This window comes from Pseudomonas violetae, assembly GCF_023072615.1.
Lineage (GTDB): Bacteria > Pseudomonadota > Gammaproteobacteria > Pseudomonadales > Pseudomonadaceae > Aquipseudomonas > Aquipseudomonas violetae.
This window is the reverse complement of sequence record NZ_JAKNRW010000007.1, coordinates 1-57,671: the sequence shown is the minus strand read 5'-3', so window position 1 is coordinate 57,671 and position 57,671 is coordinate 1. Positions and strand designations below refer to the sequence as shown.

At 58.9% G+C, this 57,671-nt stretch carries 51 protein-coding genes and 1 riboswitch (1 of these 52 running past the window's edge); of the genes, 32 read left to right on the top strand and 19 right to left on the bottom strand.

What is annotated here, in order from left to right:
• From choX to L9059_RS11685, 6 genes are all read left to right on the top strand, one after another.
• Nucleotides 1-12 carry the end of a choline ABC transporter substrate-binding protein gene (gene choX, locus L9059_RS11710; RefSeq protein ID WP_247291018.1) on the top strand. It extends 933 nt beyond the left edge of the window, so the window shows 12 of its 945 coding nt (coding positions 934-945); the start codon falls outside the window, past its left edge; the stop codon is at nucleotides 10-12.
• A 75-nt stretch (nucleotides 13-87) separates the two neighbouring features.
• On the top strand, nucleotides 88-975 hold the full coding sequence (cdhC, locus tag L9059_RS11705) for a 3-dehydrocarnitine:acetyl-CoA trimethylamine transferase CdhC (protein ID WP_247291017.1): 888 nt from the start codon (nucleotides 88-90) through the stop codon (nucleotides 973-975).
• Nucleotides 976-1,115: 140 nt separating this feature from the next.
• Nucleotides 1,116-2,081 (top strand): L-carnitine dehydrogenase, encoded by a 966-nt coding sequence (locus tag L9059_RS11700; RefSeq protein ID WP_247291016.1) that lies wholly within the window; start codon nucleotides 1,116-1,118, stop codon nucleotides 2,079-2,081.
• 128 nt (nucleotides 2,082-2,209) lie between these two features.
• Nucleotides 2,210-2,686: a thioesterase family protein gene (locus L9059_RS11695; protein ID WP_247291015.1), complete on the top strand. Its 477-nt coding sequence runs from the start codon at nucleotides 2,210-2,212 to the stop codon at nucleotides 2,684-2,686.
• Between the two features lie 14 nt (nucleotides 2,687-2,700).
• Nucleotides 2,701-3,864 (top strand): gamma-butyrobetaine dioxygenase, encoded by a 1,164-nt coding sequence (locus L9059_RS11690; protein WP_247291014.1) that lies wholly within the window; start codon nucleotides 2,701-2,703, stop codon nucleotides 3,862-3,864.
• Nucleotides 3,865-4,234: 370 nt separating this feature from the next.
• Nucleotides 4,235-4,498, top strand: coding sequence for a hypothetical protein (locus L9059_RS11685; RefSeq protein ID WP_247291013.1), 264 nt, complete (start codon nucleotides 4,235-4,237; stop codon nucleotides 4,496-4,498).
• 178 nt (nucleotides 4,499-4,676) lie between these two features.
• Here the strand turns inward: L9059_RS11685 and gbdR are convergent, their stop codons facing one another.
• Nucleotides 4,677-5,780 carry a choline metabolism transcriptional regulator GbdR gene (gbdR, locus tag L9059_RS11680; protein WP_247291012.1) on the bottom strand — a complete coding sequence of 368 codons (1,104 nt, stop codon included), beginning with the start codon at nucleotides 5,778-5,780 and terminating at the stop codon, nucleotides 4,677-4,679.
• A gap of 480 nt (nucleotides 5,781-6,260) precedes the next feature.
• Nucleotides 6,261-7,637, bottom strand: a complete 1,377-nt coding sequence (locus tag L9059_RS11675) for an L-serine ammonia-lyase (protein WP_247291011.1) — start codon at nucleotides 7,635-7,637, stop codon at nucleotides 6,261-6,263.
• A gap of 439 nt (nucleotides 7,638-8,076) precedes the next feature.
• On the opposite strand from L9059_RS11675, the gene L9059_RS11670 reads away from it, so the two are divergent.
• From L9059_RS11670 to choV, 3 genes are all read left to right on the top strand, one after another.
• Complete coding sequence (locus L9059_RS11670) at nucleotides 8,077-9,024, top strand: choline ABC transporter substrate-binding protein (protein ID WP_247291010.1); 948 nt, start codon at nucleotides 8,077-8,079, stop codon at nucleotides 9,022-9,024.
• Nucleotides 9,025-9,090: 66 nt separating this feature from the next.
• The gene (gene choW, locus L9059_RS11665) at nucleotides 9,091-9,936 is read left to right on the top strand and encodes a choline ABC transporter permease subunit (protein ID WP_247291009.1); all 846 of its coding nucleotides are present in this window, start codon (nucleotides 9,091-9,093) and stop codon (nucleotides 9,934-9,936) included.
• Complete coding sequence (gene choV / locus L9059_RS11660) at nucleotides 9,933-11,111, top strand: choline ABC transporter ATP-binding protein (protein WP_247291007.1); 1,179 nt, start codon at nucleotides 9,933-9,935, stop codon at nucleotides 11,109-11,111. The genes choW and choV overlap by 4 nt, the downstream gene beginning before the upstream one ends.
• A 196-nt stretch (nucleotides 11,112-11,307) precedes the next feature.
• On the opposite strand, the gene L9059_RS11655 is transcribed toward choV, so the two are convergent.
• A complete protein-coding gene (locus L9059_RS11655) occupies nucleotides 11,308-13,257 on the bottom strand; it encodes a BCCT family transporter (RefSeq protein WP_247291211.1) in 1,950 nt (649 codons plus the stop codon).
• A gap of 379 nt (nucleotides 13,258-13,636) precedes the next feature.
• On the opposite strand from L9059_RS11655, the gene betI reads away from it, so the two are divergent.
• The 12 genes from betI (at nucleotide 13,637) to yccS (ending at nucleotide 29,710) form a co-directional block, all read left to right on the top strand.
• Nucleotides 13,637-14,230 (top strand): transcriptional regulator BetI, encoded by a 594-nt coding sequence (gene betI, locus L9059_RS11650; protein WP_247291005.1) that lies wholly within the window; start codon nucleotides 13,637-13,639, stop codon nucleotides 14,228-14,230.
• A gap of 118 nt (nucleotides 14,231-14,348) precedes the next feature.
• Complete coding sequence (betB, locus tag L9059_RS11645; protein ID WP_247291003.1) at nucleotides 14,349-15,821, top strand: betaine-aldehyde dehydrogenase; 1,473 nt, start codon at nucleotides 14,349-14,351, stop codon at nucleotides 15,819-15,821.
• A gap of 74 nt (nucleotides 15,822-15,895) precedes the next feature.
• Entirely contained in the window at nucleotides 15,896-17,599 is a 1,704-nt protein-coding gene (gene betA / locus L9059_RS11640; RefSeq protein WP_247291001.1) for a choline dehydrogenase, read from the top strand.
• Nucleotides 17,600-17,826: 227 nt separating this feature from the next.
• Nucleotides 17,827-18,819, top strand: a complete 993-nt coding sequence (locus L9059_RS11635; RefSeq protein WP_247290999.1) for a hypothetical protein — start codon at nucleotides 17,827-17,829, stop codon at nucleotides 18,817-18,819.
• The gene (locus tag L9059_RS11630) at nucleotides 18,819-19,544 is read left to right on the top strand and encodes an AzlC family ABC transporter permease (protein ID WP_247290997.1); all 726 of its coding nucleotides are present in this window, start codon (nucleotides 18,819-18,821) and stop codon (nucleotides 19,542-19,544) included. Before L9059_RS11635 ends, L9059_RS11630 begins: the two co-directional genes overlap by 1 nt.
• Nucleotides 19,541-19,885 carry an AzlD domain-containing protein gene (locus L9059_RS11625; protein ID WP_247290995.1) on the top strand — a complete coding sequence of 115 codons (345 nt, stop codon included), beginning with the start codon at nucleotides 19,541-19,543 and terminating at the stop codon, nucleotides 19,883-19,885. Before L9059_RS11630 ends, L9059_RS11625 begins: the two co-directional genes overlap by 4 nt.
• A gap of 234 nt (nucleotides 19,886-20,119) precedes the next feature.
• Nucleotides 20,120-21,562, top strand: a complete 1,443-nt coding sequence (locus L9059_RS11620) for a TldD/PmbA family protein (protein WP_247290993.1) — start codon at nucleotides 20,120-20,122, stop codon at nucleotides 21,560-21,562.
• Nucleotides 21,562-22,899, top strand: coding sequence for a TldD/PmbA family protein (locus L9059_RS11615; protein ID WP_247290991.1), 1,338 nt, complete (start codon nucleotides 21,562-21,564; stop codon nucleotides 22,897-22,899). Before L9059_RS11620 ends, L9059_RS11615 begins: the two co-directional genes overlap by 1 nt.
• Nucleotides 22,900-23,102: 203 nt before the next feature.
• Nucleotides 23,103-24,530, top strand: a complete 1,428-nt coding sequence (mdtD, locus tag L9059_RS11610; RefSeq protein ID WP_247290989.1) for a multidrug transporter subunit MdtD — start codon at nucleotides 23,103-23,105, stop codon at nucleotides 24,528-24,530.
• Nucleotides 24,531-24,635: 105 nt separating this feature from the next.
• Nucleotides 24,636-25,973 carry an ATP-dependent RNA helicase DbpA gene (gene dbpA / locus L9059_RS11605; RefSeq protein WP_247291209.1) on the top strand — a complete coding sequence of 446 codons (1,338 nt, stop codon included), beginning with the start codon at nucleotides 24,636-24,638 and terminating at the stop codon, nucleotides 25,971-25,973.
• Between the two features lie 153 nt (nucleotides 25,974-26,126).
• A complete protein-coding gene (locus L9059_RS11600; protein ID WP_247290987.1) occupies nucleotides 26,127-27,305 on the top strand; it encodes a BaiN/RdsA family NAD(P)/FAD-dependent oxidoreductase in 1,179 nt (392 codons plus the stop codon).
• A gap of 221 nt (nucleotides 27,306-27,526) precedes the next feature.
• Entirely contained in the window at nucleotides 27,527-29,710 is a 2,184-nt protein-coding gene (gene yccS, locus L9059_RS11595) for a YccS family putative transporter (protein WP_247290986.1), read from the top strand.
• Nucleotides 29,711-29,737: 27 nt separating this feature from the next.
• Here the strand turns inward: yccS and L9059_RS11590 are convergent, their stop codons facing one another.
• Nucleotides 29,738-30,475 carry a substrate-binding periplasmic protein gene (locus tag L9059_RS11590; RefSeq protein ID WP_247290984.1) on the bottom strand — a complete coding sequence of 246 codons (738 nt, stop codon included), beginning with the start codon at nucleotides 30,473-30,475 and terminating at the stop codon, nucleotides 29,738-29,740.
• A 168-nt stretch (nucleotides 30,476-30,643) separates the two neighbouring features.
• On the opposite strand from L9059_RS11590, the gene L9059_RS11585 reads away from it, so the two are divergent.
• Nucleotides 30,644-31,096, top strand: coding sequence for a GNAT family N-acetyltransferase (locus L9059_RS11585; RefSeq protein ID WP_247290982.1), 453 nt, complete (start codon nucleotides 30,644-30,646; stop codon nucleotides 31,094-31,096).
• A gap of 119 nt (nucleotides 31,097-31,215) precedes the next feature.
• Here the strand turns inward: L9059_RS11585 and L9059_RS11580 are convergent, their stop codons facing one another.
• The 3 genes from L9059_RS11580 to L9059_RS11570 are packed head-to-tail and all read right to left on the bottom strand — an operon-like array spanning nucleotide 31,216 to nucleotide 34,217.
• A complete protein-coding gene (locus tag L9059_RS11580) occupies nucleotides 31,216-31,506 on the bottom strand; it encodes a winged helix-turn-helix domain-containing protein (protein ID WP_247290980.1) in 291 nt (96 codons plus the stop codon).
• Between the two features lie 50 nt (nucleotides 31,507-31,556).
• Complete coding sequence (locus L9059_RS11575; RefSeq protein ID WP_247290977.1) at nucleotides 31,557-32,048, bottom strand: M48 metallopeptidase family protein; 492 nt, start codon at nucleotides 32,046-32,048, stop codon at nucleotides 31,557-31,559.
• Nucleotides 32,049-32,093: 45 nt separating this feature from the next.
• Nucleotides 32,094-34,217, bottom strand: coding sequence for a putative bifunctional diguanylate cyclase/phosphodiesterase (locus tag L9059_RS11570; protein WP_247290975.1), 2,124 nt, complete (start codon nucleotides 34,215-34,217; stop codon nucleotides 32,094-32,096).
• Nucleotides 34,218-34,540: 323 nt separating this feature from the next.
• Between L9059_RS11570 and L9059_RS11565 the strand changes: the two genes are divergently transcribed.
• Entirely contained in the window at nucleotides 34,541-35,209 is a 669-nt protein-coding gene (locus L9059_RS11565) for a polysaccharide lyase family 7 protein (RefSeq protein ID WP_247290973.1), read from the top strand.
• Between the two features lie 149 nt (nucleotides 35,210-35,358).
• Here L9059_RS11565 and L9059_RS11560 read toward each other — a convergent pair whose 3' ends face one another.
• The 7 genes from L9059_RS11560 to tkt all read right to left on the bottom strand — a co-directional run bounded on the left by L9059_RS11560 (nucleotide 35,359) and on the right by tkt (nucleotide 42,350).
• A complete protein-coding gene (locus L9059_RS11560; protein ID WP_247290971.1) occupies nucleotides 35,359-35,757 on the bottom strand; it encodes a hypothetical protein in 399 nt (132 codons plus the stop codon).
• 271 nt (nucleotides 35,758-36,028) lie between these two features.
• Nucleotides 36,029-37,093 (bottom strand): class II fructose-bisphosphate aldolase, encoded by a 1,065-nt coding sequence (fba, locus tag L9059_RS11555; protein ID WP_247290969.1) that lies wholly within the window; start codon nucleotides 37,091-37,093, stop codon nucleotides 36,029-36,031.
• A 218-nt stretch (nucleotides 37,094-37,311) separates the two neighbouring features.
• On the bottom strand, nucleotides 37,312-37,641 hold the full coding sequence (locus tag L9059_RS11550) for an MliC family protein (RefSeq protein WP_247290967.1): 330 nt from the start codon (nucleotides 37,639-37,641) through the stop codon (nucleotides 37,312-37,314).
• A gap of 56 nt (nucleotides 37,642-37,697) precedes the next feature.
• Complete coding sequence (locus L9059_RS11545; protein ID WP_247290964.1) at nucleotides 37,698-37,919, bottom strand: hypothetical protein; 222 nt, start codon at nucleotides 37,917-37,919, stop codon at nucleotides 37,698-37,700.
• A 35-nt stretch (nucleotides 37,920-37,954) separates the two neighbouring features.
• Nucleotides 37,955-39,118: a phosphoglycerate kinase gene (locus L9059_RS11540; protein ID WP_247290962.1), complete on the bottom strand. Its 1,164-nt coding sequence runs from the start codon at nucleotides 39,116-39,118 to the stop codon at nucleotides 37,955-37,957.
• Between the two features lie 17 nt (nucleotides 39,119-39,135).
• Nucleotides 39,136-40,200 (bottom strand): erythrose-4-phosphate dehydrogenase, encoded by a 1,065-nt coding sequence (gene epd / locus L9059_RS11535; protein WP_247290960.1) that lies wholly within the window; start codon nucleotides 40,198-40,200, stop codon nucleotides 39,136-39,138.
• 152 nt (nucleotides 40,201-40,352) lie between these two features.
• Nucleotides 40,353-42,350 carry a transketolase gene (gene tkt, locus L9059_RS11530; RefSeq protein WP_247290958.1) on the bottom strand — a complete coding sequence of 666 codons (1,998 nt, stop codon included), beginning with the start codon at nucleotides 42,348-42,350 and terminating at the stop codon, nucleotides 40,353-40,355.
• Between the two features lie 273 nt (nucleotides 42,351-42,623).
• Between tkt and L9059_RS11525 the strand changes: the two genes are divergently transcribed.
• The 4 genes from L9059_RS11525 (at nucleotide 42,624) to L9059_RS11510 (ending at nucleotide 47,146) form a co-directional block, all read left to right on the top strand.
• Nucleotides 42,624-43,619: an ArsR/SmtB family transcription factor gene (locus tag L9059_RS11525; protein WP_247290956.1), complete on the top strand. Its 996-nt coding sequence runs from the start codon at nucleotides 42,624-42,626 to the stop codon at nucleotides 43,617-43,619.
• A gap of 18 nt (nucleotides 43,620-43,637) precedes the next feature.
• Entirely contained in the window at nucleotides 43,638-44,828 is a 1,191-nt protein-coding gene (metK, locus tag L9059_RS11520) for a methionine adenosyltransferase (RefSeq protein WP_247290954.1), read from the top strand.
• Nucleotides 44,829-44,983: 155 nt separating this feature from the next.
• Entirely contained in the window at nucleotides 44,984-46,651 is a 1,668-nt protein-coding gene (gene ligB / locus L9059_RS11515; RefSeq protein WP_247290952.1) for an NAD-dependent DNA ligase LigB, read from the top strand.
• 99 nt (nucleotides 46,652-46,750) lie between these two features.
• Nucleotides 46,751-47,146, top strand: a complete 396-nt coding sequence (locus L9059_RS11510; RefSeq protein WP_045059859.1) for a DUF1090 domain-containing protein — start codon at nucleotides 46,751-46,753, stop codon at nucleotides 47,144-47,146.
• Nucleotides 47,147-47,282: 136 nt separating this feature from the next.
• On the opposite strand, the gene L9059_RS11505 is transcribed toward L9059_RS11510, so the two are convergent.
• A complete protein-coding gene (locus L9059_RS11505) occupies nucleotides 47,283-47,732 on the bottom strand; it encodes a c-type cytochrome (protein WP_247290951.1) in 450 nt (149 codons plus the stop codon).
• A 127-nt stretch (nucleotides 47,733-47,859) separates the two neighbouring features.
• Between L9059_RS11505 and mltA the strand changes: the two genes are divergently transcribed.
• On the top strand, nucleotides 47,860-49,032 hold the full coding sequence (gene mltA, locus L9059_RS11500) for a murein transglycosylase A (protein ID WP_247290950.1): 1,173 nt from the start codon (nucleotides 47,860-47,862) through the stop codon (nucleotides 49,030-49,032).
• A 73-nt stretch (nucleotides 49,033-49,105) separates the two neighbouring features.
• On the opposite strand, the gene L9059_RS11495 is transcribed toward mltA, so the two are convergent.
• The 4 genes from L9059_RS11495 to L9059_RS11480 form a co-directional block, all read right to left on the bottom strand.
• Nucleotides 49,106-49,489: an MAPEG family protein gene (locus tag L9059_RS11495; RefSeq protein ID WP_247290949.1), complete on the bottom strand. Its 384-nt coding sequence runs from the start codon at nucleotides 49,487-49,489 to the stop codon at nucleotides 49,106-49,108.
• A 38-nt stretch (nucleotides 49,490-49,527) separates the two neighbouring features.
• Entirely contained in the window at nucleotides 49,528-50,361 is an 834-nt protein-coding gene (locus L9059_RS11490; protein ID WP_247290948.1) for an EamA family transporter, read from the bottom strand.
• 244 nt (nucleotides 50,362-50,605) lie between these two features.
• A complete protein-coding gene (locus L9059_RS11485) occupies nucleotides 50,606-51,487 on the bottom strand; it encodes a formate/nitrite transporter family protein (RefSeq protein ID WP_247290947.1) in 882 nt (293 codons plus the stop codon).
• A gap of 227 nt (nucleotides 51,488-51,714) precedes the next feature.
• The gene (locus L9059_RS11480; RefSeq protein WP_282615434.1) at nucleotides 51,715-52,119 is read right to left on the bottom strand and encodes an acyl-CoA thioesterase; all 405 of its coding nucleotides are present in this window, start codon (nucleotides 52,117-52,119) and stop codon (nucleotides 51,715-51,717) included.
• A 198-nt stretch (nucleotides 52,120-52,317) separates the two neighbouring features.
• Nucleotides 52,318-52,419, top strand: a riboswitch (S-adenosyl-L-homocysteine riboswitch).
• A 23-nt stretch (nucleotides 52,420-52,442) separates the two neighbouring features.
• Between L9059_RS11480 and ahcY the strand changes: the two genes are divergently transcribed.
• The 4 genes from ahcY to rhlE2 form a co-directional block, all read left to right on the top strand.
• Nucleotides 52,443-53,852 carry an adenosylhomocysteinase gene (ahcY, locus tag L9059_RS11475; RefSeq protein WP_247290946.1) on the top strand — a complete coding sequence of 470 codons (1,410 nt, stop codon included), beginning with the start codon at nucleotides 52,443-52,445 and terminating at the stop codon, nucleotides 53,850-53,852.
• 199 nt (nucleotides 53,853-54,051) lie between these two features.
• On the top strand, nucleotides 54,052-54,897 hold the full coding sequence (gene metF, locus L9059_RS11470; RefSeq protein ID WP_247290945.1) for a methylenetetrahydrofolate reductase [NAD(P)H]: 846 nt from the start codon (nucleotides 54,052-54,054) through the stop codon (nucleotides 54,895-54,897).
• Nucleotides 54,898-55,088: 191 nt separating this feature from the next.
• Nucleotides 55,089-55,904, top strand: a complete 816-nt coding sequence (locus L9059_RS11465) for a substrate-binding periplasmic protein (RefSeq protein ID WP_247290944.1) — start codon at nucleotides 55,089-55,091, stop codon at nucleotides 55,902-55,904.
• A 223-nt stretch (nucleotides 55,905-56,127) separates the two neighbouring features.
• Nucleotides 56,128-57,671: RNA helicase RhlE2 (rhlE2, locus tag L9059_RS11460; RefSeq protein WP_247290943.1), on the top strand; the 1,544-nt coding region annotated here is incomplete at its 3' end.

The window sequence follows — 57,671 nt, the reverse complement described above, 5'->3', positions numbered from 1 at the left end:
ACCCGTAAATAAACCCTGACTGAATCGCCGAATCGCAGCCCGACCGGGCTGCGGACGGCATCATCACGCCTGCAAGGAACCCGCCTCATGAACCACGACGTCATCATCACCTGCGCACTCACCGGTGCTGGCGACACGACCGCCAAGAGCCCGCATGTACCGGTCACCCCGAAACAAATCGCAGCCGCCGCCGTGGAAGCCGCCAAAGCCGGTGCCACTGTGGTCCATTGCCATGTGCGCAACCCCGACACCGGCAAGTTCAGCCGCGACGTAGCGTTGTACCGTGAAGTGATGGAGCGCATCCGCGAGGCGGACGTCGACATCATCGTCAACCTTACCGCGGGCATGGGCGGCGACCTGGAAATTGGCGCTGGTGAAAACCCGATGGAGTTCGGTCCCAACACTGACCTGGTAGGCCCTCTGACCCGCCTGGCCCACGTTGAAGAACTGCTGCCGGAGATCTGCACCCTGGATTGCGGCACCCTGAACTTCGGCGATGGCGACACCATTTACGTGTCCACCCCGGCGCAGCTGCGGGCGGGTGCCAAGCGCATTCAAGAGCTGGGCGTAAAGGCCGAGCTGGAAATCTTCGACACCGGGCACCTGTGGTTTGCCAAGCAGATGATCAAGGAAGGTTTGCTTGATGATCCGCTGTTCCAGCTGTGCCTGGGCATTCCATGGGGCGCGCCGGCGGATACCACCACCATGAAAGCCATGGTCGACAACCTGCCGGCCAACGCGGTCTGGGCCGGTTTTGGCATCGGGCGCATGCAGATGCCAATGGCGGCACAAGCGGTGTTGCTCGGCGGCAATGTGCGGGTCGGCCTGGAAGACAACATTTGGCTGGACAAGGGCGTGCTGGCCACCAATGGCCAACTGGTGGAGCGCGCCAGCGAAATCCTCAGCCGCTTGGGCGCCCGCGTCCTGACCCCAGCCGAAGGCCGGGCAAAAATGGGCCTGACCCAGCGCGGTTGAGCCGAACCACACCTCACCTGTGGGAGCGGGCTTGCCCGCGATAGCGCCGGGACTACCGATATATCTTCTTCGGCAGGAATACCGTCATCGCGGGCAAGCCCGCGCCCACAGGGATCACCGAATTCTTTTAGGAAGTCGCCATGACGTTCATCACCGAAATCAAAACCTTCGCCGCCTTGGGCAGCGGTGTCATCGGCAGCGGCTGGGTGTCCCGCGCCCTCGCCCACGGCCTCGACGTAGTGGCCTGGGATCCGGCGCCCGGCGCTGAAGCTGCCCTGCGCAAACGCGTCGCCAACGCCTGGGGCGCACTGGAAAAACAAGGCTTGGCACCCGGGGCTTCAAAGGACCGCCTGCGCTTTGTCGCGACCATCGAAGAATGTGTGCGTGATGCCGATTTCATTCAGGAAAGCGCCCCTGAGCGCTTGGATCTGAAACTCGAACTGCACCGCAAAATCAGTGTGGCAGCCAAACCCGACGCCCTGATCGCCTCCAGCACTTCGGGCCTTTTGCCCAGCGAGTTCTACGAGAGCTCGGTCCACCCGGAACGCTGCGTCGTTGGCCACCCGTTCAACCCGGTCTACCTGCTGCCGCTGGTGGAAGTGGTGGGCGGTAAAAACACGGCTCCGGACGCTGTTCAAGCGGCGATGAAAGTCTATGAAGCCCTGGGCATGCGTCCGCTGCATGTGCGCAAGGAAGTACCCGGCTTTATCGCCGACCGATTGCTCGAAGCGCTGTGGCGTGAGGCGCTGCACTTGGTGAACGACGGTGTGGCGACCACCGGTGAAATCGATGATGCGATTCGTTTTGGCGCGGGTCTGCGCTGGTCGTTCATGGGTACCTTCCTGACCTACACCCTCGCAGGCGGCGACGCCGGCATGCGGCATTTCATGGCGCAGTTCGGCCCGGCGCTGCAATTGCCGTGGACTTATCTGCCGGCGCCGGAACTGACCGACAAGTTGATCGATGATGTGGTGGATGGCACCAGTGATCAGTTGGGCACGCATAGCATTTCGGCGCTGGAGCGCTATCGTGATGATTGCCTGCTGGCGGTGCTGGAAGCGGTGAAAAACACCAAAGAGAAGCATGGGATGGCTTTCAGCGAGTAAAGCGTCAGCAGGCCTGGCCCCATCGCGAGCAGGCTCGCGCCCACAGTTGCCCGAGCGGCTATCTATGTAGGAGCGAGCCTGCTCGCGATGGGGCCAGCCCAGTCACCCTCATCATCGGAACCCGAACCATGCCTGCACTGACCACCTACCAAACCACAATCATCCCCGACTGGGTCGACTATAACGGCCACCTGCGCGACGCCTTCTACCTGCTCATCTTCAGCTACGCGACCGACGCCCTGATGGATCGCCTGGGCATGGACAGCAGCCACCGCGAAGCCAGCGGCAACTCGCTGTTTACTCTCGAACTGCACCTCAATTACCTGCACGAAGTGAAGCTCGACGCCGAGGTCGAAGTACACACCCGGATCATCGGCCACGACAGCAAGCGCCTGCATCTCTATCACAGCCTGCATCTTGTGGGGGATGACAGCGAGCTGGCAGGTAACGAGCAAATGCTGCTCCACGTTGACCTCGCAGGCCCCCGATCCGCGCCATTCAGTGAAGGCACCTTGAACAAGCTGCAAGCCATCGTCGCCGAGCAAACCGACCTGCCGACTCCCGAGTACATTGGCCGAGTGATCGCATTACCCGCTAAAAAATAACAAGGAGATCGCCGTTGAACACCGCCGCCGCTTTTGCCGACTTCCGAACTTATCCATTGATCAGCGCGTTGACCGCCGTGCAAACCCTGGCGGACCGGGTCCAGGTAACGTGGGCTGACGGACGCATCAGTCCTTTTCATTACCAGTGGCTGCGGGACAATTGCCCGTGCCCGCTGTGCGTTTACACGGTGACCCGGGAACAGGTGCTGGAAATCGTCGACGTCGGCCAGGACCTCATACCATCCCAGGTGCACATCGATGCCGACGGCTGCCTGTATGTCGACTGGCAAGAAGGTCATATCAGCCGGTTCGACCCAGGCTGGTTGCGCGCTCATGCCTATGACGAAGAGTCCCGTGCCGAGCGTCGAGCCAGCAAACCCAAGGCCAGCCTTTGGCGCAGTGACCTGCAGCTGCCGGTGTTCGAATATTCAGAGCTGATGACCGACACAGGCGCTTTGCGGCAGTGGCTGTTGGCCGTGCGCGACATCGGCCTGACCCAGGTGCGCGGCGTGCCCACCGAGCCCGGTTCGCTGAAGCTGATCGCCCAGCGCATTTCCTTTATCCGCGAGAGCAATTTCGGCGTGCTGTTCAACGTGCAATCCAAGGCCGATGCCGACAGCAACGCCTACACCGCTTTCAACCTGCCGCTGCACAGTGACTTACCAACCCGAGAGCTGCAACCCGGGCTGCAATTTCTCCACTGCCTGGTCAATGACGCCGAGGGCGGCGAGAGTATTTTCGTTGACGGTTTTGCCATTGCCCAGGCGTTGCGCGAGGAAGATCCCGAGTCGTTCCAAGCCTTGTGCGAAATCCCCGTGGAGTTTCGCAACAAGGATCGCCACAGCGATTACCGCTGCCTCGCACCGATCATTGCCCTGGATGCACTGGGACAGGTCGCGGAAATTCGCATGGCGAACTTTTTGCGGGGCCCATTCGATGCGTCAGTGGACGATATGCCCAGGCTGTATCGGGCATACCGGCGCTTTATCGAAATGACACGCGAGGCCCGGTTTCGCCTAATGCAGAGGCTCAATCCCGGCGAGCTCTGGTGCTTTGACAATCGCCGTACCCTGCATGCACGCAATGCTTTTGATCCCGCCACCGGGGCCCGGCATTTTCAGGGTTGTTATGTTGATCGCGATGAGCTGTTGTCGCGGATTCTTGTGTTGCAACGCTAGACCGCTTCATCGTTCTTCGCGAGCACGCCCGCTCCCACATTGGAATGCGTACACCTGTGGGAGCGGGCTTGCTCGCGAAGGCGGCAGCTCAGACACCGCATTTCTTTCCTGTTCACCGGCAAAAAAAAACCCCGATCAAGCCGTGACAGGATCGGGGCAGAGGTGGGTACTGTTGAGGAGCCGTTGCGCGAGGGTGACCAACCTTCGTGAAGCCAGCTGAAACCAGTGTGCCCACTCCCCTCTCGGCGCAATTAGCCGAAAACGACCTGTTCATAGGTATCGCGGCCATTACGACAAATCGCCCTTGCCGCCACCGCGCCCCCCGATGAGAATCGAGCCACGACACCGTTCCCTGAAGAAGGATTGCGTCATGATGCACGCCGATTTGATTGACCAGGAAGACCTGTTGGGCCAGCTGAAGTCATTGGGTTTTCAAGTACCGAGCGGCTCTAGCGCCGAACAGGCTTGCGAGTGCGCGGTGCGGGGTTTGAATGATGAACGGGCGATAACGCTACGAACCATGGTCAAGCAGATGTATACCAGCAGCGCGACCATCCTGCCGGCTGTACGCCAGGCTATCGACAAGCAGTTACTGCCGGCATTGGCGGCGTACCAGCAGAGCCGAAGCGCCTGATCTCTGAAGTGTAAACACTGTGGCGAGGGAGCTTGCTCCCGCTCGAGCGCGAAGCGGTCGCAAACCGGTAAATGCGATCTGCCTGGAAGAAAGCATTTACCGGCTTTGGGGCTACTTCACAGCCCAGAGGGCCGCTGCGACGATCGACAAGCTCCCCCGCCACAGCAGCCCGTACGGTCTAGAGCCTTACGCTGGCAAAAGTCGATTCATTACGCGCCTGACTGATTGCCGACAACGGCCCCGACAACGGCGACAGCACCAATGCCTGCGGCAGCGGCATCATTGCTACCTGTTGCGTGGTATTGGAACCCACGCGCTCGTCACGCGGCGGAATGCCGAAGTATTCGCGATAGCACTTGGAAAAGTGCGGAGTGGAAACAAAACCACACACCGACGCCACTTCGATAATCGACATCGGCGTTTGCTTGAGCAATTGCCGAGCGCGGATCAGGCGCAGTTTCAGGTAGTAGCGCGACGGCGAACAATGCAGATACTTCTGGAACAACCGCTCCAGCTGACGACGCGACACCGCGACGTACACCGCCAGCTCATCCAGGTCGATCGGCTCTTCCAGATTGGCCTCCATCAGCGCGACGATTTCCTGCAACTTCGGCTGGTTGGTGCCAAGCATGTGCTTGAGCGGCACACGCTGGTGGTCCTGCTCGTTGCGGATGCGCTCGTAGACGAACATTTCCGAGATCGCGGCCGACAGTTCGCGTCCGTGATCGCGGCTGATCAGGTGCAGCATCATGTCCAGGGGCGCGGTGCCGCCAGAGCTGGTGAAGCGATTACGGTCGAGGGTGAACAACCGAGTGCTCATGGCCACGCGCGGGAAAGCTTCCTGCATCGATGCCAGGCATTCCCAGTGCACGCTGCAATCAAAACCGTCCAGCAACCCGGCGCACGCCAGGGCCCAGCTACCGGTGCAGACCGCGCCAAGACGACGCGACTGGCGCGCCTGGCTCTGTAGCCATGACACGTGTTCGCGGGTCACAGTTCGCTGGATGCCAATACCGCCGCAAACAATGATGGTGTCCAACGCGGGCGCCTTGTGCATGGAGCAATCGGGCGTAATCTGCAGGCCGTCACTGGCCCAGACCTGCCCGCCATCGACGGTGAGGGTGGTCCAGCGATACAGCTCGCGACCGGACAACTGGTTGGCCATGCGCAGCGGTTCCACTGCGGACGCCAGAGAAATCAGCGTGAAATTATCCAGCAGCAGAAAGCCGATGGATTGAGGCGCACGGTTCTGGGGTTGAGCCCCGGAGTTGAACGTGGTCATCGCAATATCTCCTCACACAAAGCGGGTGATGGCCTCAGGCGGAGGCTCTTGTTATTGCCGTCGTTCTCGCGTGGGAGACTGGCTTTGTAATGACAGAGCAATTGCCATGCCTAAAATTGAATGCGCGTTCAATAACTCCTAAAAACGACGTCGAAATGTGTCCCGATGCTTCTAAAAAAGGACACGTGGATAGTAGGGGTTTAAATGGCCATCAGGCAGGACAGGCGCTAGGCCGGGTGAGGTGTGAGCAAATCGGTAGCACTTGTGGGAACAGGGCTGCGGCGTGTCCTGAGAGAGTGTCACCACAAGCACAGGTGACAGGCGGTCAGCGACGATTGGGATCCCCGATCCTGTCGAAGTCGCTTATCTGTAAGCGACGCGCTAAAAGGTGGCGTATTAGGGATTACGTGTTCACTTTGCGCGCAGTTTTGACTGATCTGGCAACATCGCGGGCAAGCCCGCGATGGGTTCAACACGGTCTCAACACTCGACGGCACTCACCGCCAACCCGCCCCGCGACGTCTCTTTATACTTGTCATGCATGTCCGCCCCGGTATCGCGCATGGTGCGGATCACCCGGTCCAGCGAGATGAAATGCTGCCCATCCCCACGCAACGCCATCTGCGCCGCATTGATCGCCTTCACCGCCGCAATCGCATTGCGCTCGATGCACGGCACCTGCACGAGTCCGCCCACCGGGTCGCAGGTCAGTCCGAGGTTATGCTCCAGACCAATTTCAGCCGCGTTACACAGCTGCTCCGGCGTGGCGCCGAGGATCTCCGCCAGCCCCGCCGCCGCCATGGCACAGGCCGAACCCACTTCACCCTGACAACCGACTTCGGCCCCGGAGATCGAAGCGTTCTTCTTGCACAGGATTCCCACCGCCGCCGCACTCAGGAAATAGTCCACGACATTGGTGTCAGTCACTGCTTCGCTGAACTTCATGAAGTAATGCAGCACTGCGGGAATGATCCCCGCCGCGCCATTGGTCGGCGCAGTGACCATGCGCCCACCCGCAGCATTTTCTTCGTTGACCGCCAAGGCGAACAGGTTGACCCACTCCATCGCACTCAGCGTCGAGCCGATTACATTCGGCTTTCCAAGCTCCTGCAAACTGCGGTACAACCTGGCGGCTCGACGTCGCACATTCAGGCCACCCGGCAGGATGCCTTCGTGCTTGAGGCCTTGTTCGACGCAGTCCTGCATGGCTCGCCAGAGCTTCATCAGCCCGGCACGAATTTCGTCTTCACTGCGCCAGACCTTTTCGTTAGCCATCATCAGCTCGGCAACTCGCAGGTTGTGTTCCTGACACAGACTCAGCAACTCGACCGCACTGGAAAAATCGTATGGCAACTCGGTGCGATCCATATCCACCACGCCGCTGCTGGCCTGCGCTTGATCCACGACAAAACCGCCGCCCACTGAATAGTAGGTATCGCGGTGCAGCTCTCCCGCTTCGCCTTCAACAATCAACGTCATGGCATTGGGATGGAATGGCAGGTTTTCGTCAATCAGGCGCATATCCCGGGCCCAGATGAACGGAACCGGCAAATGGCCATCAAGCAGCAACTCATCAGTTTCACGCAGGGTAGCGATGCGAATGCCGATCTGCGACGGATCGATCGCGTCCGGCCACTCACCCATCAAACCCATGATCACCGCATTGTCGCTACCGTGACCGATGCCGGTGGCTGACAGCGAACCATAAAGCTGGACTTCGACGCGCCTCACCTGCTCAAGCAGTCCCTGCTCACGCAAGCCCTGCACGAATAGCGCTGCAGCGCGCATAGGCCCCACAGTGTGCGAACTGGAAGGGCCAATGCCGATTTTGAACAGGTCGAAAACGCTGATAGCCATTACTGCCTAACTCCTGGATATGCCCAACTCCAGACGCAGAAGCGCCCAGTGACGGAGCTGCTACGCTCAAGCTGCAATCCGCCGATATGGCTGCATCATCAGGCTTTTACCCGGTCGTTCGACGTCTCGAACCGACGTACTCTTGTCCGCCAACGCCGCGAGTCGCCAACGCTATGGTTTCGCCGTTTTTTTGCGGAGCAGAGGGGCAAACAGGGCAGAAAAAAGCTGTAAACGACGTCACCGACACTGGATGCGACCATCCCTGTACTGGATACGACGCACCCTGTAGGCGTCAGATTTTCACTGGTACATGATCGTATCGACTCGATTGCAAGGCGCCGTGGTAGAGCTGTCTGAAAACGCCATCCAACCGCAACCTATCTATAAGTGCGGTGGTCCAGTCGGAACACTGCCAAAAAAAACACCCAGGAGTCCGTCAATGAAAGGTTCCCCGTCGTTGTTGTTGGCCGCCATGCTTAGTCTGCCGGCTCTGGCGCAAGCTGTAGAACCGGCTCAATGCAGCACCGTAAACTTCTCCGATGTCGGCTGGACCGACATCACCGTCACCACCGCTACCACGAGCGTCGTGCTCGACGCACTGGGGTACAAGACCAAAACCACAATGATCTCCGTGCCGGTGACCTACAAGTCCCTGGCCGACGGCAAGAACATGGACGTGTTCCTGGGTAACTGGATGCCGACCATGGAAAACGACATCAAGGCCTATCGTGATGCCGGTACCGTGGACACCCTGCGCGCCAACCTTGAAGACGCGAAATACACCTTGGCTGTTCCCGAAGATTTGTATAACAAGGGGCTGAAAGATTTTGCCGACATCGCCAAGTTCAAGAAGGAGCTCGACGGCAAGATCTATGGCATCGAACCCGGCAACGACGGCAATCGTCTGATCCAGAGCATGATCGACAAGAACGCCTTCGGCCTCAAGGACGCCGGCTTCAAGGTGGTCGAGTCCAGCGAGGCAGGCATGCTCTCGCAAGTCGATCGTGCGCAGCGGCGCAACACCGCAGTGGTATTCCTGGGCTGGGAACCACACCCGATGAACACTCGCTTCAAGATGAAATACCTGACCGGCGGCGACGATTTCTTCGGGCCCAACTTCGGCCAGGCGACCATCTTCACCAACACCCGCAAGGGTTACGCCCAGGAATGCAGCAACGTCGGTCAGTTGCTGAAGAACCTGGCGTTCACCCTAGACATGGAAAGCACGCTGATGGGCAACGTCCTGGACGACAAGATGAAACCTGATGCGGCCGCCAAGGCCTGGCTGAAAAAGAATCCACAGGTGCTCGATACCTGGCTCGCTGGCGTAACCACCATTGACGGTAAACCAGGCCTGGAGGCCGTGAAAGCCAAGCTCGCACAGTAATCGTTTATGCCGGGCAACCCCAGGTTGCCCGAGCTGTTATTTCCTTGCATGCGGACGTTCAATACCATGCTGATTGATCAGAAAATCCCTTTAGGCGAGTACATTGCGGGCTTCGTCGAATGGTTGACGCAACATGGCGCCAACACCTTCGACGCAATCGCTGTGACTCTTGAAACGATGATCCACGGCGTGACTTTTGCGCTCACCTGGTTCAACCCGCTGGCATTGATCGGCCTTGTCGCACTGCTTGCGCATTTCATTCAACGAAAGTGGGGACTGACGGTTTTTGTCATCGCCTCCTTCCTGCTGATCCTCAATCTGGGGTACTGGCAGGAAACCATGGAAACCCTCGCCCAGGTGTTGTTCGCCACCCTGGTCTGCGTGGTTATAGGTGTGCCGCTGGGCATCGTTGCCGCGCATAAGCCTATGTTCTACACCATGATGCGTCCGGTGCTCGATCTTATGCAGACCGTACCGACCTTCGTATACCTCATTCCGACCCTGACCCTCTTCGGGTTGGGCGTGGTGCCGGGACTGATCTCCACGGTGGTGTTCGCGATCGCCGCGCCGATCCGCCTGACATACCTGGGTATCCGGGATGTTCCACAGGAACTGATGGACGCCGGCAAAGCCTTCGGCTGCTCGCGCCGTCAATTGCTCTCACGGATTGAACTGCCCCACGCGATGCCAAGCATTGCAGCCGGGATCACCCAGTGCATCATGTTGTCGTTGTCGATGGTGGTGATTGCCGCACTGGTGGGCGCCGACGGCCTGGGCAAACCCGTGGTCAACGCACTGAACACTGCTGATATCGCCCTGGGCTTCGAAGCCGGCCTGGCGATCGTACTGCTGGCGATCATGCTCGACCGTATCTGCAAACAACCCGACGCTAAAGCAGGGGGTGACGCATGAGCATTATTCGCTTCGAAGACGTTGACGTAATCTTTTCCAAGGACCCGCGAGAGGCGCTCAAGCTGCTTGACCAGGGCATGACCCGCGACCAGATCCTGAAGAAAACCGGGCAGATCGTTGGCGTGGAAAACGCCAGCCTGGACATTGAGAAAGGTGAAATCTGCGTACTGATGGGCCTGTCCGGTTCCGGTAAATCCAGCCTGCTGCGCTGCATCAACGGCCTCAACACCGTGAGCCGCGGCAAGCTGTTCGTAGAACACGAAGGCAAGCAGATCGACATCGCTTCCTGTACCCCAGCAGAGCTGAAGATGATGCGCACCAAGCGCATCGCCATGGTGTTTCAAAAATTCGCCCTGATGCCCTGGCTTACGGTGCGCGAGAACATCAGCTTCGGCCTGGAAATGCAGGGGCGTCCGGAGAAGGAGCGCAAGAAACTGGTCGATGAAAAACTCGAACTGGTAGGCCTGACCCAATGGCGCAACAAGAAGCCCGACGAGCTCTCCGGCGGCATGCAGCAACGCGTCGGCCTGGCCCGTGCGCTGGCCATGGACGCCGACATCCTGCTGATGGACGAACCGTTCTCGGCGCTTGACCCATTGATTCGCCAGGGCCTGCAAGATGAGTTGCTGGAACTGCAACGCAAGCTCAGCAAGACTATCGTCTTCGTAAGTCATGACCTCGATGAAGCCCTGAAGCTGGGCAGTCGCATCGCGATCATGAAAGACGGTCGGATCATCCAGTACAGCGTGCCCGAGGAAATCGTTCTCAACCCGGCGGACGACTACGTGCGAACGTTCGTTGCCCATACCAACCCGCTGAACGTGCTGTGTGGCCGCAGCCTGATGCGCACCCTGGACAAGTGCAAACGCATCAACGGTTCGGTATGCCTCGACCCGAGTGGCGATTCGTGGCTGGACCTGGCCGAAGGTAACACCATCAAGGGCGCCCACCAGAATGGTGCAAGCCTTGATCTGCAGAACTGGGCACCCGGGCAGGCAGTGGATGGCCTGGGTCGCCTGCCGACCCTGGTGGACTCGAACATCGGCATGCGCGACGCGTTGCAGATTCGTTACCAGACCGGCAACAAGCTGGTGCTGCACGACAACAACAAGGTGGTCGGGATTCTGGGGGACAGCGAGCTTTATCACGCGCTGCTCGGCAAGAACCTGGGGTAAGACAGCAGACACAAAAACGCCGCGAGAGGATCGCGGCGTTTTTGTTAGTGCAAATATCTCGCTTGAAATGCTGACACCTGTGGCGAGGGAGCTTGCTCCCGCTTGAGTGCGCAGCACTCACAAATTCTTGGGGTCGCTTCGCAACCCAGCGGGAGCGAGCTCCCTCGCCACAACAGCTTTACCGCATCGCCTGATCTCAGCTATAGACACGGCCAAGGAGCTGCCGATGGCTTTCAAACTGATCGAGCACGTCACGGGTGATCTGATCCTGGGTGAAACCCATCAAGTCGTAATCCTGGCTGCCGTTGTGCAGGTACACCTCGGCACGGTAGTAGCGCGCACGAGGTTCATCAGCACTTTCAGCCGAGACCATATCGCTGGCCGCTGCCAGATACCCATCCAGGCTCACTTCGTAGACAAACGGATTTCCCTCTTCCATCTCGATCCGCAGGCCCATGCAGCGCTTGGCCTTGCCCAGCAATGTCTGCACATCCAGGCCCTGGCCGCGCAACAGCACCGCCGCCTCTTCCACCGCAGGGGACACCTGTTTGTCCATGAAACGCTGAACGATCGACTGGTTCGGTTGCAGGTCCAACTGGGTCAGGCGCTCACTGAAACCACGTCGGCCGCGCGCGGCCAGCTCCGCCTGCTCCTGTTCGATCTGCACGTCCTGGCGCATGGCCTTGTGCAAGCCGAACATGAAGAACACCAGCACCACCGAGAATGGCAGGCCAGCCAGCACTACCATGGTTTGCATGGCTTCGAAGTTACCCGCAAACAACAGGCCGATGGTCACCAGGGTGATCACCGCAGACCAGAAGATCCGCAACCAGTGCGGCGCATCTTCATCAACATTGCCACCCTTGCACGACAGGTTCGCCATCATCACCGCGCCGGAATCCGCTGGCGTCAGGAACAGCACAAAACCTACGAAGATCGACACGCCGATCACCACTTTCGAGGCTGGGTAATGCTCCAGCAACTGGTAGATCGCCATGGACGGCTGTTCCAGCGCGGTCTTGCCGAGCTCCACCGCCCCATGGTTCATCACCAGGTCCAGGGCCGAGTTACCGAAGATCGACAGCCACGCCAGGGTGAAGCCCAGCGGAATCAGGAGCACGCCGGCTACCAGTTCACGCACGGTGCGCCCACGGGAAATACGCGCGATGAACATGCCCACGAATGGCGCCCAGGAAATCCACCAGGCCCAGTAGAACAGGGTCCACAGGCCCATCCAGCGTTCGGTCTTGGCACCGTCGCCTTCGTACACATAAAGGTCGAAGGTTTTCAGCACGATACCGTTCATGTAGTCGCCGATGTTCTGCACAAAGCCGTTGAGCAGGTGCAGGGTCGGACCGAACAACAGCACAAAAATCAACAAGCCGCTGAACAGGATGATGTTCAGATTGGACAACCGACGAATGCCGTTCTCCACGCCCGACACCGCAGCAATGGTCGCCACGGTGCTCATCACGATGATCACGATCAGCAGGTTGGTGTTGTTGTGCTCCATGCCGAACAGATTTTCCAGGCCCGACGACACCTGCAGCGAGCCAATGCCCAGGTTGGTCACCAGCCCCAACAAGGTCACGAACATGCCGAAGCCGTCTACCGCATGGCCGGCCGCGCCCTTGACCCAGCGCTCACCCACCAGCGGGTACAGCGCCGAACGCAACGCCAGCGGCTGGTTATGACGGTAGGCAAAGTACGCCACGGCAAGGCCGACCAGTGCATAAATCGCCCAGCCATGCAGGCCCCAATGCAGGAACGTCAGCTGTACCGCCTGACGTGCAGCCATGTTGCTGCCGGCCACGCCTTCCGGCGGGTTGAAGTAGTGATCCAGGGGTTCGGAAGCACCGAAATACAACAGCGAGATGCCGATCCCCGACGAGAACAGCATGCCCGCCCAGGCGCCATAGCTGAAGTCCGGGGAGTCGTCCTTGCTGCCCAGCTTGAGTTTGCCGTAGGACGAGAACGCCAGGCCGATGACAAACACCAGGTAAGCGGCAATCACCACCATGTAGTACCAGCCGAAGCTGCGGGACAACCAGGCCTGGGCGATGCCGAGCAATCTGCCGGCCTCTTGCGGGGCGATGATTAGAATGACGGTCAATAACAGGATCAGCGCGGTAGAGGTGTAGAACACCCAACCGTTGACCGTCACCTTCTCGGGTGGGGTCTTTATAAGAGAGGCAGAACTCATGGCACAGATGCTCCGGGCAGTGCGAGAGAAGAACACAAGGCAAAGCGGTACCCGACCAATCGGTTAGTTGGCAGCCGACCAGCGGGTGATATAAAGACACCCCGAAAATGCGCAAAAGCCCGCAAGCGCCGGGGCGCCAAGGTTTCGAGCGATTTTGGATGTCGGTTTATCGCCACTTACACGTGGGAAAAATCTGTAAACAGCGACGATTTGTCGCAGAGCTTATTCTTTGTTGATTGAACGTTCAATCAAAACAAAATAGACTGGCCCTCAATCCGATAGACGTTCCACGTCTGCCGGAAGGCCTAAGGAGATGTGCAAGATGCCCAAGGTCGGTATGCAACCCATCCGCCGCCAGCAGTTGATCGAAGCCACATTGATGGCTGTCGATCAGGTCGGAATGGGGGACGCCAGCATTGCGCTGATCGCCCGTTTGGCCGGTGTCTCGAATGGCATCATCAGTCACTATTTTCAGGACAAGAATGGCCTGATCGCCGCCACGATGCGGTATCTGATGAATGTACTCAGCGAGAACGTCACCGCGCGTCGCCAGGCGCTGACAGATGACAGCCCGCAGGCGCATCTGCAGGTGATCATCGAAGGCAACTTCGACGCCAGCCAGGTCAATGGCCCGGCAATGAAAACCTGGTTGGCCTTTTGGGCCACCAGCATGCACCAGCCGTCTTTGCACAGGTTGCAGCGGATCAACGATCACCGTCTGTATTCCAACCTGTGCTGCCAGTTCCGCCGTGTATTGCCGCTCGATGACGCGCGCAGTGCAGCCCGTGGCCTGGCAGCCCTCATTGATGGCTTGTGGTTACGCGGCGCGCTGTCGGGAGATGCTTTCGACACCGAGCAGGCCCAACAGATCGCTTACGAATACATGGATATCCAATTGGCCAAGCAGGTGAGTTAGAGCACACATAAACGCTCAACCCCTGAACTGCTACTGATCGGTGTTGCCACAACCTTAGGGGACCTGGCTTCACCCGCAGTGGTTACCGCCAACCCACTTATGCTCTTGCGAGGACTTTATGGCCCGTTTCGAACTGCAAAAACTCTACATTGATGGCGGCTACAGCGACGCCAGCAGCGACGCCACCTTCGAAGCCATCAACCCGGCTAACGGTGAAGTCCTCGCAAACGTCCAGCGTGCGACCAAGCAAGACGTGGAACGCGCTGTAGTCAGCGCCGAAAAGGGCCAGAAAATCTGGGCCGCGATGACCGCCATGGAGCGTTCGCGCATCCTGCGTCGCGCCGTCGACATCCTGCGCGAGCGCAACGATGAACTGGCCGCCCTGGAAACCCTCGACACCGGCAAGTCGTTCTCCGAAACCAAGTATGTCGACATCGTCACCGGTGCCGACGTGCTGGAATACTACGCAGGCCTGGTGCCGGCCATCGAAGGCGAGCAGATTCCGCTGCGCGACACTTCCTTCGTCTACACCCGTCGCGAGCCGCTGGGCGTGGTAGCCGGTATCGGCGCGTGGAACTACCCGATTCAGATCGCCCTGTGGAAGTCTGCCCCTGCCCTGGCAGCCGGCAATGCGATGATCTTCAAGCCAAGTGAAGTGACTTCCCTGACGACCCTGAAACTGGCCGAGATCTACACCGAAGCCGGCGTTCCGGCTGGCGTGTTCAACGTTCTGACCGGCAGTGGCCGTGAAGTCGGTACCTGGCTGACCGAGCACCCGCGCATCGAGAAAGTGTCCTTCACCGGTGGCACCGACACCGGCAAGAAGGTCATGGCCAGCGCTTCCAGCTCATCGCTGAAAGAGGTGACCATGGAACTGGGCGGCAAATCGCCGCTGATCATTTTTGATGACGCCGACCTCGATCGCGCCGCCGACACCGCGATGATGGCCAACTTCTACAGCTCCGGCCAAGTCTGCACCAACGGCACTCGCGTGTTCGTACCGACCCAGCTGAAGGCGGCTTTCGAAGCCAAGATCGCTGAGCGAGTAGCGCGCATCCGCATCGGCAACCCCGAGGACGAGAACACCAACTTCGGCCCGCTGGTCAGCTTCGCCCACATGGAAAGCGTGCTGGGTTATATCGCCAAAGGCAAAGAAGAAGGCGCTCGCGTTCTGTGTGGTGGCAGCCGTCTGACCGAGGGTGATTTCGCCAAAGGCGCCTTCGTGGCACCGACCGTGTTCACCGATTGCACAGACGAGATGACCATCGTTCGCGAAGAAATCTTCGGCCCGGTGATGGCGATCCTGACCTACGACAGCGAAGAAGAAGTGATCGGTCGCGCCAACGACACTGACTTCGGCCTGGCCGCCGGTATCGTCACCAAGGACCTGAACCGCGCTCACCGAGTGATTCACCAACTGGAAGCCGGTATCTGCTGGATCAACGCCTGGGGCGAGTCCGACGCGAAAATGCCGGTGGGTGGCTACAAGCAGTCGGGTGTTGGCCGCGAGAACGGCATCAGCTCGCTGAACAACTTCACGCGCATTAAATCGGTACAGGTTGAACTGGGCGATTACGCCTCGGTGTTCTGATCGGACGCGGTGCCAGGGGCTCTTGTGGCAGCCCGGCCACCGCGACCTGACCAACTTCAAAGAGGGTGCATTCAATGTCCCAAGAATTCGATTACATCATCATCGGTGCCGGCTCGGCCGGTAACACCCTGGCGACCCGTCTGACTGAAGATGAAGGCGTCACCGTCCTGCTGCTCGAAGCCGGTGGCCCGGATTACCGTCTGGATTTCCGCACGCAGATGCCAGCCGCCCTGGCGTTCCCGCTACAAGGTCGTCGCTATAACTGGGCCTACGAGACCGATCCCGAGCCACACATGGACGGTCGCCGGATGGAATGCGGTCGCGGCAAGGGCCTGGGTGGCTCTTCGCTGATCAACGGCATGTGCTACATCCGCGGCAACGCAATGGACTACGACAACTGGGCCAAACTGCCAGGTCTGGAAGACTGGGATTACCTCAATTGCCTGCCATATTTCCGCAAGGCCGAAACCCGCGACATCGGCCCGAACGACTACCACGGCGGTGAAGGTCCGGTCAGCGTGACCACACCTAAAGCTGGCAACAACCCGCTGTTCCACGCGATGGTTGAAGCCGGCGTGCAGGCCGGTTACCCGCGTACCGAAGACTTGAATGGCTACCAGCAGGAAGGCTTCGGTCCGATGGACCGCACCGTGACGCCGAACGGCCGTCGTGCCAGCACCGCTCGCGGTTACCTGGACACGGCCAAGAAGCGTTCGACCCTGACCATCGTCACCCACGCCCTGACCGACAAAATCCTGTTCGAAGGCAAGCGCGCGGTCGGCGTGCGTTACCTGATCGGCGCTGCCGAAGAGCGCGTTGAAGCCCGTGCCCGCAAGGAAGTGCTGCTGTGCTCCGGCGCCATCGCTTCGCCACAGATCCTGCAACGCTCCGGCGTCGGCCCGGCCGAACTGCTGAACAAGCTCGACATCCCGGTGGTCCACGACCTGCCAGGCGTGGGCGAAAACCTGCAGGATCACCTCGAGCTGTACCTGCAATACGCCTGCACCCAACCAGTCTCGCTGTACCCGTCGCTGCTCTGGTACAACCAGCCGGCCATTGGTGCCGAGTGGCTGTTCAACGGCACCGGCATCGGCGCCAGCAACCAGTTCGAAGCCGGCGGTTTCATCCGCACCCGCGACGAATTCGATTGGCCGAACATCCAGTACCACTTCTTGCCCGTCGCGATTAACTACAACGGCAGCAACGGCGTGAAAGAGCACGGTTTCCAAGCACACATGGGTTCCATGCGTTCGCCGAGCCGCGGTCGCATCCAGGCCAAGTCCAAGGATCCGCGCGAGTACCCGAGCATCCTGTTCAACTACATGGCCACCGAGCAGGATTGGCAGGAATTCCGCGACGGCATTCGCCTGACTCGTGAAATCATGCAACAGCCGGCTCTGGACCAGTACCGTGGCCGCGAAATCAGCCCCGGCATCGAAGTGCAAACCGATGAGCAGTTGGACAAGTTCATCCGCGAACACGCCGAAACCGCGTTCCACCCGTCCTGCTCGTGCAAGATGGGCACCGACGACATGGCGGTGGTCGATGGTGAAGGCCGCGTGCACGGCATGCAGGGTCTGCGTGTGGTCGATGCTTCGATCATGCCGATCATCACCACGGGCAACCTGAACGCGCCAACGATCATGATCGCCGAGAAAATCGCCGACAAGATCCGTGGTCGCAAGCCTTTGCCGCGCAGCACGGCTGATTACTATGTGGCCGGTGATGCACCGGTACGTGGTAAGCCGATGCGGGATGTGACACTGGCTGCTCAGTAATATCAGGCGCTTGTTCAAACAACCGTCAACCTCCCGGGGTCGGCGGTTTTTTTGCCTAACACAAGTTAACCGCTCAACCAGCTACATACACACCAAGCAACTAAATAATCACACTCCCTGTTAACAACAGCTAGTAACACTTCCCATTACACACATTTAAAAATTTCCACTAGTATTCGCGCCCGGCTCAACCTAGCCTCAATGAATATTTGAAGGAAATCAAGATCTTGCGGTACATCGACAAAACTACGGACGTCAATTTTTTCAGAAAAGAAATATCTAAAGAAAAAACAGTTTTTTTGGATTTTGGCTATTTGGCTGGTGTCATTGAGTCTTGGTGGAAAAAAAATAACAATCAAGGCACGCACGCTTTAAAATCCCAATTAATCAACCTCTTTTTGACCTACTTGCGCACAGAAGACACTGCCCACTTTGGCACGGTAGGTCTTAGGAATGGCCACGCAGCTATTTGTATAACAAATATTTTCAACCTAGACTCGCCAAAACTGGCTCTGACAGTGCACGAGGCTTTGGCCGACCTGTTCCACCTTACTGATATAAAGTACGAATACGAAGAACACAAAGCATTGTTTCTAAAGCCGTCGGCAGAAAAGCATCGTGAATGGGGCAACGGACACGGTGATATCACTCCACACTCCGACGATCTATATGAAAACCTGGATGTAGACTATTTAGCCCTAACCGTTTGCCGCGACATCACAAAAACCCCCACCGCTTACTACTTTCCTAGCTCGTTGCTGTGCGAATTGAACGATCAAGAGATTCACGAACTACTAACAATGGAAGCTGCGTTTATATCCGGCAAAAACGTTAGCGGCTTAAAAAAACGGGTTCGCCAAGTAGTCAAATTTTCCGAAATCTACGGCTTTCAATTTTCGCTGGATTTCCGAATTGATCCGCAGAACGGTGCACGGATGCGCGCGGTAAACGGCGGCCAACATGTCCTAGATAAAATACGTTCTGGCCTTAGCAGCGCAAAAAATCATGTCTCAATTGCTGAAACCGGCACGTTCCTTATCGTGGCCAACCACAAGGTACTGCACGCACGGCCGATGCTGAATCTCGATGCCGACCAGGTTCGTGCCCATGCGAACAACTCCACGTTCAATAATACGCCCCGGCTCTTGTTCCGAAGCAAAGGTCCTAGAAAGCAATACTACGCACTGAATGAAACAGCTTGTACTCGGGAGGCCTGTTAATGGTTGCCGCGCACGTACGCGCTCCATCTTCATCCGGCAACGTATTTAAAGAAGGGGCTCGCGATGCAATCACGTTCGGCGTCGCGTTCATCTTTCTTTACCTCTCGATTGGCGTTCTAAGCGCCTCGCAATCACTAACTTTAAGCCAATCCCTTGCAACGACTCTGTTTATATTTTCTACCCCATTACAATTTTTGATAGTACAGAACCATAACGACGGATGGATTTTACTCCCTATCATCGTGGCTCTCAACGCTCGCTTTGTACTACTTTCCGCAACACTTGCGCCGCATATAAGAAATACTTCCACCACGGCCATCATGGCCTCGTTAGTTTTTATTACGCCTTCGATATTCACCGGATGCGTCACTCGATTTAAACGAAGAGTAGACCACCCATTTAGCTACATGATCGGGTTGGGGCTCCCGATATTTGGCGTGTCGGTTATTTGCACCTATATCGGGTTCGTTGCTGGTGCAAAATTGACGTCGCCAATTATCTATGCCGCCATGACACTCCTGTTACCGTTACAGTTCACCGCGTTGGCTGGCAAACACTGGCCTCACTATGCGGAAGTTTCGGGTTACTGGCTGGGCTTTGTCGCTGCGCCACTGCTGGTCTACTTGTTCAGAGATTACAGCCTGCTCTGCACACCTTTCATAATTGGCGGCTTGATCGTGCTTATTGAAAACAGTTACAAAAAACGAGTCAGGATGGGCTCATGACAATCTGGCTTCTTATCGCATTTTCTGCCTGTACAGCCTTTGCATTTAGGGCCCTGCCCTTCGCCTTCAAAAACAGCAGCGCGCTCACACAAACCCAAGGTTCGTTTTATCGCTTTATCAGCTACAGCGCGCAAGCCATGTTGGGGGTAATCATATACGACACTGCTTTCAACAAGATGGATGCATTAACACTGATACAGCAGTTTCAAATTCTGGATGCGCTGAAACTGTTTCTGCTCGTGGGCACCTTCATCGCAGTCGCCAAAACGAAGAAGATCCTGCCTGCTTTCTTTGCAAGCCTCCTCATCTATGTGACAGCGTTCGCTTATCTGAACGGTTAAAAGCAGCCTCCGTCTGGAGAGGTCTAGATCGCGAGCAGTCTTAAACGGGCTGTTCGTGAACTTCAGATCATCAGGCCACCTCGGTACGCGCGTTCTAAACTCCGTGAGCCTTTCCCACACAGCCTCACCCTTGATCTACCCCTCCCCCAAGCCTAATCTAGCGCCACGCAAACGTTTCACCCCTCCCCTTCGCAACACCGCTGCACCGCCGCTCCAGACCAAGGAGGTTCCCGAATGTTCGATTTCCACCCCCAGCTCAAGCAGCGCTTTGCTGCCTTGCGCACGGGCGCCGAGTTCTTTTCGCTGCGTTATGTCCGCGAGTCCGGCCAGTACCTGTCGGTGCGCAAGAACGTCGCCGAACCTCCGAGCCTGAGCCGTGACGAAGGCGCGATGTTGACCGTTCGCGTCAACGGCGTTGAAGCCTACGCCGCAACCAACGACCTCTCGCCACAAGGCCTGCAATCGGCGCTGGACCGAGCCGAGCAACAAGCTCGCCTGCTCAAGCCTCATGCGCTGCTCGACCTGCGTGAACAAGCCGTTTCCAGCGACCGCGCCGACTATTTTTCGCCGAACCTCGACCAACCCTTCCCGTCCCTGAGCGATTGCTACCAACTGCTCGGCGCCGAATCCGCGTCGGTGCCCAAGGACGAGCGACTGGTGAACTGGCAGGTCAGCATCGGCATCACTTACGTCGAGCAGATCTACCTCAACAGCGCCGGCGCCGAACTGCGCCAGGCCCAACGTTTCGTCTATCCAGGCCTCGATGTCACGGCCTATGACGGCAACGACAGCCAGACCCGCAGCCTCGGCCGCGAGAACTTCGGTCAGCAGGGCAGCGCTGATGTCATCAGCCGTTGCGGCCTGATCGGCGCCGGTCCAAACGTTGCCGATCAAGCGTTGCAATTGCTGCTCGCGCCGAATACGCCGCAAGGGCCGCGCGACCTGCTGCTGATGCCCGATCAGATGATGCTGCAGATCCACGAATCCATCGGTCACCCGCTGGAACTCGATCGCATCCTCGGTGACGAACGCAATTACGCCGGCACCAGTTTCGTCAAGGCCGAAGACTTCGGCCATTTGCAGTATGGTTCGAAACTGCTGAACGTCACCTTCGACCCGGACATTCCCGAGCAGCTCGCCAGCTACGGTCACGACGACGACGGCACCGCCGCGAGCAAACAGTTTCTGATCAAGGAAGGCTTGCTGCTGCGCCCATTGGGCGGTGCGCTGTCGCAGTTCCGCGCGGGTATGGACGGCGTTGCCAACAGCCGCGCCTGCGGCTGGAATCGTCCGCCGATCGACCGCATGGCCAACCTCAATATCGAGCCCGGTGAACAGCCGCTGGAACAACTGATCGGCTCTATCGAGCACGGTATTTTGATGAGCACCAATCGATCCTGGTCCATCGACGACGCACGCAACAAGTTCCAATTTGGCTGCGAATGGGGCCAGTTGATTGAAAACGGCGAACTCAAAGGCGTGGTGAAAAACCCGAACTACCGGGCGATTTCCGCACAGTTCTGGAAAAGCCTCAGCGCCGTTGGCGACGCCAGCACCTTCAAGGTTCTGGGCACGCCGAATTGCGGCAAGGGCGAACCGAATCAGGTGATCCGTGTCGGCCATGCGTCACCGGCCTGCGTGTTCAGTAACGTGGACGTGTTTGGGGGAGACGCTTGATGAGCACTGCAAAAAGTCAGGCTGATTCGTTCAAGGCTTTGGTCAACGGGTTGCGCGAGGCGATTCGCGAGCCGGAGCAATTCACCCTCAGCTACGCCGCCGAGTCGTCGGCCTTCGTGCGTTTCAATCATGCCAAGGTGCGGCAGGCCGGTCAGGTGCAACAGGCGAGCGTCGGTCTCAAACTGATCAACGACGGTCGTCACGCGGACCTCGACATCACGCTGTCGGGCGATGCGCATGTCGACTCCCAGCGTCTGGCCGAAGGCCTGCAACAGTTGCGCGACACCCTGCCGCTGTTGCCGCAGGATCCTTACCTGCTGCTCAACTACACCGGCTGGCAAAACATGAATGTGCAGGAGCATCCGCTGCCGGATACCGAGCAGGTGGTCGCCGAAATCGCCCGGGCTGCCGAAGGGCTGGACCTGGTAGGTTTCTACGCCGCAGGCCCGATCAGTCGCGGTTTCGCCAGTTCTTCAGGCGCATTCGGCTGGCATCAGGCCAACAGCTTCAACTTCGACTTCAGCCTGTTTCATGCAAATGGCCAAGCGGTGAAAGCCAGCTACGCCGGGCATGACTGGAACAGCGAAGGGTTTGCCAGGCGCTTCCAGCAGGCGCGTGAGCAGCTTGAATTCCTTGGTCGTCCATTGCGTACGTTGGCACCGGGTCAGTATCGCGCCTACCTGGCGCCGGCCGCGCTGGAAGAGATCATGGGCATGTTGTCCTGGGGTGGTTTCTCGGCGCAGTCGATTGCCAGCAAGAGCAGTCCGTTGCAGAAACTCTACGCGGGCGACCATTCGTTCAGTCCGCTGGTGTCCCTCGATGAAAAAGTCAGCGGTTCGTTGAGCCCGGCGTTTTCCGGCGAAGGCTATCCGCGCAGTGATCTGAAGCTGATCGTCGAAGGCAAGGCCAGCGCGCAATTGGTCGACTCTCGCAGCGCCGCCGAATACGGCCTGACGGCCAACGGCGCCAGCGGCGGTGAATCGCCGACGGCGCTGAACATGGCACCAGGCGCGCTTGCCGATGCCGAGATTCTCAAGCAACTGGGCACGGGTTTGTACATCAGCAACCTCTGGTACCTGAACTACTCGGACCAACCGATGGCGCGAATGACCGGGATGACGCGGTTTGCGACGTTCTGGGTCGAGAACGGCGAGATACAGGCACCGGTCAGCACCATGCGTTTTGATGACAGTGCTTACAGTCTGCTGGGTTCCCAACTGGAAGCGTTGACCAAAGAGCGCGAGTTGTTGCTGTCGGCAAGCACCTACAGTCAGCGGGCCACGGCTTCGGCGTTGTTGCCCGGTGCGCTGATCAGCCGATTGACGCTAACCCTGTAAATCCACCCCCTGTGAACACCCCCTGTGGCGAGGGAGCTTGCTCCCGCTGGGTCGCGAAGTGACCCCAAAACCGGTATATGCGGTCTACCAGTTAAACCGCATTCTCAGGGTTTACGACTGCTACGCAGCCGAGCGGGAGCAAGCTCCCTCGCCACAGGGTTAGCGTCGGCTTAGAATCTGCATAAGCAACTACAAGAGGCCCCATGCCCAACCGCCCAGCCCTCGACCCCGTCACCGCCCGCTGGCTGCCGTGGGTCGTGGCCATCGCGTTTTTCATGCAGTCCCTCGACGGAACCATCCTCAACACCGCCCTGCCGGCCATGGCCCGGGACCTGGAAGAAGATCCGTTGCGCATGCAAGGCGTGATCATTGCCTACATGCTCACGGTTGCCTTGCTGATCCCGGCTTCGGGGTGGATCGCCGATCGCTTCGGTACGCGGAAGATATTCTTCGGCGCAATCGTGCTATTCAGCATTGGCTCATTGCTGTGCGCGCTGTCCAGTAGCCTGGGCATGCTGATCGGTGCGCGGGTCATCCAGGGCCTGGGCGGCGCTCTCATGTTGCCGGTCGGACGCCTGGTGGTGCTACGCGCCTATCCGCGCTCGGAGCTGGTCCGAATCATGGGTTTTATCACCGTCCCCGGCTTGCTTGGCCCACTGCTAGGCCCGACGACTGGCGGCTGGATGGTTGAGTACCTGTCCTGGCACTGGATCTTCCTGCTCAACCTGCCGGTGGGTGTCATCGGCTGCTACGCCGTCTGGAAATTCATTCCCGACCTGCGCGGCGCCGAGCGCACCCGCTTCGACAGCCTCGGTTTCCTGCTGTTTGGCGCCGCCATGGTGCTGATCACTATCGCCATGGAGGGCCTGGGCGAACTGCACCTTCCGCATTTGCGCGTGATGTTGCTGCTGTTCGCCGGCATGGCCTGCCTGGCCGCCTATTGGCTAAGAGCCGGGCACATCAATAATCCGCTGTTTGCGCCGTCGCTTTTCAAGACCCGGACCTTTGCCGTGGGCATCCTCGGCAACCTGTTCGCCCGCCTTGGCAGTGGTGCCTTGCCGTTCCTCGTACCGCTGCTGCTACAGGTAGCATTGGGTTACTCGCCATCCCAGGCAGGCATGAGCATGTTGCCGCTGGCCGCTGCAGCCATGGTGGCCAAGTCGGTGGCTCGGCCGCTGATCGAACGCCTGGGCTATCGAATCGTGCTCACCGGCAACACCCTGGCACTGGGGATGATGCTGGCCAGCATGGGCCTGGTCAGCGAGCAAACGCCCTATTGGCTGCTGCTGGGCATGCTGGCGATCCTGGGGGCGATCAACTCGTTGCAATTCACCGCAATGAACACGGTGACCCTGATCGACCTGGATGACGCCAGCGCCAGTAGCGGCAACAGCTTGCTTTCAGTGGTTGCGCAATTGTCCCTGAGCCTCGGCGTTGCCTGCGCCGGCGCCTTGCTCGGCGGCTTCACGGCAGAGGTCGGGAACGACGGCGTGGACACGGTTCTGGGCGCCTTCCAGCTGACCTTCGTGACCGTCGGGATCATGGCGATGATGGCCGCCACCATCTTTTCGCAGCTATCAAAGGAAGACGGACGGCGTGTCAGACGTCCGGAAGAACACATCGAACCTTAGGGCCAATGGTCACAGGACTGATACACTGCGCGACATTTTGTTTTGCAGGCCAGTCTCGTGACCACCATAGCCACCGCTTTTAATACTTTGCCGCTGTCCGCCGCCATGCTGGCTAACCTCGACTCCCTCGGTTACGCCCAGATGACGCCGATCCAGGCGCAAAGCTTGCCGGTGATCCTCAAGGGGATGGACCTGATCGCCCAGGCCAAGACCGGCAGCGGCAAAACCGCCGCCTTCGGTATCGGCCTGTTGAACCCGATCAATCCGCGTTTCTTCGGTTGCCAGGCACTGGTCATCTGCCCAACTCGGGAGCTGGCCGACCAGGTCGCCAAGGAAATCCGTCGCCTGGCCCGTGCCGAAGACAACATCAAGGTCCTGACCTTGTGCGGCGGCGTGGCCTTCGGCCCGCAGATCGGCTCCTTGGAGCACGGCGCGCACATCATCGTCGGCACACCGGGTCGCATCCAGCAGCACCTGCGCAAGGGATCGCTGGTGCTGCATGGCCTGAACACGCTGATCCTCGATGAAGCCGACCGCATGCTGGACATGGGTTTCTACGATTCCATCGAAGAAATCATCATGCAGGCCCCGGAGCGTCGCCAGACCTTGCTGTTCTCGGCCACCTACCCGGTCGGCATCAAGCAGCTGGCGTCCAAGTTCATGCGTAACCCGCAGCAAGTGAAGGCTGAAGCCTTCCACGACGACACGCAGATCGAACAGCGGTTCTACGAAATCTCCCCGGACGAGCGCATGGACGCGGTAGTCAAAGTCCTCGCGCATCACCGTCCGGCGTCCTGCGTAGCCTTCTGCTTCACCAAGCAGCAAGTCCAGGAAACTGTTGATCACCTGACTTCCAAAGGCATCAGCGCCGTCGGCCTGCACGGCGATCTGGAACAGCGTGATCGCGACCAGGTCCTGGCCATGTTCGCCAACCGCAGCACTTCGGTACTGGTTGCCACGGACGTCGCCGCACGCGGCCTGGACATCGATGCGCTGGACATGGTGATCAACGTCGAGCTCGCCCGTGACTCGGAAATCCACATTCACCGCGTTGGCCGTACCGGTCGGGCCGGCGAGAAAGGCATCGCGATCAGCCTGGTAGCCCCATCCGAAGCCCACCGCGCCCAGGCCATCGAACAACTGCAGAAGTCGCCGTTGAGCTGGGATCAGCTGGACAACCTCAAATCCCAAGGCGGCGCCCCACTGCTGCCGGTGATGAGCACGCTGGTAATCGGCGCAGGCCGTAAAGACAAAGTTCGCCCCGGCGACATTCTGGGTGCCCTGACAGGCGACGCCGGCATTCCGGGCGCCCAGGTCGGCAAAATCGCGATTTTCGATTTCCAGGCCTACGTGGCAGTGGAACGCGGTATTGCCAAGCAGGCGTTGCAGCGTTTGAACGACGGCAAGATCAAAGGCCGCTCGCTGCGCGTGCGTATCTTGTAAGAGATCATCTGCCCAACGAAGATCCCCTGTGGGAGCGAGCTTGCTCGCGATGAGGCCAGCACATTCAACATCAATGTTGTCTGTCAGTCCGCCATCGCGAGCAAGCTCGCTCCCACAGTTTGTTTTGTGGTGACACATTAAGAGGACACCGTTTTGCGCTCTACCGAAGTCGTGATCATTGGCGCTGGCGCCGCAGGTTTGATGTGTGCGCTGACCGCCGCCGGGCGCGGGCGCAAGGTTATGTTGCTCGACCATGCGAACAAGGCCGGCAAGAAAATCCTGATGTCGGGCGGGGGCCGCTGCAATTTCACCAACATGTACACCGAACCAGGCAATTTCCTTTCCCAGAACCCACATTTCTGCAAATCCGCACTGGCCCGTTACACCCAGTGGGATTTCATCGGCATGGTCGCCAAGCACGGTGTGCCGTATCACGAGAAAAAGCTCGGCCAGCTGTTCTGCGATAACAAATCCAGTGACATCCTCGAGATGCTGCTCAACGAGTGCGACCAAGTCGGCGTCAGCCTGCACTTGGACACCTCGATCCAGACCATCGAGAAAATCGACAGCGGTTATCTGCTGGACACCACGCTGGGGCAGTTGAGCTGCCAATCCCTGGTGATCGCCACGGGCGGCCTGTCAATTCCAACCCTGGGCGCCACCGGCTTCGGCTATCAGGTGGCCAGACAATTTGGACACGAATTACTGCCTACCCGCGCCGGCCTGGTGCCATTCACCATCACCGATCAGCTCAAGCAATTGTGTACCGAACTGTCCGGCACTTCGGTGGATTGCCTAGTGAGCTGCAACGAGCAAAGCTTCCGCGAGAACATCCTGTTCACCCATCGCGGCCTTAGCGGTCCGGCGATTTTACAGGTCTCCTCGTTCTGGGAGTCTGGCGACACAGTCGAGATCAACTTGATGCCCGACCATGATGTACCGGCCTGGCTGCAACAACAGCAAGCCGAACGCCCGAACAGCGAGCTGAAGACATTGCTGGGGGAGATATTCACCAAGAAAATGGCCAACCTGCTGGCAGACAACTGGTTCGTCTCCAAGCCGATGAAGCAGTACACCCACGGGGAAATTGCGGACATTGCCGAGAAACTGGCCCGCTGGGAAGTGGTGCCGGCAGGGACCGAAGGTTATCGCACGGCGGAAGTGACCCTGGGCGGCGTCGACACCCACGAGGTTTCATCGAAGACCATGGAGTCACTGAAAAGCCCCGGCCTATATTTCATCGGCGAAGTGCTTGATGTCACAGGCCACCTGGGTGGCTTCAACTTCCAGTGGGCGTGGGCTTCAGGCTACGCCGCCGCGCAATACGTCTGACAGTCGCAGATCAAAATGTGGGGGCGTGCTCGCGAAAGCGGTGTGTCAGTCAATATCTACGGCGATTGACAGAATGCGTTCGCGAGCAAGCCCGCTCCCACATTTAAATTGTGTCGATCTCTAAAGGAACAGATTTTGCTGTCAGATGTGATCGACGCCATTGCGTCAACGTCATTACTGGCTCAATTTAGCGTCATTGCCTCGGAAGGCCTTAGCACTTCATGCCATCAAGCTCATTTCGTCAGTCTATGCGTCGCCTCTGGGCACTGGATAAGTTCAGCTACAGCGTGCGGGTGTTCATTGCTCTGACCGGCAGCATGGCGCTGTGTTGGTACCAGGATGAAATGGGCCTGCTGATTCCGCTGTTCCTGGGGATCATCGCCAGCGCCCTGGCCGAGACCGACGACAGTTGGCAAGGCCGTCTCAACGCCCTGGCAGTGACGCTGGTGTGCTTCAGTGTTGCCGCACTCTCGGTCGAGCTGTTGTTCCCCTACCCCATTGTCTTTGTCATCGCCCTGGCGTTGGCAAGCTTCGGCCTGACCATGCTCGGCGCCCTGGGTGAACGCTACGGGGCGATTGCCTCGGCGACCCTGATTCTGTCGGTCTACACTATGATCGGCGTGGACCAGCGCGGAGGGGCGGTCACCGACTTCTGGCATGAACCGCTGCTGCTAGTGGCGGGCGCGACGTGGTACGGCATGCTCTCGGTGCTGTGGCAGGCGATGTTTTCCAACCAGCCAGTGCAACAGAGCCTGGCGCGACTGTTCCGTGAACTGGGTTTTTACCTGAAGCTGAAATCGTCGCTATTCGAACCGATACGGCAAATGGACGTAGAAGCTCGTCGCCTGGAACTGGCGCAACAGAACGGCCGGGTGGTCGCCGCCCTCAACGCCGCCAAGGAAATCATCCTGCACCGTGTCGGCAACGGCCGCCCCGGCTCTAAAGTCAGCCGCTATCTGAAACTGTATTTCCTCGCCCAAGACATCCACGAGCGCGCCAGTTCCTCGCACTATCCCTATAACGCCCTGGCCGATGCGTTTTTCCACAGCGACGTGCTGTTCCGTTGCCAGCGCCTGCTGCGCCAGCAAGGTAAAGCCTGCCGTGCACTGGCAGAGTCCATTCAGATGCGCCAACCGTTCGTCTATGACGCCGGTTTCGCTGAAGCCCTGAGTGACCTGCACGCCTCCCTCGAACACCTGCGGGTCCAGAGCAACCCGGCCTGGCGCGGTCTGCTGCGCTCACTGCGGGCGTTGGCGGCCAACCTCGGCACCCTCGACCGCCTACTCAGCGACGCCAGCAACCCCGACGCTCTGGCCGACGCCACCGATAGCAGCCTGCTCGACCGATCACCTCGCAGCCTAAAGGACGTGTGGATTCGCCTGCGCACGCAGCTGACACCGACCTCGTTGTTGTTCCGCCACGCCCTGCGATTGCCCCTGGCGTTGAGCATCGGCTATGGCATGGTGCATTTGATCCACCCGTCCCAGGGTTACTGGATCATCCTCACTACGCTGTTTGTCTGTCAGCCGAACTATGGCGCCACTCGACGCAAACTCGGTCAACGGATCATCGGCACCGCCATCGGCCTGACCGTGGCCTGGGCGCTGTTCGACCTGTTTCCCAATCCGCTGGTGCAGTCGTGCTTCGCGATCGCCGCCGGCGTGGTGTTCTTTATCAACCGCACTACCCGCTACACCTTGGCGACTGCCGCGATCACCCTGATGGTGCTGTTCTGCTTCAACCAGGTCGGCGACGGTTACGGGCTGTTCTTGCCCCGGCTCTTCGATACCTTGCTGGGCAGCCTGATAGCCGGCCTGGCGGTGTTCCTGTTCCTGCCGGACTGGCAGGGCCGACGCCTTAACAAAGTCCTGGCAAACACCCTGACCTGCAATAGCATCTACCTGCGCCAGATCATGCAGCAGTACGCCGCCGGCAAGAGCGACGACTTGGCCTATCGACTGGCCCGGCGCAATGCGCACAACGCCGATGCGGCCCTGTCGACGACATTGGCCAATATGCTGATGGAACCAGGGCATTTCCGTAAGGAGGCGGATGTCGGCTTCCGCTTCCTGGTGCTATCGCACACCTTGCTCAGTTATCTGTCAGGACTCGGCGCGCACCGCGAGACACAGCTGCCCGCGGAAATACGCGAGCACTTGATCGAGGGCGCCGGCGTCAAGCTGGCTGGCTGCATCGACGAAATTGCCCAGGGCCTGGCAAGCAAGACGCCGATCGCAATTCAGAGCGACGAAGAGGAAGCGCTGGCCAATGAGCTCGAGCAGATGGCGGATGAGATCGATGAAGGGCAACGTCTGGTGCAGACTCAATTGGCACTGATCTGCCGCCAGCTCGGACCGTTGCGGACCTTGGCTGCGCATTTGATCAAGGACAGCGCAGAAGCCTGAAGCTGCTGGCTTGAAGCGGCTCCTCTTTCACATCCCATGCTGCTTGAACAGCCGCTCGTAGCTCCCATCCGCCTTCATCCCCGCAATCGCTTGATCAAACCCCGCCACGATTTGCTTATGCCGGGGGTTCTTCAGGCTGACCAGAATATGCAGGCTGTTCTCGCTCAAGGGCTTGGGCACGAACTCCACTGAGTTGCGTACTTTGGCGGATTCGCGCGACAGGTAATAACGCGCCACGAGTTCATCTTCCAGTGTGAGCTTTACCCGGTCGGCAGCGAGCATCCGCACCGCCATGACAAAGCTGTGGACCGGGACTTTCTGCAGCGATGCATCGCTATCGAATACCTGAGAATAGGCGTAGCCACGCACCACCGCGATCGGGTAGGTATGCAGCTGTTGCAGATTGTTATATTCGATGGGGGCGTCTTTGCGCTTGATGAAGCGAACCCGGTTCAACAGATACTCACCGGAAAACTGCCCGATCCGGGTGCGCTCCTCGTTGTACCAGGCGTTGACGAGCACGTCATAGCGGCCCTCGCCAATCCCGAGCAAGGCGCGCGCCCAGGGCACCTGCTCGAAGTCACTGGCATAACCGGCGCGGGCCAGCGCGGTACTGACGATGTCTGTAGCCAAGCCGCCATTGATCAGCGTGGCATCGGTAAATGGTGGCCAAGCATCAGCCACGAGCCGCAGCTTTTCCGCCAACGCATTCTGAAACAGTAACAGCAATCCAATCAAAGCAAAGGCACGATGCACTCGCGGCATGCTGGAAAATCCTTGGCGGGCGGGCTTTCATCGAAGATTACACAAAGAGGACTGAGCCGCACGAATTGAATGATGGCATTTTGGCCTTTGTCACAGATTTATTCGTCACCAAGACATCTTCAGTCAAGGCGCTTAGTATCAGCACGAGGTTGAACAAGGAATTTGAAAATGACAGTTGAATGGGTCTGCAAACACCATAGCGATCTGGGCAAAGAGCAGCTGTACACCATTCTGCAATTGCGAGCGGAAGTCTTCGTGGTCGAGCAGAAGTGCGCGTACCAGGACATCGATGGCCAGGACCTGGAAGGCGACACCTGCCATCTGATGGCTTGGAATGACGACCGGCTGGTGGCCTATCTGCGCCTGCTTGACCCGGAGATGCAGGGCGGCGATGTGGTGATCGGAAGGGTGCTCATCGCAGCTCAGATGCGCGGCACCGGGCTGGGGCATGATCTGATGACCCAGGCGCTGAAACAGGCAGAAAAGCGTTGGCCGCAGGTGCCGATCTATCTGTCTGCACAGGCGCATTTGCAGGGGTATTACGCCAGGTACGGGTTTGTGGTGGCAGGTGAAGAGTATTTGGAGGATGACATTCCACATATAGGCATGCGTCGCCCTTAGAATATTCGCGAGCAAGCCCGCGCCCACAGGCTTTTGGTAGGGTTCGGGATCTGTGGCGGTGCGCAGATCATTGTGGGGGCGGGCTTGCTCGCGAAGAGGCCAGCACCAGCACCGCAGATTCAGGGATACTCAAGCACCGCCTTAACCTGCTGCAAATTGCGCTCAATCCACCCCCGATCTATCGCCCCCCAATCGCGAATCCGATAGCGCCCGGCATGATTGCGCGCGCCCTCCTCCTGCTCGAACTCGCAGATGATATCCAGGTCGGCCAGCGCCGCAATGGTGTCCTGCGCCGTACGCCGGGGCATGCCTGTCACCTCGGTCAGCGCCGGGACGCTGCTGGCGAGCCCGCTGTCGATCAGGTAGGCCACGTAGAGGCGGCGGTAGAAGCTGGTTTTGGTCTTGCTCACGTTCGGTCCTTGTTATTGGAAGATCAAAGGATCGCAGCCTTCGGCAGCTCCTAGAGCATATCCCGCCACGTCAGGTACACCCGCAGATCAAACTCCACCTGGTGATACCCCGGCAACATGTGTTCGCACAACTTGTAGAAAGCCTTGTTGTGATCCGATTCCTTGAAATGCGCCAGCTCGTGCACCACGATCATCTTCAGGAACTCGGACGGAGCCTCCTTGAACAACGAAGCCACACGGATTTCTTTCTTCGCCTTGAGCTTGCCGCCCTGCACCCGGGAAATGGTGGTGTGCAGGCCCAGGGCGCGATGGGTCAGGTCCAGACGATTATCGAACAGCACCTTGTCGATCGCAGGGGCGTTGCGCAGGTATTCCTGCTTGAGGTCCAGCGCATAGGTGTACAGCGCCTTGTCGCTCTGGACACCATGTTTTTCCGGGTAGCGCCGAGTCAGGTACTCGCCCAGCCGCTCCTCGGCGATCAGCTGGCGTACCTGATCCTGCAGCGCAGCGGGATAAGCTTGGAGGTATTTTAACGCGGTCATGGAAACGGCAACATCAATGACGAACAGGTCGCCAGTGTAGCGAATTCACGGCATCAGCGTGCTCCAGTCGAACGGCAGGACAAATTCGCCGACGTCCTCGGCCATCATCGGCCGCGCCACCAGGAAGCCCTGTACATACTCGCAACCGTGCACCTGCAGCCATTCATATTGCGCGACTGTTTCCACGCCTTCGGCAATGACCAGGATCCCGTACTGCCGGCACAGGTCAATCACATTGCTCACCAATGCGGCATCCCGGGATGAATCCGGCAACCGGGCGATCAGATGCCGATCGATTTTCAAGGTGTCCAGCTCCAGGTCACGCAGATGCGACAGCGAACAGGCTCCTGAACCGAAGTCATCCAGCGCGACCCGCACTCCCAGATTACGCAGCAGCCGCAGTTGCTTGCGGGTTTCCTCGGGATTTTGTGCCAATGCCTCCTCGGTGACTTCGACTTCCAGATGACGCGGCTGCAGCCCGTGACGCTCCAGCACCTGGCGCAATTCGGTGACCAGGTGCGGCATCCCGAACTGGGTGCTGCTCAAACTCACCCCCAGTACCAGGTCCTCGGCGAACAGGGTTTCCCACGCCTTGCGCTGGCCCGCTCCGCGCTGGTAAATCCAGCTGCCCAGGCGACTGATCAGCCGCGCTTCTTCGAGCAGCGGCAAAAACAGCCCCGGCGGCACATCACCAACGCTAGGGTGCTGCCAGCGCAAAAGGGCTTCGAACCCTCGGATCTGCCCACCGTTAATGGCCACCTGGGGCTGATAGACCAAGTTGAAATCACGGTTATCGATGGCGTCGCGCACGCTCTCTTCCAGCATCAATCGTGAGCGCGCGCGGCCGTTCATTTCATGGTCGTAAAAGCGGTACTGCTGGCGTCCGGCACGTTTGGCTTCGTACATGGCGATGTCCGCCGCACGCAACAAACCATCTAGGTTGGAACCGCAGTCCGGGAAGGTGGCGATGCCGATACTGGCACCCAGCGCGATATCCAGGCCATCAATCTGCTGACAGACCGATACCCGCTCGATCAGCTTTTCGGCAATCTGCGCCGCTTGCTCGGGAAACTCCAGGTCCAGCAGCGCGGTGAACTCATCGCCGCCCATACGGGCGAGGATATCCAAGGGCTGCAAACAAGCCTTCAATTGCTCGGAAACCCAGCGCAGCACCCGATCTCCAGCGTCATGACCGAGTGAATCGTTAACCCGTTTGAAGCCATCAAGGTCCAGGTACAACAGCACCCACGCGCTGTCGGAGCGCTCACCGCGCAGCAGCAGGTTTTCAACCGTCTGATAAAAACCTCGACGGTTAAGCAGCCCGGTGAGGGGATCGGTGATGGCCTGGAACTCCAGTTGCTGATGCAGATGGCGCACCACAGACATATCGAGCACCGTCACCACCATGGCGTGTTGCTCGGCAGGCAATGGCGCGCAGGACAGGGCAACCGGCACCTGCTGATTGGGCGCGGTTCGCAGCAGTGCATCGTGCAAGCGCAGAGTTTCGCCGCGCCTATAACCGGCCAACAGTTCGGAATCCGCCCATATTGGAATATGCGGTTTCTGCAGGAAACCCAGAAACTCCTTGCCCTCCAGCTCCTGCACAGTGGCACTGAGCATCCGCGACATCGCTGGGTTGGCGAAGCGAATCAGCCCGCTTTCATCGACCACCAGAATACCTTCGGCCGCGTTATCCAGTACCGACGCATTAAATGCGCGAGCAAGCTCCAGATCATGACTCAGGCGCTGCAGGGCGCGACGATTGCGTTGATGTTCAAGCAGCGCCTGAACTTTTGGCTTGAGAACCTGCGGGTCGAAGGGTTTGAACAGATAATCCACCGCACCGCTGGCGTATCCCTTGAGCACGGCGTCCTGGGACTTTTCGTTGGCAGTGAGGAAAATGATCGGGGTAAGTCGGGTTCGCTGGCTGCCGCGCATCAACTGCGCGACCTCAAAGCCATCCATGCCCGGCATCTGCACATCCAACAGCACCAGGTCGACATCATGCTCCAGCATCAGGCCCAAGGCCTCGAAACCCGAGGAGGCGGTCATCACCTGCCAATCCTTGCGTTCCAGCAAGGCACGCATGCTGATCAAGTTTTCCGGGTAATCATCGACGATCAACAGAATCGAATTGCCTTCACCTGGCGTAAGTGGCCCGCATTCCATGCTGCTTCTCTTCTTTCGGGGTGTCAGGCCGGTTTTTCGCGAAAAACCGGACAAATACTAAGCCCTCACTCTAGACCTGGATCCAAGAAAGCAGTAGCTGTCAGAGCGCCATCATCTAACTAAAGTGTTAATTCACCGACTAACGGTCACTGCTGCAGCCCCCTGAAACCACGGAAGATGGCCTTTTAACAGGATTTTGACGTCATCCATCTGTCAGTTTTGCGTTAACAATGCTGCCTTTCGCGCTTATAAAGACCGACCTCCAAGCGGCGCGCCAGAGCCTCTGGTACGTGTGTGCAAGAAAATATGTGGAAGCTTTGTCTATGATCGATCTCGCAACCTGGAACCTGAGCGTTCCTGTCGGCAACCCGCCCTACACCGTTGAAACAGCCAAATTGGTAAAGGGTTTCAAGGATCAATACTTCCACTCCGACACAGGCACATTGTTCTTTTGGTCCCCGGTGACCGGGTCACGCACTGAAAATGCCAAATACCCGCGAACCGAACTTCGTGAAACCTATAGCAATGGCAAGCTTCGCAACTGGTTCTACCCCGATGCAGACAACTCCCTGCGTGCGACCCTGGCGGTAAATCAGGTGCCCAGTTCAGGTAAGCTCGTCATTGGTCAGATCCATGCCTATGACAGCCAGAAACCTATGGTGAAACTCGAATACCAGTACAAGACCAAAACGCAAACCGGGAACATCGTTGCCAAAGTGCGCATGCACCCTGATGACGCAGAAGGCCGGGTCATTACGCTGGCGACCGGTATCCAACTCGACCAGCAGTTCTCTTACCTCATTCACCTCAGCCCCGGCGGCGCATTGGGTATCAGCGCAGCGAGTTATCAATGGGCCAGCAACATCAGCGCCACCTGGCGGAACAAACAGCTGTACTTCAAGGCAGGGGTTTATGTGCAGGACAATACGGGCTACACCAGCGAAGGCGCGAAGGTGACGTTCAGCAAACTGGATATCGATCACGATAAATAGCCGCACGACCAGATATTACTTCCTGAACGGAAAACCCGCATGGCTGCGGGCTTTCCGTAAATTTGACTGTTTTAATGACTCATCAATCTTATTCAACAACAGCTAAAACTTAATCTGTAATAGCATCTTTATGACACTTTACGTAAACATCAATCAACCTTGAATGCACACTCATTCAAACTGGCAGAACAGAAATTATCCTTCCAGGCTGAACCGGCCGGTTTTGCCTCGATAGGAAAGCGCTGGGTCAGCCTGACTCCGGCCTTGCCTTCGCCTTCATAATCACAAGCGACAAAATAGACTGGATTACCGTTATCCGTCGTTTGCCTGATGGCAGCCGAGGTGAATTTCACCTTGTTCAGATAGGACTCGGTCGCGCCGGGATTTTCACCCTTCCATCCGCCACGGATAGAGTTGGCGGCATAGGTGAAACCGCGTTGTGGGGTGATCGACTGAGCCATGATATTACCGACCGCAGGGCACTCGTCTTCGGCTGCTCGGGCAGTGCCGGCCAGGGCAAACAGACTTAATAGTCCAGCCGCAAACATTTTACTTACTGCTGCAACAGACAGAGAGTAACACTTCATAATCAATTACATCCATAAAATTAATTTGAAGTTAAATATTGAATTCGCAACACCACGTTGTCCACCACCACTTCCGCCAGCATGTTTAGTAGTTGTTACTGACATAAACTTACAGAAAAAAATCAAAACAAACAGCAGGCAAAAAAAATGCCCGGGGCCAAGGACACGGGCATTTGCAGACAATAAACGCAGGCTGGCAATGTTATGCCAGCTGCGCTATCACGCTAGTGAATCAGTTCACCTTCGCGTTCAACTCGCCTTTCAGATAACGCTGATACATCCCTTCCAGGGAGATCGGCTTGATCTTCGAAGCATTGCCGGCAGTGCCGAACGCTTCGTAGCGAGCGATGCACACGTCGCGCATGGCAGTGACGGTGGCGCCGAAGAACTTGCGTGGGTCGAATTCGCTTGGGTTAGTAGCCATCAGGCGACGCATCGCACCGGTGGACGCCAGGCGCAGGTCGGTGTCGATGTTGACCTTGCGCACGCCGTGCTTGATCCCTTCGACGATTTCTTCAACCGGTACGCCGTAGGTTTCTTTAATGTCACCGCCGTACTGGTTGATGATCGCCAGCCAGTCCTGAGGCACCGAAGACGAACCATGCATGACCAGGTGAGTGTTCGGGATGCGTTTGTGGATCTCTTTGATTCGGTCGATCGCCAGCACGTCACCGGTAGGCGGCTTGGTGAACTTGTAAGCGCCGTGGCTGGTGCCGATGGCGATCGCGAGGGCGTCGACCTGAGTGCGCTTGACGAAGTCAGCAGCCTCTTCCGGGTCGGTCAGCATCTGGCTGTGATCCAGAATGCCTTCGGCGCCGATGCCGTCTTCTTCACCGGCCATGCCGGTTTCCAGGGAGCCCAGGCAACCCAGCTCGCCTTCAACCGAAACGCCGCAGGCGTGAGCCATTGCAACGGTTTGCTGGGTGACACGAATGTTGTAGTCGTAGTCAGTCGGGGTCTTGCCGTCTTCGCCGAGGGAGCCGTCCATCATCACCGAGCTGAAGCCCAGCTGGATCGAGCGCTGGCAGACATCAGGGCTGGTGCCGTGGTCCTGGTGCATGCACACCGGGATGTGCGGGAATTCTTCGATAGCCGCCAGGATCAGGTGACGCAGGAACGGCGCACCGGCGTATTTGCGAGCACCGGCCGAAGCCTGGACGATCACCGGGGAGTCAGTCTTGTCAGCGGCTTCCATGATGGCGCGCATCTGCTCAAGGTTGTTAACGTTGAAGGCTGGAACGCCGTAGCCGAACTCGGCTGCGTGGTCCAACATCTGGCGCATGCTGATAAGTGCCATTGTGTGTGTCTCTCCCGGTTTGGGTCGTTAATCGTGCCAGCCTGCCGTAGCGGCGGCGGCTATTCAAGTTATTGCAGATCAGGGGTTGGCCCTTCCTGCTAATTCGGTGGTGCATCGGCCCCCTGTAGGAGCGAGCTTGCTCGCGAAGATGGCCCAGACCGCGCGGGCATTCAGGCACCCAGCGTTATCGTTAACGACCATCGCGAGCAAGCTCGCTCCTACAGATGGCAACCGCGGCCAATCAAATCATTGGTGGCGACCCAGTACACCAGGCCTTCCTCACCTTTCATGTGAAACGCCAGCATGTCGTTGCTGTACAGCGCACCCGAGGCGCCCTGTTCCTGCTTCAGGCGATAGACCTGATCGGCCCCGCCGAGGCGCACATCCACCGCCTCACGGCTGGCATCGGTATAGCGCCACAGCACCTTGGCCTGGCTGTCACAGGTCCAGCTCGTCCAGCTGTCAGTCGGTTCGGCAGGCGTGAACAGGTTGAAATTCGAGCAACCTGCCAGCAGTGCCATTGCCGTAACGGCGATAAAACCTTTCATCCATGTTCCTCGACTGGCGGCACACGCCGCCAGCGCTGGGTAAAGAGTCAGACCCGTCAAGGACAACCATGTTCCTTGGCCGGGGTTCGGGACTCATATTTTTCCAGGCCATCAGGCCCCGAACGCTTGTTAATCACCGGGTTGGTTTCGGCCTGCCAGTCAGCCTGGTAACAGCCTTTGTCCAACTCAGACGGTGCCGGCTCCGGCTTGGCTTGGGGATTGCTCCCGCAGGCGGCCAGCGAACCCGCGACGACCAATAGCGCTAAAATCTTGACCATGTGAACACTCCCTTTCCTGGTCAACGGTGCGGACCTCAGGCCTTGGCCCGGCTTTCCAGGACTTCAACCGCCGGGAGCACCTTGCCCTCAACGAACTCGAGGAACGCTCCGCCGCCGGTAGAAATGTACGAGATCTGGTCGGCAACGCCATATTTATCGATGGCGGCCAGGGTATCGCCGCCGCCAGCAATGGAGAACGCCGAGCTTTCGGCGATGGCTTGGGCAAGGACCTTGGTGCCATTACCAAACTGGTCGAATTCGAACACGCCTACCGGACCGTTCCACAGGATGGTCTTGGAGGATTTCAGCAGCTCGGCGAAATTCGCTGCGGTCTGAGGGCCAATGTCCAGAATCATGTCATCGGCAGCCACGTCGGCGATCAGCTTGACAGTAGCTGTTGCGCTCTCGGCGAACTCCTTGGCAACCACCACGTCCACCGGCAGCGGCACGCTAACCTTGGCGGCGATTTTGCGAGCGGTGTCCAGCAGGTCAGGCTCGTACAGGGATTTGCCAACCGGGTGGCCGGCTGCGGCCAGGAAGGTGTTGGCAATGCCGCCGCCGACGATCAACTGGTTGCAGATCTGGCTCAGGCTGTTCAGTACGTCGAGTTTGGTCGAGACCTTCGAGCCGGCAACGATCGCGGCCATTGGCTGGGCTGGCGAACCCAGGGCTTTGCCCAGTGCGTCCAGTTCAGCAGCCAGAAGCGGACCTGCAGCAGCGACTTTGGCGAACTTGGCCACGCCGTGGGTCGAACCCTCGGCACGGTGAGCGGTGCCGAAGGCGTCCATCACGAACACGTCGCACAGGGCGGCGTATTGCTGGGCCAGTTCATCAGCGTTCTTTTTCTCGCCCTTGTTGAAGCGCACGTTTTCGAACAGCACGATGTCGCCGGCCTTGACGTCGACGCCACCCAGATAATCAGCTACCAGAGGCACATCGCGGCCCAGGGCCTTGCTCAGGTAATCGGCGACTGGCTTGAGGCTGTTCTCCGCCGAGAACTCGCCTTCGGTTGGACGGCCAAGGTGCGAGCAGACCATCACGGCTGCACCTTTTTCCAGGGCCAGCTTGATGGTCGGCAGCGAGGCCAGGATTCGCGCATCGCTGGTGACAACACCGTCCTTGACTGGGACGTTGAGGTCTTCGCGAATCAGTACGCGCTTACCTTGCAGATCGAGGTCGGTCATCTTCAACACGGTCATGGGTCGCATTTCCTGAGTTACGGCTTTTGAGAAGCAGAGAGTGGAGAAGCTGCTTGCAGATAGTGCTCTGCAACGTCCAGCATTCGGTTGGCAAAACCCCATTCGTTGTCGAACCAGGCCAGGATGTTCACCAGCTTGGGACCGGAAACCCTAGTCTGACTGGCATCGACGATGGCCGAATGTGGGTCGTGGTTGAAATCACAGCTTGCGTGGGGGAGCTCGGTGTAGGCCAGCAGACCCTTGAGCGGGCCGCTGGTGGCCGCCTCGCGCAGGATCCGGTTGATCTCGGTGGCATCGGTTGCAGTGGCGGTCTGCATCGTGATGTCGAGGCAGGACACGTTAACCGTCGGCACCCGCACGGCTTTGGCCTGAATTCGGCCGGCAAGTTCCGGCAACAGGCGCTCGATGCCACGCGCCAGACCAGTGGACACCGGAATCACCGACTGAAACGCCGAACGGGTGCGGCGCAGGTCTTCGTGGTGATAGGCGTCAATCACGGGCTGATCGTTCATCGCCGAGTGGATCGTGGTGATCGACACGTAATCCAGGCCGATGGCCTTATCCAGCAGGCGCAACAGCGGCACGCCGCAGTTGGTGGTGCAGGACGCGTTGGACACCAGCAACTCGGCGCCGGTCAGGCAATCCTGGTTCACGCCAAAGACGATGGTGGCGTCAACGTCGGCCTCGCTGGCCATCGGCTGGGAAAACAGCACCCGCGGCGCGCCAGCATTGAGGAAGCGCTGACCATCCTCGCGAGTGTGGTAGGCACCGGAGCATTCAAGCACCAAATCGACGTCCAGTGACGCCCAATCGATGCCTTCGGGTGTGGCACTGCGCAGGATCTTCACGCAGTTGCCATTAATATGCAGACAATCGCCGTCGACTTTCACTTCGCCGGGAAAACGCCCGTGCGTGGAGTCGAAGCGTGTCAGGTATTCGATGCTGGCCATGTCGGCCAGATCGTTGATCGCGACAATCTCAAACCCGGCCTTGTCGCCTCGCTCGAACAACGCACGCAAGACGCAACGACCAATCCGGCCGTAGCCGTTGAGTGCAACTTTGTAAGGACGCGGTTGGGGCATGGGGTTCTCGATTACTGTGGTGAATCCTTCGTTGCAGCGTTGCCTGATCGACCGCTATCGCGGGCAAGCCCGCACCCACAGGACCGATGGAGATCCTTGTGGGAGCGAGCTTGCCCGCGATGGCATCAGAACAGGCAATACATCACCTGCACTTAGTCTTCCAGCAGCTCTTCAGCCTGACCCAGGATGTTTTCCAGGGTGAAGCCGAACTCTTCGAATAAGGCAGGCGCAGGCGCCGACTCGCCGTAGGTGGTCATGCCAATGACGCGGCCTTCCAGGCCCACGTACTTGTACCAGTAGTCCGCGTGCGCGGCTTCGATGGCGATACGGGCGCTGACCTGCAACGGCAGAACAGATTGCTTGTAGTCGGCGTCCTGGGCATCGAACACGCTGGTGCAAGGCATCGAAACCACACGCACATTGCGACCTTGCGCAGTCAGCTTGTCGTAAGCCTGAACAGCCAGGCCCACTTCGGAACCGGTGGAGATCAGGATCAGCTCAGGCTCGCCTACACAGTCCTTCAACACGTAACCGCCACGGGCGATGTCGGCGATCTGGCCGGCATCGCGATCCTGGTGCTGCAGGTTCTGACGCGAGAAGATCAGCGCCGAAGGGCCGTCCTTGCGCTCGATCGCCAGCTTCCAGCAAACCGCCGATTCAACGGCATCCGCTGGACGCCAGGTGTCGAGGTTCGGCGTGCTGCGCAGGCTGGTCAGTTGCTCGATTGGCTGGTGAGTCGGGCCATCTTCGCCCAGGCCAATGGAGTCGTGGGTGTAGACGAACACCACGCGTTTCTTCATCAGCGACGCCATGCGCACTGCGTTGCGTGCGTATTCCATGAACATCAGGAAGGTCGCGCCGTAAGGCACCAGGCCGCCGTGCAGGGCGACGCCGTTCATGATCGCGCTCATGCCGAACTCGCGAACGCCGTAGTACATGTAGTTGCCGCTGGCGTCTTCAGCCGTGACACCTTTGCAACCTTTCCACAGGGTCAGGTTGGAACCGGCCAGGTCAGCGGAGCCGCCCAGCAGTTCAGGCAACAGCGGACCATAGGCATTCAGGGCGTTCTGACTGGCCTTACGGCTGGCGATGGTCTCGCCCTTGGCCGCGACTTCAGCAATGTAAGCCGAGGCTTTTTCGGCGAAGTCGGCTGGCAATTCACCGCTCAAGCGACGAACCAGTTCGTTGGCCAGGTCTGGGAAGGCAGCGGAATAGGCAGCAAAGCGCTGATCCCACTCGGCTTCAGCCGCAAGGCCTGCTTCCTTGGCATCCCACTCGGCGTAGATATCAGCCGGGATGTCGAACGGACCGTGGTTCCAGTTCAGCGCGGTGCGGGTCAGAGCGATTTCCGCGTCGCCCAGCGGGGCGCCGTGGCAATCTTCTTTACCCTGCTTGTTCGGCGAACCGAAGCCGATGGTGGTCTTGCAGCAGATCAGCGTCGGCTGGTCGCTTTTGCGGGCAGTCTCGATGGCCGTCTTGATTTCTTCAGGGTCGTGACCGTCGACATTGCGGATCACCTGCCAGTTGTAGGCTTCGAAACGCTTTGGCGTGTCGTCGGTGAACCAGCCTTCGACTTCGCCGTCGATGGAAATACCGTTGTCATCGTAAAAGGCGATCAGCTTACCCAGGCCCAAAGTACCGGCCAAGGAGCCGACTTCGTGGGAAATGCCCTCCATCATGCAGCCATCACCCAGGAAAACGTAGGTGTGATGATCAACGACATTGTGGCCCGGACGGTTGAATTGCGCCGCCATGACTTTTTCTGCCAAGGCAAAACCAACGGCATTGGCCAGGCCTTGGCCTAGAGGACCGGTGGTGGTTTCAACGCCCGGGGTGTAGCCGAATTCCGGGTGGCCCGGGGTGCGGCTGTGCAGTTGGCGGAAGTTTTTCAGGTCATCGATCGACAGGTCGTAGCCGGTCAGGTGCAGCAGCGAGTAGATCAACATCGAGCCATGGCCGTTGGACAGCACGAAGCGGTCACGGTCAGCGAACGATGGATTGCTCGGGTTGTGCTTCAGGTAGTCACGCCAAAGTACTTCGGCGATATCCGCCATACCCATAGGGGCACCGGGATGGCCGCTGTTGGCTTTTTGCACGGCATCCATGCTGAGGGCACGAATGGCGTTGGCACGCTCACGACGGCTGGGCATCGCTGTTCTCCTGCGGATATTGAATCGAGAGTGAATAAAACGAATCGGAAAAAAGGCGAGCATTTTCCCTCACCGACCGGCCTCGGGGCAATGACAGATAGTCATATGAGGACGTTTTTCCCACGACAGGCGGCGGTTTCGCTTGGTGAAACCTTTCCGCTGTACGTTTGTAGAGTAAAGCAGTCGGCGGGAAGTGCCATCTATCGAGCAATATCAAAACTTTTTGATATTGCTCTTGCGGTGTTTTCGACCCGTGACTAGACTGCCGGCCTTATGAATCTACGCGTGCCCTCCATTCAACATGACGACTGCGACGAGCTGGCGGCCCTTTGCAAGGCCGGCGGCGATCCTTTGCGTCTGAATGTGTTGCGCGTGCTGACCAACGATTCGTTTGGCGTACTGGAACTGGCGCAGATCTTCGGCATGGGCCAATCGGGCATGAGTCACCACCTGAAGGTGCTGGCCCAGGCCGAACTGGTGGCGACCCGCCGTGAAGGCAATGCGATTTTCTATCGTCGCGCCCTGCCCCACACCGACCTGCTGGGCGGCAAGCTGCACGCGGCCCTGCTCGAAGAGGTGGATAACCTGACCCTGCCTGCCGACGTGCAGTCGCGGATCGGCCAGGTCCATGGGCAACGTGCGGCCGCCAGCCAGGACTTTTTCTCACGGGTAGCGGAAAAGTTTCGCGCCCAGCAAGACCTGATTGCCGGCTTGCCGCAGTACCGCGACAGTGTAGTAGCACTGCTCGACAAGCTGGGTTTCGGCGAGAGTGCCACGGCTATCGAAGTCGGCCCCGGTGACGGCGCCTTCCTCCCAGAGCTGGCGCGCCGCTTCATGCACGTCACGGCACTGGACAACAGCCCGGCCATGCTCGAACTGGCGCGCCAGGTGTGTGAACGGGAAGCCTTGGGCAACGTCAGCCTGCAGCTCGCCGATGCGTTGAACGGCGTCAGCCTCACGGCTGATTGCGTGGTATTGAACATGGTGCTGCATCATTTTGCCGCGCCGGCTGATGCACTCAGGCATATGGCCGTTTTGCTGAAACCAGGCGGTAGCCTGTTAGTGACAGAGTTATGTAGCCACAACCAGAGTTGGGCCAAGGAGGCCTGCGGTGATCTCTGGTTGGGGTTTGAACAGGACGATTTGGCCCGTTGGGCCACCGCTGCGGGACTCGTTCCCGGGGAAAGCCTCTATGTAGGCTTACGTAATGGTTTCCAGATTCAGGTCCGCCACTTTCAGCGGCCGGCTGGCGACACTCACCATCGGTAAATTCAGGAAAACATCGAGATGAGCGAATACTCCCTCTTCACCTCCGAGTCCGTGTCTGAAGGGCATCCGGACAAAATCGCCGACCAGATTTCTGATGCGGTGCTGGACGCAATCATTGCTGAAGACAAGTTCGCCCGCGTGGCGTGCGAGACGCTGGTGAAAACGGGCGTGGCAATCATCGCCGGCGAAGTCACCACTTCGGCCTGGGTTGACCTGGAGCAGATCGTTCGTGATGTGATCACCGACATCGGCTACACCAGCTCCGATGTTGGTTTCGACGGTGCGACCTGCGGCGTGATGAACATCATCGGCAAGCAGTCCCCTGACATCAACCAGGGTGTCGACCGTGCCAAGCCTGAAGATCAGGGCGCCGGCGACCAAGGCCTGATGTTCGGCTATGCCAGCAACGAGACCGACGTGCTGATGCCTGCACCGATCACCTTCTCTCACCAGTTGGTACAGCGTCAGGCTGAAGCCCGTAAATCCGGCCTGCTGCCGTGGCTGCGCCCGGACGCCAAGTCCCAGGTCACCTGCCGTTATGAAAACGGCAAAGTGGTGGGCATCGACGCCGTAGTCCTGTCGACCCAGCACAACCCTGAAGTGTCGTACAAAGACCTGCGCGAAGGCGTGATGGAGCTGATCGTCAAGCACGTGCTGCCTGCCGAACTGCTGCACAAAGACACCCAGTTTCACATCAATCCGACTGGCCAGTTCATCATCGGCGGCCCGGTTGGCGACTGCGGCCTGACCGGTCGCAAGATCATCGTCGACACCTACGGCGGCATGGCGCGTCACGGTGGCGGTGCGTTCTCCGGTAAAGACCCATCGAAGGTTGACCGTTCGGCAGCCTACGCCGGTCGTTACGTGGCGAAGAACATCGTCGCTGCCGGCCTGGCCGAGCGTTGCGAGATTCAGGTTTCCTACGCAATCGGTGTGGCCCAGCCTACGTCGATCTCGTTGAACACCTTCGGCACCGGCAAGATCAGCGATGAGAAAATCATCAACCTGGTGCGTGAAGTGTTCGACCTGCGTCCTTACGCCATCACCACCATGCTCGACCTGCTGCACCCGATGTACCAGGAAACAGCAGCTTACGGCCACTTTGGCCGCACGTCGGAAACCAAGACCGTGGGCGACGACACCTTCACCACGTTCACCTGGGAAAAAACCGACCGCGCCGACACCTTGCGTTCTGCTGCTGGCTTGTAAGACCTCCCCGGCGGTACCCAAAGCCCTGCACGGTTCGCCGTGCGGGGCTTTTTGTTAGCTGCACCGCACTAGCAACACGCTGAATAAATACCACCGCCCTTGATAGCCAAAACTGACTAGCCTTCAACCACCTCCACTGAGCAAGGACGCTCACGATGCGCTTGTTGATCGCTGTTCTACTAACCTTCCTTTCCCTCGCCACCCTCGCCGCCCAATGCCCCGACTGGCCGCCCCTACGAGCCCAGGACGAAATCAACGCCCGGCAGAAACAGATCGACCTGTGGGACGACAGCTATCATCGCCAAGGCCGATCCATGGTCGCCGACGAACTTTACGATCAGGCCCGCGCACAACTGACCACCTGGCAGCAATGCTTCACGCTGGGCGTTTCGGCAGATCCGCTGCGCACCGCAGGCGGCTCGATTCCCCACCCTATCCCGCACACCGGCCTGGCAAAACTCAGTGATGGTGCCGCTGTCGAGGACTGGCTCAAAGGTCGTAGCGAAGTCTGGGTTCAGCCCAAGGTCGATGGCGTGGCAGTGAGTCTGGTGTATGAACAGGGTGTACTGGTGCAAGCGATCAGTCGCGGCAACGGTGTGCAGGGCAAGGACTGGACCGCATCGGCGCGGCAGATTGCCGGTATCCCGCAGCAGCTTTCGCAACCCCGAGACTTGGTGGTTCAGGGTGAACTCTATTGGCGCCTGGACGGCCATGTCCAAGCCAATGCCGGCAGTCTCAACGCTAGAGGGAACGTCGCCGGGCTGATGGCACGCAAACAACTGAGCGCAGAGGACGCCGCAGGGATCGGCCTGTTTGTGTGGGAATGGCCGGAAGGCCCGGTCAATCTCATCGCTCGTATCGCCGCCCTGGACGCACTGGGATTCGACAGTACCGCGCCCTTCAGCTACCCGGTCGTAGCGTTTGCCGAAGTGGAGCGTTGGCGGGAGCACTGGTATCGCTCGCCCCTGCCTTTCGCCAGCGATGGCATCGTCCTGCGGCAGAACCAACGTCCTCCCGCCGATCGTTGGCGAGCCAAGGCCCCTTACTGGATCGTGGCCTGGAAATACCCCTTCGCCCAGGCCCTGGCCGAAGTCCGCAAGGTCCATTTCAATATCGGGCGCACTGGCAGGATCACCCCGGTTCTGGAGGTATCGCCGATCTGGCTGGATGATCGCCAGGTCAAGCGTGTCAGCGTCAGTTCCCTGCCGCGCTGGCAGGCGCTGGATATCCGCCCTGGGGACCAGGTCTCCATCAGTCTGGCCGGCCTGACCATTCCCAGGCTGGACGGCGTCGTGCTGCGAAGCGTCGAGCGAGTGCCATTGGAGGCGCCAAACGCTGCGGACTTTCATCAACTCAGCTGCTGGCAGCCCACTGCGGGATGCACCAGCCAGTTTCTCGCGCGCCTGACCTGGCTCAGTGGCAAACAAGGCTTGGACATGCCCCAGGTCGGACCTGGAACCTGGGAGAAACTTCTGGAAACAGGCCGACTGAATGGACTGTTGGATTGGTTGACCCTCGATGCTCAAGAGCTTGCTAACATTAACGGTTTAGGCGAGCGCAGCACGGCTCAGCTGTTAAACAGCTTCAACAGCGCGCGACAACGTCCCTTCGTGCGCTGGCTCAATGCCTTGGGCATGCCGCCAATCGGTCAGGCACAGCTTGCCGATTCATGGCGGGAACTGGCGCAACGTGAAACTGAACAATGGCAGGCCCAAGCCGGCATAGGCCCGGGCCGCGCGGCGCAATTGAGCGCTTTTTTCCGCGACCCGCAGGTCCTGGCCTTGAGCGAAACATTACGTATGGCGGGAGTTGACGGTTTTTAGCGGCCGGCAATACCGTGCATACGGGAACCCATAGGTGCCGATCCGGCTCAAACAGCCCATCGTCACACCGACACGATTGCCTATGCACATGGAGCTTTTATGAAATTTCTTTCTCCGCTCGCCCTGCTGACTCTTTGCAGCGTCATGGCCGCTCCACTGATGGCCGCTGAAGAGGCTCCAGGCCTGACCGGTTGCGCTGCCAAGAAACAAGGCATCATCAACCAGATCGAACTGGCCAAGTCCCACGGCAACGCTGATCAGCAGGCTGGCCTGGAAAAAGCCCTGAGCGAAGTCACCACTCACTGCACCGACGCTTCGCTGCAGAAAGAACGGGAAAACAAGGTTCTCGACGCCAAGCATGAAGTCAGCAAGCGCCAGGCAGACCTCGACAAGGCCATGAAAAAAGGCGACCCGGAGAAGATCAACAAACGCAAAGATAAGCTCGCCGAGTCCCGCAAGGAATTGCAGGAAGCACTGGATGAGCTGGATAAGTAAAAGCGAAAAATGAACAAGGATTTCGGTTGACCTCATTGACGTCATCGCGAGCAGGTCGAATCGTCACTCCCACAGCAGGCATGCGGCCAATGCGGGAGAGAGCCTGCTCGCGATTCGTCAGTCAGAGCGCCGCAAATCAATGGTCCCGAAATTCTTTATGGCACGCACTGCAGGCATCTTCGACTTTCTGCACCGCCGGCCCCAGGTTGCTGGCTTTGTAGGGTTGAACCTTGCTGGCAGCCACCAGCTCACCGGTGGCGGCTTCAAGCGTGCGAGCCATTTCCTGGAAGCGTGCCTGCTTCTGCCAGACATCATCCTTGGCACTGGTGTGATCTTCTTCGCGCACCTGCGGGAAATGCTTCCACGGTTCATGGGACAACGCATCAAGCTTTACGGCACCGTCTGCGAACTTCGCGCCATCGAACGGAATGCGGCCTCGCAACATGCCACCCAGGTCTTCGCCGGTCTTGAGCATCTGCTTGAAGATCGCCTTGCGCTGGCCCAACGGCGAATTCGGGTCGACGCCGCCACAAGCAGTCAACGTCAGGCAGGCCAGCAATACAACGGAAAGTCTTTTAAGAGTCATGGTGGCTTCAGGTTACGGGAACGGCGGCCAGTATCCTCGCGTCATCGGTAAAGACCAATAGCCCTATTATCAATACGGGTTGTTCGAGCGCATGGAGCACTCAGGCAACCAGCAAAGGAATTACTCCATGATCAGCTGCATCAAGGCATGGCGCCCTCGCCTGTCCTGGACTCTCCCGATGGTCGCCATGCTCGCCGGCTGCACCGGGGGCGAGAACACCCCACCCAAAACCCACGCGCTGGCGACTTACTCCAACGCCACGTGGGAATCGTTGCCGAAGGTATCCGACAATGACCTGATCGCCGGTTTCGGTTCGTGGCGCAGCGCCTGTAACCGACTCAAGGCCGACGCGGTCTGGGGTGCGACCTGCGCGGCCTCCACCAATGTCCCGGCGACCGCTAACGCAATCCGCGGGTTTCTCAAGCAACATCTGGACGTCTACGGCTTACGCGCCGCCAATGACAACCCCAACGGCCTGATCACCGGTTACTACGAACCGGTCTACCCTGGCAGCCTGACCCAGACCGAAGTGGCGAATATTCCGGTGTATGGCGTACCGGAGGACATGATCATTGTCTCGCTGGACAGCATCTATCCGGAACTCAAGGGCAAACGCCTGCGCGGAAGACTCGAAGGTCGCGTGCTCAAACCCTACGACGATGCCGCAACCATCGAAACCAAAGGGGTGAAGGCGCCCGTCGTAGCCTGGCTGACCGACCCGATGAATCTGCAATTTCTGCAGATCCAGGGCTCGGGTCGCATCCAGATCGATGACGGTCGTCAGTTGCGCATTGCTTACGCCGATCAGAACGGCCACCCCTATCGACCGATTGGTCGCTGGCTGGTGGAACAGGGCGAGCTGAAAAAAGAAGACGTGACGATGGGCGCCATCAGTGATTGGGCCAAGGCCAATCCGGCACGTATTCCTGAACTGCTTGGCAGCAACCCCAGCTACGTGTTTTTCACCCGCAACCCGGACAGCAACGAAGGCCCTCGCGGTTCGCTCAACGTGCCGCTGACCGCCGGCTACAGCGCGGCGGTTGATCGCAAGGTGATTCCGCTGGGCAGCTTGTTATGGCTCTCCACCACCCGACCTGACGGTACGGCGCTGGTTCGACCGGTGGCGGCGCAGGACACTGGCGGCGCGATTGCCGGCGAAGTCCGCGCAGACCTGTTCTGGGGCACCGGCGAAGCAGCCGGGCAGTTGGCCGGGGATATGAAACAGCAGGGTCAGATCTGGATGTTATGGCCCAAGGGTGCGGCGTTGCCGCAGGTTCCTCAGGTAGCAGATAAACCTTGAAGCGCTAAAAGATCGCAGCCCCGTTGCACTCGACAGCTCCTACAAGTCCTTTCGGGGCCGCGATCTCTTGACCTTAAACCGACACCACAAACAAACTGATAATCAGGCCCATCCCCACAAACCACACCAGCGACCGTAAGATCGCCCAGTCCGCCAGATAGCAGATGATGTAGAGCAAGCGGCTGGTAATGAACAACACCGACAGCACATTGATCGTCACCAGCTCCGCATTGCCGGCCAGGTGTGCGACGATCACCGCCGCCGCAAACGCCGGGGCCACTTCGAAGCTGTTCAGTTGCGCCGCATGGGCGCGTCGACCAAACCCATTCAACGATTCAAGAAAGTCCCGAGGGTCGTGGTTGTCTTTCAACCTGTACCCACCACTGATCTTGGCCACGCCAACACAGAGGTAAGGCAGGAATATCGCGATCAAGATGCACCACAGAGCAACCGTCATAAAGCAGTCCCTTTAAAGTTCCAGAATTGTTATCAGCGTTAAAACTTCATCACCAGCATGCCGACCAGTACCAGCCCACAGGCTAAGAGCCGTGATCTGCCGAAAGGTTCTTTCAGGTAGCGCATGCCGAACAGCACCACCAGGATCACGCTGATCTCACGCAGCGCCGCCGCTTCCGCAATCGAGCCCAGCTGCATGGCCCACAGCACGAGAGCGTAGCTGAACAACACGCAGAATCCGACGGCCAATCCCAGCGGCCATTGTTCGCGCCAGAACAGCATGAACGCCGTTCGCGTGCGCACCAGCGCCAGCAATGGAAAAGGCCAGGCGCTGATCAGCGTCACCCACACCAGGTAATCCAGTGGATGCGACCAGCGCCGCAACGCCTGCCCATCAATGAAGGTGTAGCAGCCGATACACAGGCCGATCAACAACACCACCGGCAACATTGACCAGGGCAAACGCTCCCCACCTCCACCCTGCCACAACAGGCACAGCATGCCGAGCGGGATCAGCAAAATGCCGAAGATCTGCTGGTGGGTCAGGACCTCGCCAGCGAAGATCAGCGTCAGCGCCAGCACCACCAGCGGCGACAATCCACGCATCAGCGGATACACCAGCCCGAGGTCACCGACCCTGTACGCCTGAATCAACAGATAACGATAAAGCAACTCGAAGGCCGCCGACGCAAGAATCCACGGCCAGATCTCCCGCGGCGGCCACTCCACGAAGGGCAACATGACGGCCACGAATAACAGGGCCACACTGTCCATGCAGGCGACCACCAGCAGCCGTTCCGCGCTGAATTTGATCAGGGTATTCCACGCTGCATGCAACAGCGCCGCTACTAACACCAAAGCCGTGGGTAGCACGGCATGCTCCTTTTGTATTCCCGCCCCCCTGTAGCAAGCGCGCTCCTACAGCATGAGAATGATCGATTCGCCATATATCAGCCGCTGTTTATACTGCAAGCGAGCACGCCGCACTCAGTTGCGGACAGACTAACTCCAATAATTTTTGCCTGCGACCCGCTCTGCTCCAGAACGGTTGCTGGCATGCGTCAAGCAGGTCACCCGCGATGAGCCTGCGCCAGCGGCACAGTCCGGTCATCACGGATTACTGCTTGAACTTTTGCGGATCAGGCCGTTGATCCGCATCCTGCTTGGGTGGCCCGCTTTCGCTGCGAATCTGCGCATGGCTCAGCAGCGCAAAAATGAAGCTGCCACCTATGATGTTCCCCGCCAGCGTCGGCCCGGCAAACACCAGCCAGAAATCACTCCACGACAACTCGCCGGCAAACACCAGGTACGACACTTCAGCCGAGCCGACTACGATGTGGGTAAATTCCCCAAGCGCCATCAGGTAGGTGATGAGGATGATGATCCACATTTTGGCGCTTTCCATGGAGGGGATCATCCAGACCATGGTGGCAATCATCCACCCGGAGACAATGCCCTTGGCAAACATCTTGCTCGCGTCGTTCTCCATCACCTTGCGTCCGATATCGAGAAAGGCCATGTCGGTCTTGGTATCGAAAATAGGCAGGTGCAGCATCACGTAGGCCACCAGCAAGGTACCGCACAGATTGCCCACCAGCACCACCGTCCACAGGCGGATCAGCCGCCCGAAATTGCTCAGGGTCGGTTTGGTCATGATTGGCAGCACTGCGGTCAGGGTGTTTTCGGTAAAGAGTTGCTGACGGGCAAGGATCACCGCGAGGAAACCGGCGCAGTAGCCAAAGCTGGAGATCACCTTGAACGCGTCTGCGTCCGGCAGACGAGAGTTGAGCAACCCCATGGCCATCAGGGACAAACCCATGGTCAGGCCGGCAGCCAGGGCGGACCACCAGAGTGCGGCGACGCTACGTTCCAGCTCCTGATCACCCTGGCTGCGGATGATTTCATGCAGCACCGCTGCGCGCGGCGGCTGGCTATTGTCGACGTCGTGCTTTTCCTGGGCCGAAAGGTTCGGGGTCTTGCCGTCTTTTTGCGTGTCCATAGTGCTCCAGAACCAGTGGCGTGAGTGTAGGTACGACAGATGCGGTTTGGAGCTGTTCAATGTCCAGGAACACGAAGCAATACATTGTGGCGAGGGCGCTTGCTCCCGCTGGGCTGCTAAGCGGCCCCAAAACCGGTCACCTTAGTTATTCAGGCAGACCCCATCACTCGATTTACGACTGCTGCGCAGCCGAACGGGAGCAAGCTCCCCCGCCACAGATGGTTTGTTTACTCGCTGGCTTCGTCATCCTTGAATTGGTCTTTGACGTACAGGATTTCGGTCCGACCGTGCGCCGCTGGCAGGCCGTCTTCGCCGAGGTTGACGAACACCATTTTCTCCACCGTCAGGATGCTCTTGCGAGTGATCTTGTTACGCACTTCGCAGGTAAGCGTGATAGAGGTGCGGCCGAACTCGGTGGCGGTGATGCCCAGCTCGATGATGTCGCCCTGGCGCGAGGCACTGACAAAGTTGATTTCGGAAATGTACTTGGTGACCACTCGCTGGTTGCCCAACTGGACAATGGCGTAGATCGCCGCTTCTTCGTCGATCCAGCGCAACAGACTGCCACCGAACAGGGTGCCGTTGGGGTTAAGGTCTTCGGGTTTTACCCATTTGCGGGTGTGGAAATTCATATTCACTCCTGAGCGTCTTGCCGAATGATGGACACCATCATGGCAGAGCCCGGACTAGAGCTCTATTCACCTTCGACTATGGCATCGATTACCGTTCAGACATTGACCTGCAGAAAGGCTTTGGAAGATCAGCATAGCCCGCTATAATCGCCACCGTTTCAAAACGGTAAAGATCAGTTGCTACCGTTTTCCCGCCACCTGTCCGAGGGGCGCTGCAGCAGGTTCAACCTGTCAGGCTCGGATGGGGCGTTGCCTGGTCCCAGCGGCCGGACACTAAACGCACAACGGCGCCCATTCGCATACATTACGAATGGAGGCTCTTCATGAGCGCTGTTATCACGCCTGCAGATTTTACCGATTACAAAGTCGCCGACATGTCCCTGGCTGCCTGGGGCCGTCGCGAAACCATCATCGCCGAATCGGAAATGCCAGCCCTGATGGGTCTGCGCCGCAAGTACGCCGCCGAGCAACCGCTCAAGGGCGCGAAGATTCTCGGCTGCATCCACATGACCATCCAGACTGCCGTGCTGATCGAAACCCTGGTTGCCCTGGGTGCCGAAGTGCGCTGGTCGTCCTGCAACATCTTCTCGACTCAGGATCAGGCCGCTGCTGCTATCGCCGCTGCCGGCATCGCGGTTTACGCCTGGAAAGGCGAGACTGAAGAAGAGTACGAGTGGTGCCTTGAGCAAACCATCCTGAAAGATGGCAAGCCTTGGGATGCCAACATGATCCTCGACGATGGCGGCGACCTGACCGAACTGCTGCACAAAAAATACCCGGCGATCCTGGACCGCGTCCATGGCGTCACCGAAGAAACCACCACCGGCGTTCACCGCCTGCTGGACATGCTGGCCAAGGGCGAACTGAAAATCCCGGCCATCAACGTCAACGACTCGGTGACCAAGAGCAAGAACGACAACAAGTACGGCTGCCGTCACAGCCTGAACGATGCGATCAAGCGTGGTACCGACCACCTGCTGTCCGGCAAGCAAGCATTGGTCATCGGCTACGGTGACGTGGGTAAGGGTTCGGCCCAGTCCCTGCGCCAGGAAGGCATGATCGTCAAGGTTTCCGAAGTTGATCCGATCTGCGCCATGCAAGCCTGCATGGATGGTTTCGAACTGGTTTCGCCATTCATCGACGGGATCAACAACGGTACTGCAGAGAGCATCGACAAGGCACTGCTGGGCAAGATCGACCTGATCGTGACCACCACCGGCAACGTCAATGTTTGCGACTCGAACATGCTTAAGGCCCTGAAGAAGCGCGCAGTTGTCTGCAACATCGGCCACTTCGACAACGAGATCGACACCGCTTTCATGCGCAAAAGCTGGGCATGGGAAGAAGTGAAGCCACAGGTGCACAAGATCCACCGCACCGGCCCTGGTGCATTCGATGCCCAGAACGATGACTATCTGATCCTGCTGGCTGAAGGCCGTCTGGTTAACCTGGGCAACGCCACTGGTCACCCAAGCCGCATCATGGACGGTTCATTCGCCAACCAGGTTCTGGCGCAGATCTTCCTGTTCGGCCAGAAGTACGCCGACCTGTCGCCAGCCCAGAAAGCCGAGCGCCTGACCGTTGAAGTACTGCCGAAGAAACTCGACGAAGAAGTGGCCCTGGAAATGGTTCGCGGCTTCGGTGGCGTTGTGACTCAACTGACCAAGCAGCAGGCTGACTACATCGGCGTGACTGTTGAAGGTCCGTTCAAGCCGCACGCTTACCGCTACTGATTCACCGCAGGCTTGCTGGCGACCACTAAGTGCCTTGGGCACCGCGTCGCCTGCTCTCCTGTAGGAGCGAGCTTGCTCGCGATGGACGTTAACGATAACGCGTGCTCCCTGGATGAACGCGTTGCTCTTACGCTTTTCGCGAGCAGGCTCGCTCCTACAGGGTGCCAGCCTCCGCCATCGTGTTTCCAAGGATATGACCATGTCCCAAGACCGTCGCTACAGCTTCGAGTTCTTCCCGACGAAGACCGATGCTGGGCATGAAAAGCTACTCGCCACTGCCCGCCAGCTGGCTACGTACAACCCTGATTTTTTCTCCTGCACCTACGGCGCGGGCGGTTCGACCCGTGATCGTACGATCAACACCGTGTTACAGCTCGAAAGCGAAGTCAAAGTCCCCGCTGCCCCGCACCTATCCTGCGTAGGCGACAGTAAGGACGATTTGCGCGGCCTGCTGACTCAATACAAAGCGGCCGGCATTACCCGTATCGTCGCGTTGCGCGGCGACCTGCCCTCGGGCATGGGCATGGCCAGCGGCGAATTGCGTCACGCCAATGACCTGGTGGAATTCATTCGTGAGGAAACCGGCGATCATTTCCACATTGAAGTCGCCGCTTACCCGGAAATGCATCCGCAAGCGCGTAATTTTGAAGACGATCTCTCCAACTTCGTGCGCAAGGCCAATGCTGGCGCCGATAGCGCGATCACCCAGTACTTCTTCAACGCCGACAGCTATTTCTACTTCGTCGAGCGCGTGCGGGCACTGGGCGTGAATATCCCGATCGTGCCAGGCATCATGCCGATCACCAACTACAGCAAGCTGGCACGCTTTTCCGATGCCTGCGGCGCGGAAATTCCGCGCTGGATTCGCAAGCAGCTGGAAGCCTACGGCGACGACACCCAGAGCATTCAGAGCTTCGGTGAGCACGTCATCACCGAGATGTGCGAACGGCTTCTGCAGGGTGGCGCACCAGGGTTGCACTTCTATACGCTAAACCAGGCTGAGCCGAGTCTGGCGGTGTGGAATAATTTGAAGTTGCCGCGTTAAACAAAAAGCAAAATCGAAACAAAAGGCAGGATCAAAAAATCGCAGCCTTCGGTGGCTCCTACGCACCTGTGGGCGCCGCCGAAAGCTGCGATCTTTTTTTAAATGCCCTTTTTTTGTGCAGCAATCCACGGAGATAGAGCTTCTCCGTCCTGTTTCTGGCTCTTTGCGGTTTCTCGTCGTAATCTCAGGCCATGCCTTTGATCTCACAGATACTGACGGTGATTCTATTCACTTGCCTGAGCTTTACCGCTCGGGGCGAGAAACTGCGCATTGTCACCGAGCCCTGGGCACCTTACGTCTACGAAGAGAACGGCAAGGCGCTGGGCCTGGACTATGAAACCACCGCCATCGTCTTCAAGCGCCTGGGCATTGAAGTGCAGTGGCAGTTCCTGCCCTGGAAGCGTTGCCTGTCGATGCTCGAACAAGGTCAGGCAGATGGTGCGCTGGATATCTTTCACAGTGACGAGCGCGACGCCACCCTGCTCTATCCCAGCGAACCCCTGTCGCAAGTACAGTTCGTGATGTTCTACGCCAATGACCGCCCCCACCCGTTCCAATCCCTGGAAGCCCTGCGCGGCCTGACCATCGGCACCTCGCCGGGCTACCTGTACAACACCGATTTCAGCGAATCGACGCTGTTTACCCGGGAGCCCGCACCCAGTCATGAAGCCAACTTCGGGAAATTGCTGCGCGGGCGCATCGACCTGCTGATCACTGATCGAAGAGTCGGTCAGCACCTCCTCGATGAATTGGGCATTCGCGACAAGATCACCGAAAATCCACTTATCATCAGCGAACAAAACCAATACCTCGCTGTGCGCCGCAATGCAGGCATGGATTTGCTGGTGCAGCGGTTCGGCGCCGAGCTCAAGCGCTTCAAGCGCGAGCCTGCCTATGCCGAACTGAGTGCCCGGTACGGCGCGGGACCGGCCGTCGAAGTGCCCGCAAGCAGCGTGACTACCGCGCACGGGAAAACCGTTGAGCAGCAGGAAAGCGGCGCGCGGTGATTGCTCTGTTATACTCCGGCCTTCCCGCCAGGCTCACGCCCGGACGCTCGGACTTGTTCAAGGCATCTCGACCCCGCTACAGCGCAGCTTTTCAGCCCGCGCGAGCGCTCCAGACGAGCTTTTCATACCCAGCAGGACCGGACGGGATTGCGTTCTTCTTAAACGCCATTCGCGCCAGGCAAGACTCCCATTGGGCCAAGCCCTAACTAAAACAGGATTACTCATGTCCTTTGCTTCCCTCGGTCTCTCCGAGGCTTTAGTCCGTGCCATCGAGGCGGCGGGCTATACCGAGCCTACTCCGGTGCAACAGCGGGCCATTCCCGCCGTGTTGCAAGGTCGCGACCTCATGGTCGCGGCACAGACAGGTACTGGTAAAACCGGCGGCTTCGCCCTTCCGATTCTGGAGCGGTTATTCCCTAATGGTCACCCGGACAAATCCCAGCGCCACGGCCCGCGCCAACCGCGCGTACTGGTCCTGACCCCTACTCGCGAACTCGCGGCCCAGGTCCATGAGAGCTTTAAGGTCTATGCCCGTGACCTGAAGTTCGTCAGCGCCTGCATTTTCGGTGGCGTTGGCATGAACCCACAGGTTCAGGCCATGTCCCGTGGCGTTGACGTGCTGGTAGCCTGCCCCGGCCGCCTGCTCGACCTCGCCGGCCAAGGCAGCGTCGATCTGTCCCACGTGGAAATCCTCGTGTTGGACGAAGCCGACCGCATGCTCGACATGGGCTTCGTGCATGACGTGAAGAAGGTCCTGGCACGCCTGCCAAGCAAACGCCAGAACCTGCTGTTCTCGGCGACGTTCTCCAAGGACATCACCGATCTCGCCGGCAAGCTGCTGCACAACCCGGAACGTATCGAAGTCACTCCGCCGAACACCACGGTCGAGCGCATTGAGCAACGCGTATTCCGTCTGCCGGCCAACCACAAGCGTTCGCTGCTGGCGCACCTGATCACCGCTGGCGCCTGGGAACAGGTCCTGGTGTTCACCCGCACCAAACACGGCGCCAACCGCCTGGCCGAGTACCTGGACAAGCATGGTCTTACCGCCGTCGCGATCCACGGCAACAAGAGCCAGAACGCCCGCACCAAAGCCCTGGCCGACTTCAAGGCCGGTGAAGTGCGCATCCTGGTTGCCACCGACATCGCCGCTCGCGGCCTCGACATCGACCAGTTGCCACACGTGGTCAACTTCGAACTGCCGAACGTCGACGAAGACTACGTGCACCGTATCGGCCGTACTGGCCGTGCCGGTCGTTCGGGCGAGGCGATCTCGCTGGTTGCACCGGATGAAGAAAAGCTGCTGAAAAGCATCGAGCGCATGACCAAGCAGAAAATCGCCGACGGCGACCTGATGGGCTTTGACTCCAGCGCTGTAGAAGCCGAGAAACCTGAAGTTCGCGAGCGTCCGGATGTGCGTAACCCGCGCAACCCACGTGGCCCGCGCGGTGACGGTCCGAATGGCAGCGGCGGTGGCGGCGGTCGTAAAGACAAGGGCAAGGACAAGGGCGGCAAGGAAAAACCTGCAGCCACTGGCCGTGGCGATCGTCCGGCACGTGAGCACAAGCCACGTGAAGGCACGCCCGCTCGCGAGCAACAGCGCCCGGCACCCCGTGCTTCTGCTGATCGCGCACCGGACGAGTTCCTGGACGACGACATCGATAACTTCGGCAATCGCGTCGACTACGTGCCTCAAGCCAAACCGGCTCAGGGCCGTGGCCGCCGCCCAGGTGCTCCGGCACAGGGTGCGGCAGCCGGCGCAGGTGC

What these genes read in the sequence shown, in the direction of transcription:
- L9059_RS11510 (WP_045059859.1), top strand. Translation starts at nt 46,751, where the DNA reads ATGAAATTTCTTTCTCCGCTCGCCCTGCTGACTCTTTGCAGCGTCATG.
- L9059_RS11545 (WP_247290964.1), bottom strand. Translation starts at nt 37,919, where the DNA reads ATGGTCAAGATTTTAGCGCTATTGGTCGTCGCGGGTTCGCTGGCCGCC.
- L9059_RS11540 (WP_247290962.1), bottom strand. Translation starts at nt 39,118, where the DNA reads ATGACCGTGTTGAAGATGACCGACCTCGATCTGCAAGGTAAGCGCGTA.
- mdtD (WP_247290989.1), top strand. Translation starts at nt 23,103, where the DNA reads ATGCCCAACCGCCCAGCCCTCGACCCCGTCACCGCCCGCTGGCTGCCG.
- L9059_RS11505 (WP_247290951.1), bottom strand. Translation starts at nt 47,732, where the DNA reads ATGACTCTTAAAAGACTTTCCGTTGTATTGCTGGCCTGCCTGACGTTG.
- L9059_RS11565 (WP_247290973.1), top strand. Translation starts at nt 34,541, where the DNA reads ATGATCGATCTCGCAACCTGGAACCTGAGCGTTCCTGTCGGCAACCCG.
- betA (WP_247291001.1), top strand. Translation starts at nt 15,896, where the DNA reads ATGTCCCAAGAATTCGATTACATCATCATCGGTGCCGGCTCGGCCGGT.
- yccS (WP_247290986.1), top strand. Translation starts at nt 27,527, where the DNA reads ATGCCATCAAGCTCATTTCGTCAGTCTATGCGTCGCCTCTGGGCACTG.
- choW (WP_247291009.1), top strand. Translation starts at nt 9,091, where the DNA reads ATGCTGATTGATCAGAAAATCCCTTTAGGCGAGTACATTGCGGGCTTC.
- fba (WP_247290969.1), bottom strand. Translation starts at nt 37,093, where the DNA reads ATGGCACTTATCAGCATGCGCCAGATGTTGGACCACGCAGCCGAGTTC.
- L9059_RS11590 (WP_247290984.1), bottom strand. Translation starts at nt 30,475, where the DNA reads ATGCCGCGAGTGCATCGTGCCTTTGCTTTGATTGGATTGCTGTTACTG.
- betI (WP_247291005.1), top strand. Translation starts at nt 13,637, where the DNA reads ATGCCCAAGGTCGGTATGCAACCCATCCGCCGCCAGCAGTTGATCGAA.
- choV (WP_247291007.1), top strand. Translation starts at nt 9,933, where the DNA reads ATGAGCATTATTCGCTTCGAAGACGTTGACGTAATCTTTTCCAAGGAC.
- betB (WP_247291003.1), top strand. Translation starts at nt 14,349, where the DNA reads ATGGCCCGTTTCGAACTGCAAAAACTCTACATTGATGGCGGCTACAGC.
- L9059_RS11630 (WP_247290997.1), top strand. Translation starts at nt 18,819, where the DNA reads ATGGTTGCCGCGCACGTACGCGCTCCATCTTCATCCGGCAACGTATTT.
- L9059_RS11575 (WP_247290977.1), bottom strand. Translation starts at nt 32,048, where the DNA reads ATGACCGCGTTAAAATACCTCCAAGCTTATCCCGCTGCGCTGCAGGAT.
- epd (WP_247290960.1), bottom strand. Translation starts at nt 40,200, where the DNA reads ATGCCCCAACCGCGTCCTTACAAAGTTGCACTCAACGGCTACGGCCGG.
- dbpA (WP_247291209.1), top strand. Translation starts at nt 24,636, where the DNA reads ATGCTGGCTAACCTCGACTCCCTCGGTTACGCCCAGATGACGCCGATC.
- L9059_RS11495 (WP_247290949.1), bottom strand. Translation starts at nt 49,489, where the DNA reads ATGACGGTTGCTCTGTGGTGCATCTTGATCGCGATATTCCTGCCTTAC.
- L9059_RS11685 (WP_247291013.1), top strand. Translation starts at nt 4,235, where the DNA reads ATGATGCACGCCGATTTGATTGACCAGGAAGACCTGTTGGGCCAGCTG.
- metK (WP_247290954.1), top strand. Translation starts at nt 43,638, where the DNA reads ATGAGCGAATACTCCCTCTTCACCTCCGAGTCCGTGTCTGAAGGGCAT.
- L9059_RS11570 (WP_247290975.1), bottom strand. Translation starts at nt 34,217, where the DNA reads ATGGAATGCGGGCCACTTACGCCAGGTGAAGGCAATTCGATTCTGTTG.
- ahcY (WP_247290946.1), top strand. Translation starts at nt 52,443, where the DNA reads ATGAGCGCTGTTATCACGCCTGCAGATTTTACCGATTACAAAGTCGCC.
- L9059_RS11670 (WP_247291010.1), top strand. Translation starts at nt 8,077, where the DNA reads ATGAAAGGTTCCCCGTCGTTGTTGTTGGCCGCCATGCTTAGTCTGCCG.
- L9059_RS11525 (WP_247290956.1), top strand. Translation starts at nt 42,624, where the DNA reads ATGAATCTACGCGTGCCCTCCATTCAACATGACGACTGCGACGAGCTG.
- L9059_RS11615 (WP_247290991.1), top strand. Translation starts at nt 21,562, where the DNA reads ATGAGCACTGCAAAAAGTCAGGCTGATTCGTTCAAGGCTTTGGTCAAC.
- mltA (WP_247290950.1), top strand. Translation starts at nt 47,860, where the DNA reads ATGATCAGCTGCATCAAGGCATGGCGCCCTCGCCTGTCCTGGACTCTC.
- L9059_RS11695 (WP_247291015.1), top strand. Translation starts at nt 2,210, where the DNA reads ATGCCTGCACTGACCACCTACCAAACCACAATCATCCCCGACTGGGTC.
- gbdR (WP_247291012.1), bottom strand. Translation starts at nt 5,780, where the DNA reads ATGACCACGTTCAACTCCGGGGCTCAACCCCAGAACCGTGCGCCTCAA.
- ligB (WP_247290952.1), top strand. Translation starts at nt 44,984, where the DNA reads ATGCGCTTGTTGATCGCTGTTCTACTAACCTTCCTTTCCCTCGCCACC.
- L9059_RS11485 (WP_247290947.1), bottom strand. Translation starts at nt 51,487, where the DNA reads ATGGACACGCAAAAAGACGGCAAGACCCCGAACCTTTCGGCCCAGGAA.
- L9059_RS11465 (WP_247290944.1), top strand. Translation starts at nt 55,089, where the DNA reads ATGCCTTTGATCTCACAGATACTGACGGTGATTCTATTCACTTGCCTG.
- L9059_RS11700 (WP_247291016.1), top strand. Translation starts at nt 1,116, where the DNA reads ATGACGTTCATCACCGAAATCAAAACCTTCGCCGCCTTGGGCAGCGGT.
- metF (WP_247290945.1), top strand. Translation starts at nt 54,052, where the DNA reads ATGTCCCAAGACCGTCGCTACAGCTTCGAGTTCTTCCCGACGAAGACC.
- tkt (WP_247290958.1), bottom strand. Translation starts at nt 42,350, where the DNA reads ATGCCCAGCCGTCGTGAGCGTGCCAACGCCATTCGTGCCCTCAGCATG.
- L9059_RS11560 (WP_247290971.1), bottom strand. Translation starts at nt 35,757, where the DNA reads ATGTTTGCGGCTGGACTATTAAGTCTGTTTGCCCTGGCCGGCACTGCC.
- cdhC (WP_247291017.1), top strand. Translation starts at nt 88, where the DNA reads ATGAACCACGACGTCATCATCACCTGCGCACTCACCGGTGCTGGCGAC.
- L9059_RS11550 (WP_247290967.1), bottom strand. Translation starts at nt 37,641, where the DNA reads ATGAAAGGTTTTATCGCCGTTACGGCAATGGCACTGCTGGCAGGTTGC.
- L9059_RS11675 (WP_247291011.1), bottom strand. Translation starts at nt 7,637, where the DNA reads ATGGCTATCAGCGTTTTCGACCTGTTCAAAATCGGCATTGGCCCTTCC.
- L9059_RS11480 (WP_282615434.1), bottom strand. Translation starts at nt 52,119, where the DNA reads ATGAATTTCCACACCCGCAAATGGGTAAAACCCGAAGACCTTAACCCC.
- L9059_RS11625 (WP_247290995.1), top strand. Translation starts at nt 19,541, where the DNA reads ATGACAATCTGGCTTCTTATCGCATTTTCTGCCTGTACAGCCTTTGCA.
- L9059_RS11585 (WP_247290982.1), top strand. Translation starts at nt 30,644, where the DNA reads ATGACAGTTGAATGGGTCTGCAAACACCATAGCGATCTGGGCAAAGAG.
- L9059_RS11620 (WP_247290993.1), top strand. Translation starts at nt 20,120, where the DNA reads ATGTTCGATTTCCACCCCCAGCTCAAGCAGCGCTTTGCTGCCTTGCGC.